The organism is Cohnella baijiui, assembly GCF_020731285.1.
Taxonomy (GTDB): domain Bacteria; phylum Bacillota; class Bacilli; order Paenibacillales; family Paenibacillaceae; genus Cohnella.
Genome location: NZ_JAJFOW010000021.1, coordinates 1 through 57671 on the forward strand (window position 1 = coordinate 1; position 57671 = coordinate 57671).

The 57671-nt window shown below is 61.9% G+C and carries 38 protein-coding genes and 5 pseudogenes (1 of these 43 running past the window's edge); 24 read left to right on the top strand and 19 right to left on the bottom strand.

What is annotated here, in order from left to right; all coding sequences use genetic code 11:
* Window positions 1–385 precede the first annotated feature (385 nt).
* The 7 genes and pseudogenes from LKX83_RS18505 to LKX83_RS18535 all read left to right on the top strand — a co-directional run.
* Window positions 386–673 (top strand): annotated as a pseudogene (locus LKX83_RS18505) (cyclic nucleotide-binding domain-containing protein); the annotation flags it as partial.
* 52 nt (window positions 674–725) lie between these two features.
* A pseudogene (locus tag LKX83_RS18510) lies at window positions 726–908 on the top strand (MFS transporter); the annotation flags it as partial.
* Between the two features lie 184 nt (window positions 909–1092).
* Window positions 1093–3357 (top strand): alpha/beta hydrolase family protein, encoded by a 2265-nt coding sequence (locus LKX83_RS34135; protein WP_304518337.1) that lies wholly within the window; start codon window positions 1093–1095, stop codon window positions 3355–3357.
* A 249-nt stretch (window positions 3358–3606) separates the two neighbouring features.
* A complete protein-coding gene (locus LKX83_RS18520) occupies window positions 3607–4257 on the top strand; it encodes a nitroreductase family protein (RefSeq protein WP_227883781.1) in 651 nt (216 codons plus the stop codon).
* Window positions 4258–4414: 157 nt separating this feature from the next.
* A complete protein-coding gene (locus tag LKX83_RS18525) occupies window positions 4415–4780 on the top strand; it encodes a response regulator (protein WP_227883861.1) in 366 nt (121 codons plus the stop codon).
* A 104-nt stretch (window positions 4781–4884) separates the two neighbouring features.
* Window positions 4885–7956 carry a hybrid sensor histidine kinase/response regulator gene (locus tag LKX83_RS18530; RefSeq protein WP_227883782.1) on the top strand — a complete coding sequence of 1024 codons (3072 nt, stop codon included), beginning with the start codon at window positions 4885–4887 and terminating at the stop codon, window positions 7954–7956.
* Between the two features lies 1 nt (window position 7957).
* A complete protein-coding gene (locus LKX83_RS18535) occupies window positions 7958–9124 on the top strand; it encodes a response regulator (protein WP_227883783.1) in 1167 nt (388 codons plus the stop codon).
* 371 nt (window positions 9125–9495) lie between these two features.
* On the opposite strand, the pseudogene LKX83_RS18540 reads toward LKX83_RS18535, so the two are convergent.
* Window positions 9496–9722: pseudogene (locus LKX83_RS18540) on the bottom strand (GNAT family N-acetyltransferase); the annotation flags it as partial.
* Between the two features lie 124 nt (window positions 9723–9846).
* On the opposite strand from LKX83_RS18540, the gene LKX83_RS18545 reads away from it, so the two are divergent.
* Window positions 9847–10524, top strand: a complete 678-nt coding sequence (locus tag LKX83_RS18545) for a VOC family protein (protein ID WP_227883784.1) — start codon at window positions 9847–9849, stop codon at window positions 10522–10524.
* A 17-nt stretch (window positions 10525–10541) separates the two neighbouring features.
* On the opposite strand, the gene LKX83_RS18550 is transcribed toward LKX83_RS18545, so the two are convergent.
* Window positions 10542–11441, bottom strand: a complete 900-nt coding sequence (locus LKX83_RS18550) for a LysR family transcriptional regulator (RefSeq protein WP_227883785.1) — start codon at window positions 11439–11441, stop codon at window positions 10542–10544.
* A 127-nt stretch (window positions 11442–11568) separates the two neighbouring features.
* On the opposite strand from LKX83_RS18550, the gene LKX83_RS18555 reads away from it, so the two are divergent.
* Both LKX83_RS18555 and LKX83_RS18560 read left to right on the top strand, forming a co-directional pair.
* Window positions 11569–12720, top strand: a complete 1152-nt coding sequence (locus tag LKX83_RS18555; protein WP_227883786.1) for an MFS transporter — start codon at window positions 11569–11571, stop codon at window positions 12718–12720.
* Window positions 12721–12894: 174 nt separating this feature from the next.
* Window positions 12895–13512, top strand: a complete 618-nt coding sequence (locus LKX83_RS18560) for an FMN-binding negative transcriptional regulator (RefSeq protein WP_227883787.1) — start codon at window positions 12895–12897, stop codon at window positions 13510–13512.
* On the opposite strand, the gene LKX83_RS18565 is transcribed toward LKX83_RS18560, so the two are convergent.
* The 4 genes from LKX83_RS18565 to LKX83_RS18580 form a co-directional block, all read right to left on the bottom strand.
* Window positions 13496–13924, bottom strand: coding sequence for a nucleotidyltransferase family protein (locus LKX83_RS18565; protein WP_227883788.1), 429 nt, complete (start codon window positions 13922–13924; stop codon window positions 13496–13498). The genes LKX83_RS18560 and LKX83_RS18565 overlap by 17 nt on opposite strands.
* A 252-nt stretch (window positions 13925–14176) precedes the next feature.
* Window positions 14177–16006 (bottom strand): cyclic nucleotide-binding domain-containing protein, encoded by a 1830-nt coding sequence (locus LKX83_RS18570; RefSeq protein WP_227883789.1) that lies wholly within the window; start codon window positions 16004–16006, stop codon window positions 14177–14179.
* Window positions 16007–16097: 91 nt separating this feature from the next.
* Entirely contained in the window at window positions 16098–16712 is a 615-nt protein-coding gene (locus LKX83_RS18575; protein ID WP_227883790.1) for a hypothetical protein, read from the bottom strand.
* 120 nt (window positions 16713–16832) lie between these two features.
* Window positions 16833–18986, bottom strand: coding sequence for a YhgE/Pip domain-containing protein (locus tag LKX83_RS18580; RefSeq protein ID WP_227883791.1), 2154 nt, complete (start codon window positions 18984–18986; stop codon window positions 16833–16835).
* 176 nt (window positions 18987–19162) lie between these two features.
* On the opposite strand from LKX83_RS18580, the gene LKX83_RS18585 reads away from it, so the two are divergent.
* From LKX83_RS18585 to LKX83_RS18600, 4 genes are all read left to right on the top strand, one after another.
* Window positions 19163–21142 carry an elongation factor G gene (locus LKX83_RS18585; protein ID WP_227883792.1) on the top strand — a complete coding sequence of 660 codons (1980 nt, stop codon included), beginning with the start codon at window positions 19163–19165 and terminating at the stop codon, window positions 21140–21142.
* Window positions 21143–21250: 108 nt separating this feature from the next.
* The gene (locus tag LKX83_RS18590; protein WP_227883793.1) at window positions 21251–22246 is read left to right on the top strand and encodes a Gfo/Idh/MocA family protein; all 996 of its coding nucleotides are present in this window, start codon (window positions 21251–21253) and stop codon (window positions 22244–22246) included.
* Between the two features lie 39 nt (window positions 22247–22285).
* Window positions 22286–23233, top strand: a complete 948-nt coding sequence (locus LKX83_RS18595; RefSeq protein WP_227883794.1) for an aldo/keto reductase — start codon at window positions 22286–22288, stop codon at window positions 23231–23233.
* A 67-nt stretch (window positions 23234–23300) separates the two neighbouring features.
* Complete coding sequence (locus tag LKX83_RS18600) at window positions 23301–24134, top strand: hypothetical protein (protein ID WP_227883795.1); 834 nt, start codon at window positions 23301–23303, stop codon at window positions 24132–24134.
* On the opposite strand, the gene LKX83_RS18605 is transcribed toward LKX83_RS18600, so the two are convergent.
* The 3 genes from LKX83_RS18605 to LKX83_RS18615 form a co-directional block, all read right to left on the bottom strand.
* Complete coding sequence (locus LKX83_RS18605; protein WP_227883796.1) at window positions 24083–25261, bottom strand: MFS transporter; 1179 nt, start codon at window positions 25259–25261, stop codon at window positions 24083–24085. The genes LKX83_RS18600 and LKX83_RS18605 overlap by 52 nt on opposite strands.
* A gap of 281 nt (window positions 25262–25542) precedes the next feature.
* Window positions 25543–26121 carry a TetR/AcrR family transcriptional regulator gene (locus LKX83_RS18610; RefSeq protein ID WP_227883797.1) on the bottom strand — a complete coding sequence of 193 codons (579 nt, stop codon included), beginning with the start codon at window positions 26119–26121 and terminating at the stop codon, window positions 25543–25545.
* An 86-nt stretch (window positions 26122–26207) separates the two neighbouring features.
* Window positions 26208–26717: a hypothetical protein gene (locus tag LKX83_RS18615; RefSeq protein WP_227883798.1), complete on the bottom strand. Its 510-nt coding sequence runs from the start codon at window positions 26715–26717 to the stop codon at window positions 26208–26210.
* A gap of 221 nt (window positions 26718–26938) precedes the next feature.
* Between LKX83_RS18615 and LKX83_RS18620 the strand changes: the two genes are divergently transcribed.
* From LKX83_RS18620 to LKX83_RS18630, 3 genes are all read left to right on the top strand, one after another.
* Window positions 26939–28024 (top strand): hypothetical protein, encoded by a 1086-nt coding sequence (locus tag LKX83_RS18620; RefSeq protein ID WP_227883799.1) that lies wholly within the window; start codon window positions 26939–26941, stop codon window positions 28022–28024.
* Window positions 28025–28117: 93 nt separating this feature from the next.
* Window positions 28118–28690, top strand: a complete 573-nt coding sequence (locus LKX83_RS18625; protein ID WP_227883800.1) for a nitroreductase family protein — start codon at window positions 28118–28120, stop codon at window positions 28688–28690.
* Between the two features lie 261 nt (window positions 28691–28951).
* The gene (locus LKX83_RS18630; RefSeq protein WP_227883801.1) at window positions 28952–29887 is read left to right on the top strand and encodes an alpha/beta hydrolase; all 936 of its coding nucleotides are present in this window, start codon (window positions 28952–28954) and stop codon (window positions 29885–29887) included.
* Here the strand turns inward: LKX83_RS18630 and LKX83_RS18635 are convergent.
* From LKX83_RS18635 to LKX83_RS18650, 4 genes are all read right to left on the bottom strand, one after another.
* A complete protein-coding gene (locus LKX83_RS18635; protein WP_227883802.1) occupies window positions 29865–31427 on the bottom strand; it encodes a glycosyltransferase family 39 protein in 1563 nt (520 codons plus the stop codon). The genes LKX83_RS18630 and LKX83_RS18635 overlap by 23 nt on opposite strands.
* A 40-nt stretch (window positions 31428–31467) precedes the next feature.
* A complete protein-coding gene (locus LKX83_RS18640) occupies window positions 31468–33786 on the bottom strand; it encodes a glycosyltransferase family 2 protein (RefSeq protein WP_370639098.1) in 2319 nt (772 codons plus the stop codon).
* Window positions 33783–34019, bottom strand: a complete 237-nt coding sequence (locus tag LKX83_RS18645) for a hypothetical protein (RefSeq protein ID WP_227883803.1) — start codon at window positions 34017–34019, stop codon at window positions 33783–33785. The genes LKX83_RS18640 and LKX83_RS18645 overlap by 4 nt, the downstream gene beginning before the upstream one ends.
* A gap of 147 nt (window positions 34020–34166) precedes the next feature.
* Window positions 34167–34319: a hypothetical protein gene (locus LKX83_RS18650; protein WP_227883804.1), complete on the bottom strand. Its 153-nt coding sequence runs from the start codon at window positions 34317–34319 to the stop codon at window positions 34167–34169.
* Window positions 34320–34488: 169 nt separating this feature from the next.
* On the opposite strand from LKX83_RS18650, the gene LKX83_RS18655 reads away from it, so the two are divergent.
* The 6 genes from LKX83_RS18655 (at window position 34489) to LKX83_RS18685 (ending at window position 49268) form a co-directional block, all read left to right on the top strand.
* The gene (locus tag LKX83_RS18655) at window positions 34489–34974 is read left to right on the top strand and encodes a MarR family winged helix-turn-helix transcriptional regulator (RefSeq protein WP_227883805.1); all 486 of its coding nucleotides are present in this window, start codon (window positions 34489–34491) and stop codon (window positions 34972–34974) included.
* Window positions 34971–38159 carry an MMPL family transporter gene (locus LKX83_RS18660; protein ID WP_227883806.1) on the top strand — a complete coding sequence of 1063 codons (3189 nt, stop codon included), beginning with the start codon at window positions 34971–34973 and terminating at the stop codon, window positions 38157–38159. The genes LKX83_RS18655 and LKX83_RS18660 overlap by 4 nt, the downstream gene beginning before the upstream one ends.
* Window positions 38160–38370: 211 nt before the next feature.
* Window positions 38371–43074: an AAA family ATPase gene (locus LKX83_RS34140; protein WP_304518338.1), complete on the top strand. Its 4704-nt coding sequence runs from the start codon at window positions 38371–38373 to the stop codon at window positions 43072–43074.
* Window positions 43075–43670: 596 nt separating this feature from the next.
* Window positions 43671–47222 (top strand): S-layer homology domain-containing protein, encoded by a 3552-nt coding sequence (locus LKX83_RS18675; protein ID WP_227883807.1) that lies wholly within the window; start codon window positions 43671–43673, stop codon window positions 47220–47222.
* A 285-nt stretch (window positions 47223–47507) separates the two neighbouring features.
* Window positions 47508–48071 (top strand): hypothetical protein, encoded by a 564-nt coding sequence (locus tag LKX83_RS18680; protein WP_227883808.1) that lies wholly within the window; start codon window positions 47508–47510, stop codon window positions 48069–48071.
* 159 nt (window positions 48072–48230) lie between these two features.
* Window positions 48231–49268 carry a CotH kinase family protein gene (locus LKX83_RS18685; RefSeq protein ID WP_227883809.1) on the top strand — a complete coding sequence of 346 codons (1038 nt, stop codon included), beginning with the start codon at window positions 48231–48233 and terminating at the stop codon, window positions 49266–49268.
* Window positions 49269–49358: 90 nt separating this feature from the next.
* Here LKX83_RS18685 and LKX83_RS18690 read toward each other — a convergent pair whose 3' ends face one another.
* From LKX83_RS18690 to LKX83_RS18700, 3 genes and pseudogenes are all read right to left on the bottom strand, one after another.
* The gene (locus tag LKX83_RS18690; protein WP_227883810.1) at window positions 49359–51146 is read right to left on the bottom strand and encodes a glycoside hydrolase family 35 protein; all 1788 of its coding nucleotides are present in this window, start codon (window positions 51144–51146) and stop codon (window positions 49359–49361) included.
* A gap of 171 nt (window positions 51147–51317) precedes the next feature.
* Window positions 51318–52706, bottom strand: a complete 1389-nt coding sequence (gene fumC, locus LKX83_RS18695) for a class II fumarate hydratase (RefSeq protein ID WP_227883811.1) — start codon at window positions 52704–52706, stop codon at window positions 51318–51320.
* 108 nt (window positions 52707–52814) lie between these two features.
* Window positions 52815–53440 (bottom strand): annotated as a pseudogene (locus LKX83_RS18700) (SDR family oxidoreductase); the annotation flags it as partial.
* On the opposite strand from LKX83_RS18700, the pseudogene LKX83_RS18705 reads away from it, so the two are divergent.
* Window positions 53431–53574, top strand: a pseudogene (locus LKX83_RS18705) (AraC family transcriptional regulator); the annotation flags it as partial. The pseudogenes LKX83_RS18700 and LKX83_RS18705 overlap by 10 nt on opposite strands.
* 193 nt (window positions 53575–53767) lie before the next feature.
* On the opposite strand, the gene LKX83_RS18710 reads toward LKX83_RS18705, so the two are convergent.
* The 3 genes in view from LKX83_RS18710 to LKX83_RS18720 are tightly spaced (at most 21 nt apart) and all read right to left on the bottom strand, a layout consistent with a single transcriptional unit that may run on beyond the window.
* A complete protein-coding gene (locus LKX83_RS18710) occupies window positions 53768–55630 on the bottom strand; it encodes an ABC transporter ATP-binding protein (RefSeq protein ID WP_227883812.1) in 1863 nt (620 codons plus the stop codon).
* Window positions 55623–57380 carry an ABC transporter ATP-binding protein gene (locus tag LKX83_RS18715; RefSeq protein ID WP_227883813.1) on the bottom strand — a complete coding sequence of 586 codons (1758 nt, stop codon included), beginning with the start codon at window positions 57378–57380 and terminating at the stop codon, window positions 55623–55625. The genes LKX83_RS18710 and LKX83_RS18715 overlap by 8 nt, the downstream gene beginning before the upstream one ends.
* 21 nt (window positions 57381–57401) lie before the next feature.
* A protein-coding gene (locus LKX83_RS18720; protein ID WP_227883814.1) for a MarR family winged helix-turn-helix transcriptional regulator crosses the window boundary here: on the bottom strand, window positions 57402–57671 show its 3' portion. It continues 177 nt past the right edge of the window; 270 of the gene's 447 nt are visible here — the last part of the coding sequence; its start codon lies beyond the right edge, outside the window; it ends in the stop codon at window positions 57402–57404.

The window sequence follows — 57671 nt, forward strand, 5'->3', positions numbered from 1 at the left end:
TTCCGCACAACTCGGCGCGATCGCAGCGCAGCAGCCCGGAGTTATGCGGATTTTCCGCACAACTCGGCGTGATCGCAGCGCAGCAGCCCGGAGTTATGCGGATTTTCCGCACAACTCGGCGCGATCGCAGCGCAGCAGCCCGGAGTTATGCGGATTTTCTGCATAACTCGGCGCGGCCTCCACGAAACGCACGCCACCGCCTGACCGCCCCCATCCAAATTCCAAAAAGCTCCCCCACCTGACGCGGTCCGCCCGGACTGCGTTTTTCTTTGCTTTTGATGACGTTAGCGCTGCAGGATTGTGCTATTCTAGGATTAATTTAGATGATAAGAGGTTTATGCCGTTGAAGGTGGCTGAAATCCCCCTGTTTCAGGGGCTTACGAATATGGAATTGGCGAAGGTGCTGGGTCGCCTGGAAAAGCGGACGCTGCTCGCGGACGAGCTGCTGTTCCGCCAAGGGGAGCCGGGGGACAGCATGTTTATCGTGCTGCACGGGCAAATCGCGCTCTACCTGGATGCGGAAGGCGGGGGCCGCCGGGAGCTGGCTCGCCTGCACGCCGGAGACACGTTCGGCGAGATGGCGCTGCTCACCGGAGAGCCTCGCTCAGCTGCGGCGGTGGCGTCCGCCAAAACCGTCCTCTACGAGATCGGAACGGAGGCGATCCAGGAACTGATCGAAGAGCATGCGTCGCTGTCCGCCTACTTTATCCGTCTGCTGTCGGGACGCGCTGCTCGGCGTGCTGTCGTTCATCGCGGGCGGGCTCGTCGCACCGCTCGTCGGCATCGGCGGCAATACGACGGCGGTACCCATGGGCATCGTCATCGCCGTCGCGGATATCGGCGCCGTGATCGTATATGCGCTCATGGTCGGCCGCCGGGGGCGCACGGCGAACGAGCGGGCAGCCTAATCTTGGGATTAGAAGAACGACCCTCCCTAGAGGTATAATCGACTAGACGGAGTTGTCGGACTTTTCTCAGTCATACAGAATGAATAAGTTTTACACCATCCATTTCCGTATGACCTCCGATAAAAACGTGTCGCCGTCCGGGAAGACGGCAAGCCGTTTTTACTTGAGACGAAAGGCGGCGAAGATGGAGACTGCATACGCAACGACGAATCCCCCGATCGGCAGCGGGCGGCCCGGACGGCCGTCCGGACTTGCGCGGTTGTTCGCCGGGACAGGCAGACATTCGATCGCGGTTCTCGCCGGCTGCCTGATCGCCTGCGGGCTGTCCGCCGCAGTCGTGGCCGCCGGGGCGCCGACCGGCCTCGGCCGCGCGTTCGACGCGTGGTCGGCCGCAGCGATCAGCGCGGTAGGTCTGGCGCTGTCCGCGGTTTTTGTAACGTGGCTGCTCTCGCTTTTCCGGCGCCCGCTGCCCGGTACGGCGATCGGCGGCACGCTCTATACGGCCGTGCTGGTCTACTTCCTGCTCTACTTGAACGGCTTGGGCGTCGTCGCGTCGCTCGTGTTTTCAGCCGGCTATACGATGCTCGCGTCCGCGCTCGGCTTCTGCGTCGGCATCGCGATCGACCGTCGGAGAGGTTGGCGGGCCAGGGGAGCGGCGCTCGCGGCGCTGGGGCTCCTCGTCTCGTTCGCCGTTTATGCGGGAACGGCGGCTCGCGGCGAGGAGCCTCTGCCGACGTTGAACGCGGCGGACCTGCCGGCCGATCTGCCCGCCGTCCCCGATCCGTCGGTCCCGGGGAACTACGCGTTCGATATTTTTGCTTACGGGAGCGGCGCCGACAAGCATCGAACCGTTTTCGGCAAAGGGGCGGCCTTGCGCTCGGACCCGGTCGACGCGTCGGCCTATATCCCGGCTTGGCCGTTGCTGCGGCGATGGTTCTGGGGGTTCGACGCCCACCGGCTGCCGCTGAACGGACGGGTTTGGATGCCTCAGGGGGACGGCCCGTTCCCGCTCGCGCTCATCGTCCATGGCAACCACGCGATGGAGGACTTCTCGGACGCGGGATACGCCTATTTGGGCGAACAGCTCGCGAGCCGGGGATACATCGTCGTCTCGGTGGACGAGAACTTCTTGAACTACTCGACCTGGTCCGGCATCCCGGAGCAGGATATGAAGGCGAGAGCCTGGCTGCTGCTCCGCCACATCGGCCAGCTGCAAGCGTTCGCGGCCGAACCCGGTGCGCCGTTTTACGGCAAGATCGACTTCGACCGCGTGGCCTTGATCGGCCATTCGCGAGGCGGGCAGGCGGTGGCGATGGCGGCGGATCGGGCGCGCTGGTTCGCGGACGATCCGGATCTTCCGGCGGCCGGCACCTACCGCGTGCGGGCGGTGGCGGCGCTGGCGCCGACGGACACGGAGGTGGACGGGGCGCAAGCCGAGATCTCCGATATTTCGTACCTGACGCTCCAAGGGGCCAGCGACGCGGACGTGAACAATTTCTACGGCGAGCGGCAGTTCTCACGTGTCTCGTTCACCGGCGCGGCGACCGGGGCGCTCAAGGCCTCGCTCTACATCGCCGACGCCAACCACGGCCAATTTAATTCGGATTGGGGCGCCACGGACAGCGCTTGGCCGGCGGGGCTGTTTCTGCGCAAGCCGAGCTTGAGCGGATCGGATCAGGAAAAGATCGCCAAAGCATACGTGACCGCGTTTCTGGAAACGGTTGTCCGGGGCGACGACGCGTACCGGGATCTGCTCCGCGACTACCGGGCGGGCCGGGGGTTCCTGCCGGATACCCGTTATTTTAACCGCTACGAGGATGCCGGATTCAGCCCCATCGTGCGGTTCGACGAAGCGGCGAGCGCGGGCCGGCCGGCGCCGGAGGTGGTTGCCGAGGGGGCAGGCTTCCAACGGTGGGAGCTGACCGAGGCGCTCGATCGGCAGCGATATGGCAAAGGGACCAAAGGCACGGCGCTGGAATGGTCCGAAGACGGCGGCACGTACGCCATCGAAGCCGACAAGGGTGCGGCTTTCGAGATGCCGGATCTTGCGTCGGCCGACCAGGCGGCCCTCGTCTTTTCGATGGCCGACCTGTCCCGGGAGTTGGAGGAGCCTGCGGAGTCGGCAGCGGCGCCGCTTGACGTGCGGATTCGGCTGGAGGATGCCGACGGCGTCGAAGTCACGCTTCCGCTCGATGCTTTCATGTCTCCCGAACCGCTGCCGGAGACGTCGTTTACCTGGTCGGCCTGGCTGGCGGAACAAATGGAGGACGGCAAATACGAGGAGTCCGTGGAGCCCGTCTTCCAGACATACGCGCTTCCGCTTCAAGCCTTCCTGGAGGAAGATGCCTCTTTTTCTCCCGACGCCATTCGCAAGATCTCGTTCCTCTTCGCGGGCGGGCCGGGCGCCGCGATGCTGGGCGACATCGGGATCGCCGCGTCGGCGGGATGACGGCAGCAATAGAGAGGAGCCTCCGGCAAAAGGGGCTCCTTTCGTTTGTTTCTTATTCGATTCTCCGATTGACAGCTTCCCGAACGGCGCTTATACTGTGCATGTAATAGCACAGTTTATCCGGCATAGACGCAATGTCATTGCTTCATTCTAAAAGGGCGGCTTCGGCGTTTAACTATGCAATATTTTAGCATAGTTAAACGTTTGCGAAGTAAAATCCCTTATCCTACATCCCTGGGAGGGAAACCCATGTCCGTCACTTCTCTGGAAACGATTCAAGACTACCGGACCGTCGTACGCGAGCGCCATTCCGTCCGGCATTACGATCCGAACTGGCAAATTTCCCAAGCCGAGCTCATGGAAATTTTGGCCGAAGCTTCCTTGGCGCCGTCGAGCAGCAATACGCAATCCTGGCGGTTCTTCGTCTTTCACGACAAGGAGCTGAAACAAAGGCTGCTCCCGATCGCCAATAACCAGCAGCAGGTCGTCGACGCATCCGCCACGGTCGCCGTCCTCGGCGATATCGAAGGCTACAAGCGGATCGGCGACATCAACGACATCGCCGTGGCAAAAGAATATATGACGCCGGAATTCGCCGAGCAATTCACGGCGAATTCGCTGAAGCTGTACGGGGGCTTGCCTCCCGAAGTGCTTACGCGCATCTCGCTGGTCGACGGCGGCCTCGTCAGCATGCAGCTCATGCTTTCCGCCAAGGCAAGAGGCTACGACACGGTGCCGATGGGCGGCTTCAACGCCGCCAAGCTCGTCGAGGAATTCAACATTCCTTCGAACCTGGTACCGGTCATGCTGATCGCGATCGGCAGAGCGGCCACACCGGGCCGCAAGACCTCCCGCCTGCCGATCGAGCAGGTCACGTTCTGGAACGGCGAAGGCCTGTAAGCCGCGTCGCTTCTCGCGCCTAGCCTCCGTTTTTACCTTATAGCCGTCCCCACATGCCGCTGTGCGGCAGGGGGCGGCTATTTGGCGTTTTAAGCGTTTGTTAAGCGGAAATTGGGAGAATGGAAGACAGCTTAAGAGATAGAACGGAGTGAAGGGCATGCGGGGCACGGTGGTGATCGCGGACGATGCGGCGTTCATGAGGGCTTTTCTGAGAGATCTGCTGCAATCGAACGGCTACGAGGTGGTGGCCGAAGCGGCGAACGGACTCGAGGCGGTGCAGTTGTACAAGGTTCATCGTCCGGACGTAGTGACGATGGATCTGACGATGCCGATCATGGACGGTCTCGCGGCACTGAGGGAGATTCGGTCGATCGATCCGGCGGCCAAAGTCGTCGTCTGTTCCGCGATGGGCAACCAGCACCTCGTTGTCGAGGCCATCCAAGCCGGCGCGCGCGACTATATGGTCAAGCCGTTTCAGCGCGAGCGGCTGCTGGAATCGATGCGATTGCTGATCCATGCGTGAACCTGGGAGGAAGCGGAAAATGATTTCGCTACCCCCTGCGCGCCGTTCGATTTACAATAGATCATAGACTTCCGAAACCGGTAAACGGGTAGGGTGAAAACAAGTTGAGGCTGCCGAAGATCATCCGATCCGCTTTGTCCGATCGCTTCCTTCTGCTGCTGGGCGCGGGCATGGCCCTCGCGCTGGCTTTGGTATATGGGGTCGGCGGCTTCCCTTCGTCGTCGCCGGTCGCGCGTCAAGGCGCACTCGACTTGTCGGGGTGGGATCTGGCCGTTCAGGGATCGGTGAAGCTAAACGGGGAGTGGACCTTCTATCCGGGGCGGCTGCTCGAGCCGATGGACTTTGCGCGGGGGGCGCCGTCCGGCCAAGTCTATCTGCAAGTTCCCGGCACCTGGGACGGCAAGCAGATGAGCGGGAGGGGCTACGGCACCTATCGGCTCGAAATCCGCCTCCGGCCGACCGACCGCCTGCTGGCGCTCCACAAGCAGGTGATCCGTTTCGCCGACCGGATTTACGTCAATGGCAAGCTGCTGTCGGAGTCGGGACGGCCGGGCACGAGCCGGGCGGCGTACGAACCCGGCAATACGCCCGCGACCGTCGCCTTCTACGTGCCGGACGACCGGATCGAGCTCGTCGTTCAGACCGCAAACTACGACTATCCGAGCGGCGGCATTGCGCTGCCGATCAGCTTCGGACTCGAGTCGGACTTGCAGTGGGCCCGCCAGTCTCAGTCCATCCTGGAGTGGGCGGGCGTCGTCGTGCTGCTGCTGTTTTCGATTTTTTTCCTATCGCTGCACGTCTTTTTTCAGCGGGACAGCGCGTTTGTGCTGTTCGGCGGCTTTTTCTTTTGCTTTTCCGTGATGCTGCTCTTCAACGGGCAGCGCATGTTCATGGAGCTCGTGCCGGAGTTCCCGTTCGAGTGGCGGTACAAGATCAAGGATCTGTCCCTCTTTTTGACGCTGCCGTTCCTCTACGGCTTCACGGCGACGATCTATTCTACGCGCGCTTGGCGCGTCGCGTTGGGTTGGCCTGCCGCGGTCATTTGCGCCTACTGCGCTTTGATCCTGGTTTCGCCCTACCGCGTCTATTCTTGGCTGTTCGTGCCGGCGACGGCGCTTTACGCGTGCTGCATGGCTGGGATGACTTTGCTGGTACTCGGCGCTTACGCGGCCGGGCGCTATGGACGGATCGACAAGCGGGAGCTCCAGTTCTACATCATGGCGCTCTGCTGCCTGATCCTGACGACCTTGAATTCGGCGTTCCGCAACCGGGGAGACGGGACGTTCCTCTCGCAGTCCCTATCCGACGCGTTCGTCCTGCTGTTCGTGCTGTTTACGACGTTGATGCTGGCGTACCGTTATTTTCAGACCTACGCTGCGATGGTGAAGCTGACGGAGCGCCTGCAGGCCGCCGATCAGCTGAAGGACGACTTTTTGCTCCGGACTTCGCATGAGCTCAACACGCCGCTGCATGGCATCATGAACCTGTCGCAGGCGATGCTGGAAGCGCCGGGCGTGCCGCCCCCGGAGCGCGCGGAAAGGGACAAGCTGCAGGCGATTCGCAATACGGCCTACCGTATGTCGAACCTCGTAAACGACATTATCGACCTTGCGCGGATCAAGGACGGACGTCTGGAGGTGGCCCACAAAACGGTGGACCTCGCGACCTGCGCCGCGATCGGCTTCGAGGTGTGCGGATTTCTGGCGCGGGAGAAAGGAATCCGTCTCGACAACCGGATCCAGGCGGAAGCCCGGTATGCGACGGCGGACGAAAACCGGCTCATGCAGGTGCTGTCCTCGCTGCTGGACCGGAGCCTGCGCCTGCCGAATCTGACGTCGGTCGCCGTCGAGAGCGAGCGGTCGAACAACGGGATCTTGCTCGCCATGACCGCTTTCGGCTCCGCGGAAGCCGCTCCTGCCGAAGAGGAGCTCTTCGGCGCCGGGATCGCCGTCGCCCGCGAGCTCGTCCGGGAAATGGGAGGCAGTCTGAAGGCGGAACCCTGGAGCCGGACCGGCGAGCTGCGCTTCGCCATGGAGCTGCCCGCCGCCCCCGATCCGGCGACGGATGCGCCCGCCGGGGCACGCGCGGCGGCAGGCTCCGCGGAGGCCGCGGCGTCCGCCGAATCGGAGAGCAGGCTGCCGAATAGCGGCGCTTATAGCTATACGGTGCTGGTCGTCGACGGAGAACTCGTGCATACGGAGCTCGTGGTCGGTCTGCTCGCCCGGGAAGGGTACCGCGTCTTGACCGCCCATACCGGCGAAGAAGCGCTGCGCATCGTGGCGCAACCGGACCGTCCGGACATCGTGCTATTGGACGTTCTGCTCCCCGGCGGGCAGAGCTACGAGATCAGCCGCCGGATCCGGCGCCGCTTCAGCCCGATCGATCTGCCGCTGCTGTTCGTCACGGGCCGCAGCACGCCGGCCGACGTGGAGGCGGGGCTGGCGGCGGGCGGCAACGACTTTCTCAAGAAGCCGATCGATCCCGGCGAAGTGCGGGTCCGCATCCGCACGTTGCTGGCCATGAAGCGGCTGGCGAAGGAGGCGGCGCAGAGCGAGATGGCGTTCCTCCAATCGCAGATCAAGCCCCATTTCCTGTACAACGCCTTGGGCACCATCATGTCGCTGTGTTATACGGACGGGCCGCGCGCGGGCGAGCTGCTCTCGGTGCTGAGCAAGTATTTGCGCATCATTTTCCACGAGGATCACAAGGAGGACCGCGTCCTGCTCAGCAAGGAAATGGAGCTCGTTCGCGCCTATGTCGATATCGAGCAGGCCCGCTTCGGCCAGCGGCTTCGCATCGTCTTCGACGTAGACGAGGCGCTGCTTGGCTGCCGGATCCTCCCCCTCACCGTTCAACCGCTTGTCGAGAACGCCATCCGGCACGGCGTCGCCAAGAAGGTGAGCGGCGGGCAGGTGAAGCTGACCGTCCGCCGGCAGGAGAAGGACGTAGTCATCGTGGTGGAAGACGACGGCATCGGCATGACCCGGCGGGAGATCGAGGAACTGACCGGCGCGGACCGTTCGCAGGGCGGCGTCGGATTCGCCAACATCATGAAGCGGCTCGCCAATCAGACCGGGGACAAGCCGCTCGTCGAGAGCGAGCCGGGACGCGGCACGCGCGTAACGATCAAGCTTCCCTATACCGAATCGGCAGAGCACCCAGACGGAGGAGATTGAAATGATACGGGCTTACTTGGCGGACGACGAAGAACATGCCTTGAACCTGCTCGAGCTGCTGCTCGGGCGGACGGGCGAAGTAGAAGTGGTGGGGCGCTGCGGCAACGGCTTGGACGCCTTCGGCGAGATCGGCAGGCTGCAGCCCGACGTCGCCTTCCTCGACATCGAAATGCCGGGCATGAACGGAGTCGAGCTGGCGGAGAAGCTCGGATCGCATTATCCGGACGTGCAGATCGTGTTCGTGACCGCTTACGACCGTTATGCAATCTCGGCGTTTGAACGGGATGCGGTGGACTACCTGCTAAAGCCGCTGGAGATGGAGCGTCTTTTGCGGACGGTGCAGCGCGTGAAAAGGGAGGTCGTGCGACTGCAGGCCGCGCTGTCCTGGATCGAAGCATCCGAGGGCGGCGACGCGCGGGAGAAGGAGCGAGCGCCCAAGCCTCAGCTGTATGTGCAGCTGCTCGGAGAGACGCAGGTCCTGATCGGGGACCGGGACAGGCTCAAGTGGCGCACGGCTAAGGAGAAGGAGTTGTTCGCCTATCTCGTCGTCCATCACGGGCAGCGGATTCACCGCGACGTGCTGCTTGATGAGCTGTGGCCGGAAGAAAACTATCAGAAAGCCAAGGTTTACCTGCATACGTGCGTCAGCTACCTGCGCAAGGATCTGAGGCAATGGGGGGTGGAATCGGCCGTGATCTACGAGGACGAGAAGTACTGCCTGGGACCGGATTTGTCCGGGTCCGACTATCAGTCGCTGCGGTATGCGCTGCACGCGGCCCGCGCGGCGGAGGAGCTGCCGTCGGCGGAGCTGGCGAAGGTTCTCGCGCTGTATACGGGGCCGCTGCTGCGGGACGAGGACTACCATTGGGCCGAGCGGGAAGTCCGCCAGCTGGAGACGACGATGGAGACGCTGCGGCTGCAGCTGGGGCATCTGTACGAGCAGGAGGGCGCTTATGCCCAAATGACGGAAACCGCGCGGGAACTGCTGGCCCAGTCGCCGTACAACGAAGAGGCCTACCGCCTGCTCATGCGCGGCTATGCGGGCAGCGGCAAGCGCGACGAAGTGTTCCGCGCCTACGAAGAGATGACCGAGCGTCTCCGGGAGTTGAGCGTGAGCCCGTCCGAGGTGTCGCGTCGGCTCTACCGGGAGCTGACGGAAACCGGGTGAGGCACCGGCGGCGCTTTTTCCCGTTCTCCGGGCAAAAGAAAAAACCTGGAGCGATCCAGGGTTAAGGCAGTTATGGCCGGTGGTCTTCGGCCTCTTGCAAAAGCGTCTCTAAATGAGACCGTAAACGAGGGTCTTCCGCTTCGGCTGTCTGCAGGTGTGCTGTGAAAATAAAGTGTTGGACTGAAAAATAAAGTATCAGACCGTGAAAATAAAGCTGTAGACTGGCAGCCGGCATTACGCTAACGGGAGGATAGTTTAAGATCATTCGAGGTGAACCGTATCATAAGTAAGGGCAAGTTTTTTGCAGGTCTTTCGCTTGTTGCTAAACAGCCAATGAAACAAGGAGCCCGTTTGGAGGCTCCTTGTTTCCGTTATTTTTGATATTCGTTTCGAAGGATACTCACCAGAATGCGATCATACTGATGACCATCTCTCAGCACAGATTCCGCATCGTACCTTCTACTTGGAAACCGACTTTTTGGTAGGCACGGATCGCACTTTTGTTGTAACTGATGACATCCAGTCCGATTCGATGTAAGTTCAATTCGTTAAATCCATACCTTAGGATCAATTGCAACGCATCCGTGCCGTAGCCCTTTGTTTGTCATGGTCATTATTCGGAAACTATGCCTGAATATTTTGCGATACGAATAATTCACATCACTTTTGGACATGTTTTGATGAATGTAACCAAATTGTTATTCATAATGGAGGCATCCATAATGAGAATCAGACAAATCATTTTGCACACTCGTCAATTTGAGGCAATGAAGTCTTTTTACGGTTCCCTACTGGGACTGGAAACGCGTGAGGACAACCCTTGGAACGTTTTGTTCCGAGTCGGACGGTCGACGCTAACCTTACAGGAAAGCTCTCCCCAAGAAAATCCGTACTATCACGTAGCTTTCACCATCCCGACGAACAAGTTTGCCGATGCGAAGCAATGGTTGAAAGAACGGGGCATCACGTTATTTTCCAAGGATGGGAAAGACGAATTTCCGTTTGAAAGCTGGAATGCGACTGCCCTTTACTTTTACGATCCCGACGAAAATTTGATCGAGTTTATCGCTCATCATTCGCTGGACAATGCGACGGATGAAGCTTTTGGACCGAAGCATTTACTGTGGATCAGCGAAATCGGACTTCCTGTCGATGATGTTCCGGAAGCGGTTGGGAAGCTCGCCGCCGCGTTTCAGATAGACTTATGGGGAGGAGACGGAAAGCAATTCGCGCCGCTCGGAGATGCGAAAGGATTGCTAATCTTGGTGGATAGGCGCCGACCTTGGTTCCCGGATGGACGAACGCCGAGTGTGTTCGAAACCAAGGTATCGATAGAAGCAATGAATTCAGCAGCTGCTGTAGTCCTTCAAAATGGCTTATATGAAGTTCAAGGCTCATAATTAATACCGCTTTATTTTTACGAATTAAGTACTGTTTTTTCGTTAAAAAAGCCAATAAGCCATTTCGTTAATTGTTGATGGGAGCTGCTAATAAATCGATCGGCACAGTACACTAACTCCAGATGACGCACAGGCGTTGGCCCTGTAATAGGGATAATAGCAATATCCGATCGTTCCGAATGTTGTCTGAGCAATCCTTTAGGCTGAATAGTAGCCCCTACGCCGGCAGAAACCAATTGCAGCAACGAAGCGGCTGAACTGGTCTCCATAACCGTAGTTAATTCTAAACCTTCATTTATGCAAACTTTATCAACCAAATCACGACCCAAAAAGCCTTTCGGATACATAACTAAGGAATGATGCTCCAATTCTTGCAGTTTGATTTCCTTCCTCTTAGCGAGCTCGCTTGCTGAATTAACGAATAGATGATACGGTTCCGATCCAAGCGGAACTTGTATTAATCTCTTATCGGGCGGACCTTGTAAACCGATCCCGATATCGACATTATGGTTAAGCACTTCTTCTTGTATGTGTATTGTGGAGAAGGCTTGCAGCTTGATGCCCGGATACTTCAACTTAAACTGAACGAACAGAGGAACGAGCTGAAAATCCAAATCAGAGGGCAGGACTGCTAGCCGTACAGTACCTCGATCCCCGGATAGAAGCTCTATGATAGCATTCTTGGCGTCCAGTTCTGCTTGCAACATCTTCTCTCCATACATTCGCAGAAGATTGCCGGCTTCCGTTGCGACAACCTTTTTACCAATGCGATCAAAGAGAGGCGTGCCGAACTCCGCTTCAAGAATACGAATTTGCTGGCTTAATGTAGGCTGCGAGATTCCAAGCTCTTCGGCAGCTTTCGTAAAATGAAGATGCTTATAAACGGCCATAAAATACTGTATATTTCGAGTGTCCATGCAGCGACTCCTTCACTTCAATAGTATTTTACTATCATAATAATAGAAACTATAGCATTGATCAATGGAACTTGGATTAATATACTGAATATGTGATTCACAGATAAGATAGAAGGGGGCAGCAAAGATGAAAAAGTTTTATTTATTATTAGCTATATTTATTGCGGCATTGAATCTAAGACCGATTATTACATCTGTTGCTCCTTTACTTGGTACCTTGCGAAGCGATCTGGGAATGAGCGGCCTAACGGCAAGTCTGCTGACTACATTTCCTGTACTGTGCATGGGGCTTTTTGCTCCTGTGGCAACCGCACTGAGTGATCGACTAGGCCTTGAGCGTACTGTTTTTACCGCATTATTGCTCATTACAGGGGCAACCGCCTTGCGGGGGATCGTTAGCTCAGTCACGATATTGGTTGTAAGTGCCCTGGTTGGCGGGATCGGGATCAGCTTGGCAGGTCCACTGCTGTCCGGATTTATTAAAAAGTATTTCCCAACAAAGCCCGGTATAGTAAGCATTTATTCCGCTTCCATGACCGTCGGGGCAGCAATCGCTTCCGTATTTTCTATTCCTATATATAATCGAAGTAATCAGAGCCTAGCGTTGACCCTGTCATGCTGGGCAATTCTAGGCGTTATTGCGTTATTCGTTTGGTCGGTTTTTCTTCGAAACAGAGCTAATAAAGAAAGCTTAGTACGTTCTAAGCTTCCAATCCGTAATAAAAGAGCTATTCTTTTAACTTTATTTTTTGGATTAATGGCAAGTATGTTTTATTCCGTTACGGCATGGATTTCACCGATTGCGCACAGCTTCGGGTACAGCGCAGCAAGTTCGGCTATGTTCCTTACCATTTTTACCATTATTCAAATTCCTGTGTCTTTAACGATCCCCGGACTTGTTGCCAAATTTGGAAAACGGAGGTTTTTCCTGATCTTTTGCAGCGTGTCTGAGTTTATAGGAATGGTCATCTTACTACTCCACCTACCCATGTTGCCGGCTGTAATATTTTTGGGGATTGGGGCAGGAGGATTATTCCCGCTTGCGCTTATGCTGCCAATTGTTGAGACGAATACATCAGAGGAAGCCGGGGCATGGTCGGCTATGTCTCAATGCGGCGGTTACATCATAGGTGCGATGGGTCCATTATTAATTGGAGCGATTTATGATCACAGTGGAACCTTTAATGCTGCGCTTCTCGCCATGCTTGTAATTATTGTTGCAATGATTGGAGTACAGTTGCTCATCACCGGTCGTAAGGCTGAAGTTCAAACGTGCTGAATTTCCAAGTCAAAGCCGGTAAAAGTCGGCAACCTTTCGCTTAATATCTTTGCAATTTATACAAAAGACATGACAGATTGGTACAATAATAATTGTTGAAATTGGTTCTTCAACCAGTCCGCTCTTTTGCTTATTTTTTATTAAAAGATAAAATTTTTGAGAGGAGAAAATCATATGTATATACCTACGCATTTTAAAATTACGGATACATCAACTGCCTACAAGATTATGAGAGAAAATAGTTTTGCTACTTTGTTTTCTCAACATGATGGGACACCATATGCTACCCATTTGCCATTAATTCTCGATAAAAATCATATGTACCTATTCGGGCATTTTGCTCGTCCAAATCCTCAATGGAAAGATATTAGGAATCAAATTGTGTTAGCAGTTTTTCATGGTCCTCATTGTTATATCTCTCCTTCTTGGTATGAGACGGATAAGGCAGCTCCAACATGGAACTATGTGACCGTTCACGTATACGGGGAAGTCGAACTTATAGAAGACGAAAATGAGTTGATGGTTTCCTTTAATGATATGGTATTGAAATACGAAACCCCTAATAGTTCCTACAGGTTGCAGGATGTAGACCCTGACTTTCTAAGTGATTTGAATAAAGGAGTTCAGGGCTTTAAAATGAAAATAAACAGAATAGAAGGGAAAGCAAAGTTAAGCCAAAATCATCCAATACAACGACAGGAATTGATTATTCAACAGCTAGAGAAAATCGAAAATACAGACGAGCAAAAAATCTCCTTTCTTATGAAACAAAATCTTAGGTCATTATGCTAACGCCCTCGATCCCAATTACGTAGATGTGCAGGTTGTTTGGTAATTGTACGCGCAGGAGCCGTTCTTCCGAGCCGGCGAGGTCGCTGTCGACAATTTCAATCGGTAACCTCAACTGAGGAAAATACCAGTGCCGCAAGTCGTGATACTGCTGAAATCCCAATTCCCGCAAAATATCTAAAGCGTCAGCCCGACCCCTAAGTACAAGGTCCACGTCTTTGGTCGTATAAAAGCCTTGAGTGTAGGTTTCAATGGCATGTCCGCCAACGATAATCGGCCGGATTCCTTCGGCTTCGAATACGGCAGTAAGATATCCAACAGCCATGAGATTGCGCTCAAAGTCGGACACTTGCAAAGCAGGCAAAGCAATCAAAGCTTCATTAACGCTTGCTCGTAAGTTGCCATTGGCGGCCATGCTGCACCAGCTCTCCCGACTCCAACTTGGCCTGAATTAAATCACGATTCGCTCGCAGCAGCAGACGAAGTTCGATGGGATCGCGTGTCGGTGAGTTCACGGCGCTTTTAGACAGCAAGCTCGGGACGATGGGCTTGGGAGCTAGCAAATCGGCGAGAGCAATCGTACGCAGCACTGGGCCCCTTTCGCAACCGATTTTCTTCATCACCATAACCGGTATGAGGAGTCCATTTCCCCGATGGCCCTCCGCGTTCACCCCGCCCGAAGCGCTTGGCCGCATCGGCCGCAGTATCGCGCGTCGGGCGGGGAGAGCGTCCCGCAAGCCTCGCAAGCCAGTTCGCCCCCCGCTTCGCCGGCAGCCGCCCGGTCGGTCGCAAGCGCCGGGTTCAACGCCGCGAGCGAACGCAGCTCCTCTCTCGCCCCGGAGCGAAGCAGCAGCAGGAGGAGTCCGATGCCCGCGGCCCCGACGACCGCCATGCCTGCGACCCGCCAGCCTCCGCCCGGAAAACGGAAATCCCAGAGCGCATGCAGCGCCACGCTCGCCGCGAGCAGCCCCGCCGCCCGGAGCAGGCGCGGGGCACCGGACGCCCCCCGCCCGAAGGCGTGCCAGACGCCGACGGCGGCGATCGCGGTCCAGGTGCCATGACCGAAAGGGGACAGCAGCGCGCGCAGCCAGAGCACGGCCAGCATGCCGCCGGTTGCCCCGGTTTGCAGATGCGTCCAGCCGTACAAGATGCTCTCGACGGCGGCGAAGCCCATCCCGACGGCCGCACCGAACACGACGGCGTCCATCCGAAAGCGCTGGCGCCGGCTTCGCAGAAACAAGAGGCAGACGAGCAGCTTGGCCGCTTCTTCGATGATGGAGACCGCGAGCGGAATGCGGAAGTCGTCCATCCCCAATCCGTCCGAACCGCCCCCGCCGCCGACGAGCCATTGCCGTTCCGCAAACCAGGCGATCGGCACCGCGACAGCCCCCGATGCCAGAAAAGCGCCGGCCAGCCGAATCGACCGGAACCCGAGCAGTTGGGCGCTTCTCGCGTAGGCAACGAACGAGACGGGGCCGGCCGATCCGCCGATCAGCAGGGCGGCGACGATCCAGATCGTCTGCTGCAGCCAGGCCGCAAGCGCGGTAAAGACCGCGAACAGCCCGCCCATCGCGAGCAGGAGGTCGATCCAGCGTTCGCGCTTCGGCAGCCGGAGACGCTTTGCTTCGGGCACCGTCTTGCCGGAGGTAGTCGCGTGCTCCTCCGGGGTCAGCCACCGGGCTTCGGCTGAGGAAACCAGATCCGGTCTGCGGATGCGAAGCGTCTCCAGAAACTGCCGTTTGACCGGCGGATACTGCAAGAGCACGAAGCGGAATTCTTCCTTCCCCATCGTCAGCAGCTCCCCGTCCTCCATTGCGGCGACCGTGCCGGCCCGGGGGGCATCCGCGAGCAAGGCGATTTCACCAAAATAGTCTCCAGGGCCGAGCACGGCCGCCCGTCTGCCGTTCGCGCGGACCTCGAAGCGGCCGCTCGCGATCATGAAGAACCGGTCCGGCGCCTCGCTTTCCCGGACGACGACCTCTCCCGCCTTCGCCCGGCGGCGCACCGTGATCTCCGCCAGCCCCCGCAGCTCCGAGTCGGGGATGGCGGACCAGATCGAGCCTTTGCTGAGCATGCCGTGAAGCTGGCGGATGTTCGCCGAATACGTCAGGCTTTCGTGAAACAAGGGGCTCACCGACGAGAGGCGTTCGAACCCCGCCCGATCCAGCCGCAGCGCGTCGACGGGGCTAGACGCCGTGATGCTCGCGGTGCGGCGTTCGGTCCGCAAGAGCGCGATTTCGCCGATCAGTTCTCCAGGCCCGAGCTTCGCCAACTCGACGATTCGGCCGATCAGGCTGCGCGAAGTTACCCGTACCCAGCCAGATACGAGAAAGTAACAGGTGTCGCCGGGCTCGCCTTCCGTCAGGATTCGCTCGCCTTCGGCGTACCTGACGCGCGTCATGGCCCCGGCCGCCGCTTCGAGCTCCGGCTCCGGGACGCCGCGAAGCAGCGGGTGCCCTCGCAGATAATCCAGGGTGGTGGAGATGGGGGTCGTCATGTCCGCATCCGCGCCTCTCTATAGAGTGGAAAAGGAACCCGCCTCGGCAGGTTCCTTTCTCGTTGGCCGTTTGTTCAAACCAGTCACCCGTTTACCGCATGTTGCCGATGATGCTGCTGCGGCTGTCCTGCATTTTCTGAATGAAGTTCGTCATGATGTCGAAAGCTTCGTTGCGTTTGTTCGTCAACGACTGCAGTCGGAGCATATCCATCTGCTGGCTGTTGCCTAGACTGTCGAGCTTGCTCTTCAGCGCTTGGATGAAGCCGTCCAGCTGACTCGCGTCGTACGAGCGGTTGGAGGCGTTCGCGGCGACGCCCGCGGCGTTCAGGCGCGTTTGCTGGTCGGCCGTGAGCACGTAGGGCGATTTGCCTCCCCGCAGCAGATTCAGCTCGCTCAGCAGCAGGTTGAGCTTGGCGATTTCATCGTTGCGCGCCTGGACATCCTTCAGTTGCTGGGTGAGCTGCTGATCCACCAGCTGCGCGCGCTGGCTTTGAACGGCAGCCAGGGCGGTCTCGATATCCATGGAGCTCAACTGGACGGCCGAGATTCCTCCCAAGCCGACGCCGCCTACGGCGTTTTGCGTCGTCTGCTGTCCCAACGCCTCTTTGACCGAATCGTATGCCTGATTATTCAGCATGATCGCGACGCCGACCGCCACTCCGACCACTAGCGCGCCTACCATGCCGAGCACGGATTTTCTACTCAATCTGTTTGTCCTCCCCCGACATATTCAACTCCCTTAACTATAATCCCCGCAAGCAATTTATGGCAATAAAAAGCTGACGAAAGGCGGGGCAGGGGGCAGCGAGGGGGAAAAGAGACGCGTTTAATGGATCAGGCCGCTCTCCTGCGCTTTGCGGACCATGCCGGCGGCGGCCCGGTTGATGGGGCGCTTCAGCGCCAGTCCGACGACGAGCGCGATCGCGACGTAGACGGCCATGTACAGAAGGTCCCGCCGGACGATGTCCCACAGGATGCCGCCCACCGCCTCCCGCATCATGGAGATGGCATAGGTGAAGGGCAGGTACGGATGGATCGCTTGGAAAAAGGGCGGCGTCACCTGCACCGGAAACGTCCCGCCCGCGCCGGCCAGCTGCAACACGAGCAGGACGATGGCCATCGCTTTCCCGACGTTGCCGAACACCGAGACGAGCGTGTACACCATCAGCATGAACACCGCCGACAGCAGCATGCCGAAGAGCGCGAACCACCCTTTTTCCAGCACGTAAGTCCCCAGCAAGTACATATCGCCCAGCGTGACGCAGACCGACTGGAGCACCGCCAGCGTGCCGAACGTCAGGTAGCGGCCGAAGTAGATCTGCCAACTGCGGTAGTCTGCTCCGGGCTCGTGCACTTCGACCGTCAGCACGGACACGAGCAGCAGCGCGCCGACCCAGAGCGACAGCGTCGTGAAAAAAGGCGACATCGCGGACCCGTAGTTCGGGATCGGATACAGCCGATTTTCCTTGAGCGCGACCGGCGCGGCAAAAAACTCGCTTTCCTTGCGCGCGTCGTGCCGCAGCAGCCGGATGATCTCCCGAAGGTTGTTGGTCTGCTCAAATGACCGGATTTTGGAGGCGATGTCTTTGATTTGACGCTCGACGACAGGTAGATCCTGCCGGATGCGGGCCAGCTCTTTGCCGCCGATCTGCGTGCCTTTGGCGGCGTCGGCCAGCAGCTTGTTCACGTCGGGCAGGGCGGAGACGGCTTCGCCGAGCGCGGCTTGCGCCTTGGCGGCGGTCTGGGCGGCCTTGTCCACCGCCGCAGAGACGCGCGGCGCGATCTCGCTATCGTAGCGGCCGAGCAGATCGCCCAGCGCACCGGCGGCTTGCCCGGACAGCGTGTTCAGCCGGTCCACGAGCGCTTTCGCGGGCTGCTGGCCGCGGCCGGCGGCATCCGCGACCGCGCGTAGCGTCAAGGCTTGCTGCTTGAAGTTCGTCTGCACCTGATTCAGCTTGGAGACGGCCGAAGAGAACCGGCCCGTCCCGCCCGCGAGACGATCGAGCTGGCCGAACAGGGCCGAAATCCGGCCGGCGACCTGACCGGCCGTATCCAGCCGATCCGCCGTTCGGGCGGCGGCCTGCCGGACGGCGTCCAGGTCGGGTTCGGCGGCGGCAAGAAGGCCCGTCACCGCCTGGGCGGCCGTGGCGGTCTGCTGCAGGTACAGCAGATCCTGCTTGATCGCCGGATTCATCTGCGCGAGCGCGGTCTTGCTCGTCTTCAACGCTTCTTCCGCCCGGCCGGCGAGGCTCTGTCCCTCCTTGGCCAGCTGGACGACGGCGGGCAGTTGCTGCTGCGCTTTGCCTACGATGCCGTTCAGCGTTGCCAGATCCGACTGGGCGGTATCGACCGCCTGCCGGATTTGGGGGAACGCCGCCTCCACCTGGAACAGGATCGCCTTGACCTTCTCGATCGTCGGGAGGTTCGCCTCGAGCTCGCTGCCGACCTCGTTAAAGATGCCGAAGATGATGCCGTTCGCCGTCTTGACGAAGTTTGCGCTGACCTCCTCCACGATGCCGCTCGCCCCTTTGGAGGTGATCTTCGGCGCCACGGCGTTGATTTTCTCGTTTACGTAATAGTCGATCTCGGCCTGCTGGGGATTCGCGGCGAGCACGGTGGCGAGCCTCGCGGAGAAGTCTTCGGGAATGAGGATGCTCGCGTAGTAGTCGCCATGCCGGACGCCGCTCATGGCGGTCTTCTCGTCCGTGAACACCCACCCGATCTTGCGGTTGTCCCGGAGGGAGGAGACGATCTCCTTGCCGATGTTGATCGGCTTGCCGCGCAGCGTCGTGCCCTTGTCGTCGTTGACGACGGCCACGGCGAGGCCGCCCGTCTGCGAATAAGGGTCCCAGGACGCCTCGATGTTGAACCAGGCGTACAGCGAGGGCAGGGCGACGAGTCCCAGGATGATGACCGCGGCGGCGGGGTTGGTCGCGATGCGGCGGATGTCTCGGGCATAGATGGCGAACAGCGATCTCATGAGGCCGGGTCTCCTTACCTGAAGCGGGGGTTGTTGGTTATTATCTCTGTACCCAAGCCGGATCATCCCGAACGGGTTCGTTCTTCGCGGCCGCAAGCGGGCGTCGAAAATTGACGTCCTTCCCCGGAGCGCTACAATGAAGAGGAAGAAAGGGCTTTCGAAGGGGACGAGGGGAAATGAAAGGATTGCGGAACGTCGGTCTATTCGCGCACGTCGACGCGGGCAAGACGACGACGACGGAACAGATGCTGTACCGGAGCGGGCGGATTCGCGCGCCCGGCAGCGTAGATGCGGGCACGGCACAGACCGACTGGCTCGAGGTGGAGCGGGCGCGCGGCATCTCGGTGCGCGCGGCGGTGACGCGGTTCGAATGGCGGGACGTCGGCGTCAATCTCGTCGACACGCCCGGCCATGTCGACTTCCTGTCCGAGGTCGAACGCTCGCTGCGGGTCATGGACGGCGCCGTCCTGATCGTTTCGGCGGTCGAAGGGGTGCAGGCTCAGACGGAGGTGATCTGGCAGGCGCTGCGAGAGCTGCGGATTCCTACTTTGATATATGTGAACAAAATGGATCGGATCGGGGCCGATCCGGCGGCGGTGGTCGCGCAGGTGCGCAGGCTGCTGTCGGCGGACGCCGTGCCGGCGCAGGCGCCGCAGGGGGCAGAAGCGACGTTCGCGGGGGCGAGGTCGCTTACGGAGAGCGACGAGGCGCTCGCGGCGGGCGGTCCGTTCGGCACGCTGCTGGCCGAAGCGGTCGCCGAGCGGGACGAGCGGCTCCTCGCGCACTATCTGGAGGAGGGGACGCTGCCGTGCGCAGAGGTATCGGCTGCGTTGACGGCACGCGCGCGCCGGGGCGAGTTGTTCCCGATCCTGTTCGGCGCTTCGGGCAAAGGGATCGGGGTCGGCGCGCTGATGGACGCGATCGTGCACCTGCTCCCGTCGCCCGGAGGCGACCCCGACGCGGACGTGGCCGGTGTCGTCTTCAAACTGGAACGGGACCCGGTCATGGGACGCGTCGCTTACGTGCGGCTTTACGGCGGTACGATACGCAACCGCGACACCGTGCGCAACGCGACGCAGGACACGACGGACAAGGTGACGCAGATCCGCAAGATCGACGGCCGGAAGGCGGAGGACGTCGGCTTGCTCCAGGCGGGCGATATCGCCGCCGTCTGCGGATGGAGCCGGGCGCGGATCGGGGACTTCGTCGGCTCGCCCGCAGGAGTGCCCGGGGAACGCCGGATGGCCGTGCCGCTGCTGACGGTGCAGGCGCATTGGCAAAACGAGGCGGAGTACCCGGCAGTGGTGGCCGCCTTTCAAGAGCTGGCCGACGAAGATCCGCATCTCGATCTCCAGTGGCTGCAGGACGAGCGGGAGCTGCATCTGAAAGTGATGGGGCCGATTCAGACGGAGGTGCTTGCGAGCGTGCTGCAGAGCCGGTTCGGCCTCGCCGTCACCTTCGGCGCGCCGTCCGTTATCTACAAGGAGACGCCGGCAGGGATGGGCGAGGGCTACGTCGCCTATCTCGCACCGAAGCCGTGCTGGGCCATTCTTCGCTTCTCGATCGAGCCGCTGCCGCGGGGAAGCGGTCTCGTATACGCGTCGACCGTGCGCGGGGAGCGTCTGCTCGAAAGCTACCGGAACGAAGTGGCCCGCCGCGTGCCCGAGGCGCTGCAGCAGGGGCTGCGCGGCTGGGAAGTGACCGATCTCAAGGTGACGCTGATCGAAGGCGAGCACCACGTCTGGCACACGCACCCGCTCGACTTCGTCATCGCGACGCCGATGGGGATCATGGACGGCCTCGCCCGCATCGGGACCCGGCTGCTGGAGCCGCTGCTGCGCTTTCGCCTGTCGGTCCCCGAAGAATTCGGCGGCAAAGTGATGAACGAGCTGATCGTCATGCGCGGCGTCTTCGAGACGCCGGTGCTGGCCGGGGAGCGGATGGAGATCGAGGGCGTGCTGCCCGTCGCGACGTCGCTCGATTTTCCGGCGCGTCTCGGTTCGATGACCAAGGGGCGCGGCGTGCTGTCGACCTCCTTCGGCGGCTATCAGGAAAGCCCGCCCGATGTGGACGCCGAGCGAAAGCGCCGGGGCGCGAATCCGCTGGATCAGGCCAGGTACATCCTCGCCGCCCGCAGCGCGCTGTCGGCACAGTAAGGCGGGGAAGCGGCCCTATTTCCGCAATATTGTCTTATTGATTCACAAGATTGTGGCCTATACGCGAGCGGCGGTCGGGCCTACAATGAGACCTGAGGAGAGATGGACATGGAAAATCGCAAGCTTCGCTGGGGAATCGTCGGGGGCGCGAACATCGCGGTGAACGCGGTGATGCCCGCCATCGCGCAAACGGAGCTCGGCGTGCTGGAGGCGGTAGGCAGCCGGGACGCGGCCAAGAGCCGCGAAATCGCGGACAAGTTCGGCATCGCCAAAGCTTACGGCAGCTACGAGGAGCTGCTCGCGGATCCGGCGGTCGACGCCGTATACATTCCGCTGCCGAATCATCTGCACCGGGAATGGGCGATCCGCGCGGCCGAAGCGGGCAAGCACGTGCTCTGCGAAAAGCCGCTGGCGCTGGACGCGCGGGAGGCGCAGGAGATGGCGGACGCTTGCCGCAATGCCGGCGTGCACCTGGCCGAGGCGTTCATGTACCGCCATCATCCGCGGATGCGCAAGATCCGCGAGCTGATCCGCAGCGGCGCCATCGGAGAGCTGCGCGCGATCCGCGGCGCGTTTACGTTCAACAACGCCGGGGATGCGGCCAATATCCGCTACCGCGCCGAATGGGGCGGCGGGGGCTTGTACGACGTCGGCGTATACCCGCTTACCGCGGCCCGCTATCTGTTGGAGCGAGAGCCGGAGGCGGTTACGGTGCAGGCGTTTTTCTCGCCGGGACACGACAACGTCGACATGATGGCGTCGGGACTGGTCGAATTCGCGGGCGGCGTGGCGCTGACGTTCGATTGCGGCATGTGGGCGGACTTCCGGAATTTCGTCGAGATCGTGGGGACGGAAGGGCGCATCGAGATTCCGGAGACGTTTCTGCCGCGGGCGGATTCGCCCGACTATATTTTGCACGCCAAGGGAGAGCGCCGGGAAGAGCCGGCTTCCCGGGTGAATCAGTACGCGCTGCAGGCGGACAGCTTCGCCCGAACGGTATTCGGCGAGGCGCCGGCCTTCGAGCCGGAAGATGCGGTGCTGAACATGAAGCTGATCGACGCCTGCTACCGGTCGGCTAGAGAAAGAACGCGCATTACGCTCTAATCCAGAGAGAGGAATGGGGGACAGATGGCGGTGACTAGCATGAAGAGGGTGGACATACCGGGACTGGAGCAGGGCTGCGCGCAGCTCGTGATGGGGTCGATGATGCTGAGCGACGAACGGATGGCGTATTCCGCGGGGCTGCTCGATGCGTATTTCGGCATCGGCGGCAACACGATCGACACGGCGCACGTATACGGCCCGAGCGGAGCGCGCGCGATCGGCCAGTGGATGAGGGAGCGAGGCAACCGGGCAGACCTCGTCCTGATCGGCAAAGGCGCGCACCACGACGAGAACGGCCCGCGCGTGACGCAGGAGGCGATGGAGCGGGACCTCGCGGACACGTTCGAGCGCATGCAGACGGACTACGTCGATATTTTCATGCTCCACCGCGACGATCCGGCGCGGCCGGTCGGCGAAATCGTGGAGGCGCTGAACGCGCAGCTCGAAGCGGGGCGCTGTCTTGCGCTGGGCGCGTCCAATTGGACGGCCCGGCGGATTCAGGAGGCCAACGACTACGCGGCCGCGCATGGCTTGACGGGCTTTGCGTGCAACAGCCCGAACCTCAGTCTTGCGAAGCCGAACGAGCCGCGCTGGCCAGGCTGCATTTCCGTTGACGACGATTACGCCGCCTGGCACGCGCGCACGCAGCTGCCGCTGCTGTCCTGGTCTTCGCAGGCGGGCGGATTTTTCACCGGCCGCTTCTCGCCGGAGCGCCGCGACAACGCCGAGGCCGTTCGCGTTTACTACAGCGACGCCAACTGGGAACGGCTCGACCGCGCGCGTTTCCTGGCGGCTCGCAAGGGCGTCGACGCCAACCAGATCGCGCTGGCGTTCGTGCTGCGCCAGCCGTTCCCGACCTGCGCGCTGATCGGCCCCAACGAGACGTCGGAGCTGCTGTCCAGCGCGGGCGCGCTGTCCGTCTCGCTAACCCCGGCCGAGATGCGGTGGTTGGACTTGACGGACGCGGAACTGCATGACGGCGAGTGAAGACGGCAAAATGGATTGAAAAACCAGGGCTGCGGCCCTGGTTTTTTGCAGTTGGGGAGGGGGGGCGATGCCGCCAATCGACGATGTAGGTAGTTTACATACGCACATTCGTCGATTGAAGCTGCCGACCGTCGATGTAGGTAGTTTACATACGCACATTCGCCGAAAGAAGCTGCCGACCGCCGATGTAGGTAGTTTACATACGCACATTCGCCGACAGAAGCTGCCGCCCGCCAATGTAGGTAGTTTACATACGCACATTCGCCGATTACAGCTGCCGACCGCCGAAGTAGGTAGTTTGCATACGCACATTCGTCGATTGAAGCTGCCGACCGCCGATGTAGGTAGTTTACATACGCACATTCACCGAAAGAAGCTGCCGATCGCCGATGTAGGTAGTTTACATACGCACATTTGCCTAAAGAAGCTGCCGACCGCCGAAGTAGGTAGTTTACATACGCACATTCACCGAAAGAAGCTGCCGACCGCCGAAGTAGGTAGTTTACATACGCACATTCGCCGAAAGAAGCTGCCGCCCACCAAAGTAGGTAGCCTACATACGTACATTCGCCGAAAGAAGCTGCCGCCCGCCGATGTAGGTAGTTTACATACGTACATTCGCCGAAATAAGCTGCCGCCCGCGGATGTAGGTAGTTTACATACGCACATTCGCCGAAAGAAGCTGCCGACCGCCAATGTAGGTAGTTTACATACATACATTTGCCTAAAGAAGCTGCCGACCGCCGATGTAGGTAGTTTACATACGCACATTTGCCGAATGAAGCAACTGGCCGCCAAGCTAGGTCGTTTACATACGTACGTTCTAACGGCTTGTAACGACTGCTATCGTCATTCGTTGTTCCTTCCATGTGCCACTTTGCTTTTTAAGGAGAAGGAGTAAAATACCGCAAGCAAACTTAACATGATGCTCAATGCGCCAACCCACCCCAGATTCAAGACGGAAGTTCGGCTCGTCACCCATCCGCCGATTCCGGCTCCGATGGCGATTCCGAGTTGCAGGATGGAATTGTTCAAGCCGAGCGTTAATCCGGACATGGACGGGTCGGGAGACAGGGAGACCAGATAGTACTGTTGCGCAGGCGTTGTCATGTAGGCGGAGCCTATCCATACGGTCAGGAGGAGCAACGCTCCGGCGAAAGTGGCCGCGGCCCAGGGAAGAAGGGCTAAGGCGGCAGCGTGAAGCAGCAAACTGACGAGCAAAATCCGAAAGGCCCCCCAACGATCGGCGCCGTATCCTCCGAAACGCGAGCCCAGTACCGCAAAAAGGCCGGATAGGAAAAGCGCAAAGCTGATTTGCGAATAATTCAAATCGGCGGTCTTTTGAAGGAAGGGGGAGATATAGGTGAACATGGTCTGATAGCCGATGATCCAAAACAACGTGATGAGCAGACTGCTCCCGATTCGCCGATCCCGCAAAGCCGCAAGTTGGGTTTTCAGCGAAACCGATTCAGGAGGCTCCAATTTGGGAAAGAGCACCGCGATTCCGATAATCGGCAAAGTCCCTACTATAAAAATCAGCAAAAAGATGGCGTGCCAGCCCCAATAGTCGCCGATTAGCGTTCCCAAGGGAACCCCGAGAACCAATGCCGCGCTTGCTCCCATCACAATGGTGCCGATCGCGCTTCCGCGCTTTTCCGGGGCCGCCAAACTCGCTCCCGCCGTCAGAGCGATGACGGTAAATACGCCCATGCTTGCCGCTTGAATGATCCGGGAAGCCATGAGAACGGGGAATGAATAGCTGTAAAAGGCGACCAAATTGCCGGCGTTGAACACCGAATAGGAAAGCAGCAGCAGCTTTTTTCGCTCCAGCTTGGAAGTTAGCGACAGCAGAATGGGCGTGCCCACGGCGATGACAATGGCATAGGCGGCCACCAATTGTCCGGCAACGCCGACGGACACATGCAAGTCCCGCGCGATCATGGGCAGGATGCCTGCCACCACGATTTCCGAAGACGCCATGATAAATACGCTAAAAGCAAGCAAATAAACGACTAGGTACTTGTTCATGTACCATTCTCCTCTACGTTTTATTTTGAACGACCGTTAAAGAATGAAGCGCGAAAATACGGCTGATGGCGATGTCCTCTGGAACCGACGAAGTCCCCCAGCTAGGTGGCGATGTCCTCTGGAACCGACGGAGTCCACCAGTTAGGATGTTGGGGGCAGCAAAGCGGGCGATCTGGAGGAGAGTGACAACGACATGCGCGTCCACCCATGATCCGGCAATGGCGAGCGTCCTTGCCCATTTTTGAATGATCACTAAAAAATAGATCAAAAAACATCCGCTTTCAATCGAAGATCGAAAGCGTGACCTTCGCGATGTCCTCTAGAACCGACGGATCCGAAACGGTTTTAGCGGTCACCGTTAATCCCCCTTGGGCGTTGTGCAAATATCGCGCCAGCGCCATCAAATCCGAATGTCGCTTGGGGATATCCCCCTGTTCCTTAGCACGAAGCAATGCCTGGTAATAAGCGAGTTCGCTGCGTGTTCTTTCCTTTTCGATAAATTCGGCAATCTCGGGATCGTGCGGGGCGAGTTCGACGGAAGTATTGAACATGAAGCATCCCTTTTTGCATTCCGAGCGGGCGAGGTCGTCAAGCAAATCGCGAAACACCTTGACGATCGCTTCTTTTCCCGAAGCCGTTTGTTCAAGTGTAGAAATCACCGTGCTTTGGCGCACATAATTCCGAAGCGACGCTAAAAATAAATCCCGCTTGCCTCCATAAGCGTTATAAAGACTTTGAGCCTTGACCCCGAGATGTTGCACCAAATCCTGAATCGATGTGCCTTCATAACCATGCTGCCAGAAGTAATCCGTCGCTTTATCAAGAACCTCCGTCATATCGAACTCTTTGCGCCTGGACAAGATCATCCCTCCCACCAGAATAAGGTAGCATTACTTTAATGACTATTCAAGAAAAATTGAGAAATCAGGTTCGTTTGCGATCGGCATTAGGAACCGGGTCCGCGGCTTCTGCGCGCCAACAGCCAAGCGGCAGCGAGCGCCAACAGGAGCAATCCCGCCGCGCCGCCGAACCACGCGCCCGTATGGGAACGTACTCGTTCGCGCAAGGCGGTCATCGGCGTGCCTTTGCCCCCGGCATACTCCCCCTCGTAAGCGCATTCGACGTAGCTGCCGGAATCCGTCCGCACCGCGATCGCCTGCCGCATATCTTTTTCTTGAATGGCGAAATACGGCGTCCCCTTCGGAAACGTATTCGAAAAGTTGCCGGCATACGTGCCCTCGCGGTCGGAGTAGCGCGTGACTTCGCCGATCCGATCGCCGATCCGGTCCGGCTCCACCAAGGTATCCGTTACCCGGTAGAGATGGCCGTCATAGACGACGAAGCGGAAAGCCCAGTCCGCCGAAGCCGTCGGCGCTTGCGCCAAAAACAACAGGCATACTCCCATCAACCCCAAACGGATGATCCCCCCAAGCAGCGAACGAAACTGTCTCCTCATTCCAGCTTCCTCCTCGTCCAATCCGATCGAAGGGGCGCGAACCGCACCCTCGCGTCCCAGCGCCGGTTGGAGCAAAATGCTCCCTTCAGCTAGGTTCTTCACCCGCAGGTGGAATCGCCCTCAAACCGTCACTTCTAAGACGCACCGGCACCTTCAAGGTTGCAAAAATTCCAATATACTGGGAGTATCTCAACCCCATTCCTTGAACAGGAGGTCTCCGCATGGTCTGGAAAAACGCAGTCTCATCCCGTTCCTTCCTCCGCTTCCTCCTCGTCGCCGCCTTCATCGTGGCCGCTGATACGCTGATCGCCCGCGCGCTGCCGAACGGCCCGGAGGACGATCGCCTGCTCGGGTACGCCATCTTGTTCGACTTCATGCTCGTCATCCCGCTCGCTTATTGGTTTCTCGTCGCCCGCCGGCCGGGCGCAAAAAAGTCCCGCGTGCTGCTGCTTCCCGCCGCCGGCGCCGCGGCGGCCTGGTTCATCCTGCCCACCGCGATGCGGGGGACCGTGTGGCGGACCGCTTGGTACGTCGAGCTCTTGATCATTGCCGTAGAGGCAGCTGTCGTCTTCTACGAAATGCGTGTCGTTTACCTGATCGTCCGCAGCTTCCTTCAGGCGAGACGGGCACAGCCGGATACAGCAGAGGCGCTGCGTGAAGCCGTCGAGCGAACGGCCGGCATCGGCAAACTCGCCTCGATTTGGCTGCACGACATTCTGATGGTTTACTACCTCGTCTTCTCGTGGAGACGCCGTAAGCCCGTCTCGGCCGATGAACCGCACGCGTTTTCGTATCACAGGCACAACAACCACGGCCTGATCCTCGCCATCGTGACGAAGATCCTCGTTTTCGAAGCGGTCGGCGTACACTGGGTTGCGGCGTTGTGGTCGCCCATCGCGGCATGGATTCTGACGGCGGCCAGCGCCTGGATGATCGCCTGGCTGTGGGCGGATTACCGCGCTTCGGTCCTGCAGCCGGTTCGCATCCAAGGCGACCGCCTCCGGCTGCGCTACGGCCTTCGCATACAGGCGGACGTCCCGCTGCGTCGGATCGCGGCCGTGGAGCCGGTTGCGCCGGATACGAAGCTCGATCTCGGCATGCGCCGCATCTCGGCCGAGCCGGTGTTCGGCCAGTCGAACGTCCGCGTGACTTTGCGCGCGCCGCTGCGCGTTTCCGGCTTTTTCTTTTTGCCCCGGGAGGTGATCTACTTGTACCTCTCCCTGGATCATCCCCGCGCCTTTGAAGCTGCGGTGCGTGAGGTGGCCGGTACCGAGATCGAGGCGGGCGAAAAGGCGGACACGGTTTGATACGATGGTCCGATCGGGTTATGATTCGGTAGAGGGCGGAGAGGATCATTCCGAATCGCAGCCTCGAGGAAATCAGGCAGGAGGCAACATTCCATGGACATTTTCGAAGCTATCAAGGGCCGCCGCAGCATCGGTAAAGTCAAATCCGATCCGGTCCCCCGCGAGCTCGTCGAGCAAATCATCGAGGCGGCCGTCTGGGCACCCAATCACTTTCATACGGAACCGTGGAAATTCGTCGTCATGACCGGCGAAGGCCGCCGCACATTGGGCCGCGCCTACGCGGACATCGCGGCGGAAGGCTGGGCGGCCGATATGCCGGCCGACGAGCGGGCCGACCGGATCGCCCGCGAGGAAGCGAAGGCGTTCCGCTCGCCGGTCGTCGTCGCGGCCATTAGCGCGCCGACCGGCGAGCCGCGCGCGATCCTCGCGGAGGAGCGAGCCGCCGCCCATGCCGCGGTGCAAAATCTGCTGCTCGCCGCCCACGCGCTCGGTCTGGGCGCGGTATGGCGGACGGGGGAGCCGGCTTACCACCCGAAGATGCAGGCGGCGTTCGGTCTGGAGGGCCAGGAGGAGGTCGTCGGCCTGGTCTACCTCGGCTATCCCGACATGACGCCGGCACCGGCGAAGCGCGTACCCGGCACGGAAAAGACCGTCTGGCTCGCGTAGCCGGACGGTCCGTCGGTCATCTTTATGCTTGACCGCGCTTGAACGCATGACCGCACGGCAGACCGGCCGCGCGATGTTTGACGGCAGAACGGCATGCCTGCAGGGCAGAACCCTGCGACCAGGAGCCAGCCCCCAAGACGTTTCCTTGCCATCCCCATGGCTGGAAGCGTCTTTTTTTGTCGCGTCCGGGCCTGCATGAACCTGCCGGAGGCGGCGCAACTTATGGGAACGCGGAAGGTTAGGTTGGAGGGGGAGCGAATCATGACGCGGGTATTGACCATTATGGTTGCGGGCGTAGCCCTTATCGCGCTGCTGTTGATCGCGATCAGTCTGTACTTGTACCGTCTAGGCGTCGGCCGCAACCCCAAGGCGTTTCTTCGCACGGACCCGAATATGCCGCAGTTGGAGGAGAGCGCCTGGGAAGCGACACAGCGCTGGTACGAAAGCCAGCCGTTCGAGGACGTCGAGATCCGCTCCGAGGACGATCTTCATCTGCGCGGGCACTTTCTCCCGGCTGACCGTCCTACGGATAAGGTAGCCATTCTGGCTCACGGCTACTCGGGCCAAGGCGAAGACATGGCGGCTTTCGCCCATCTGTACCACGAATCCGGCTACCACGTGCTGATGCCGGACAACCGCGGACACGGCCACAGCGACGGCACCTACATCGGCTTCGGCTGGCATGACCGCAAAGATTATTTGCGCTGGATCGACTACGTGGTCGAGCGGATCGGCGAGCAGGTTCAAATCGTGCTGCACGGCGTATCGATGGGTGGCGGCACCGTCCTCATGGTCTGCGGAGAAACGCTCCCCGAGCAGGTCAAATGCATCATTTCCGACTGCGCCTATAGCTCGGTTACCGGCATCCTGAGCTATCATTTGAAGCAAATGTTCAAATTGCCGTCGTTTCCCTTCATCCCATTAACCAGTCTCATCTGCAAGCTGAGGGCCGGCTTTTTTTTCGGGGAAGCTTCTGCCCTCCGGCAAATCCGCCGGGCGCGCAAGCCGATTCTTTTCATCCACGGGGACTGCGACACGTTCGTTCCGACGAAGATGGTGGAGCAGCTGTTCGAGGCGGCCTCCGGCGAAAAACAAAAGCTGATCGTCCCGAACGCGCAGCACGGCATGTCGTTCGTCACCGACCCGGACGGCTATCGCAATACGGTGTTGGGCTTTATCCGCCGGTATGTGGTTTGACGACCCGGTAAAGCTTCCAGTAGCCGCCGAACGTCATCTCCAGCGCCGCCCAATCCGCTCCTTCTTCGTAAAGGCGCGGGTAACGTTGATTAATGGCGTCAAGGGTCAGCACGGCTTGCGGATTGGGCAGCAGCACATATCCGGCTTGGCTCTTCGCCGGATCCTCCAGCGATTCGGCGAAGTCGCGGTCGCTCGTCACGATGAAGCGCCGCGGGCGGTCGCTGTCCATGACGATCCGGAAGCTGCTGAACGAATCCGTGAGGACGAGCCCTTTCGGCGCCCGATCGTTCAAATAGGCGGCGACCTGCTTGCCCGCCTGCTGCTCGGCGTACAGCTTGCTGCGGTGAAACGCCTCGTATTCGTCGGATGCAACCTTGGGGTCGGTCATGAGCAGCCCCATCACGGCCGCGCTGGCGAGGAAGCCCAGCAGCAGAACGACCGTCCCCGTCCGGCGCAGCTTCAATTGGCCGATCTCGTACGGGAGCCAGGCAGCCAACACCGGAAACGGGTACAGATAGTACCGGATCCAGGCCGCCGATCCTCCTTTCAGAAGCAGCCCGTACTGCATGGCCGGAATCGACAGCACGAGCGCAAGCAGCACGGCGGTGTCTACGCGGAACAGCCTGCGCTCGACGAGCCGCAGAAGCAGGACGAGCAGCAGCGGGATGCTGAAGTAGGACAGCCTGTGTCCGACGAAGAGGGCCGTCTCCCACGGATGGCCTGCCAGCTTGGCGAAGACGGGATTGTCTTTGATCAACTCGGCCTGTCCCAGGTTGCTGTAGGACGAGGTGAGGAAGTATAGCGGGTCGCCCATGATCGTAGCGTTGAAAAAAATCCAGAGCAGCCCCGAAAAGACGACCGGCGCGAGCACCAGCATCCACGTCCCCTCCGTCTCGTGCCAGCGCTCCCGCCGGCTCTCCTCGCTCCGGCGCCAAATCCACAGGCCGACGGCCAGCGCGACGCCCATCCCGAACGTGACCGTCTCGTACCGCGTCCAGAACGCCAGCGCCAGCGCGAAGGCGACGACGAGCAGCGGACGAACTTCCGCCTTCGCCATCCATTGCAGCAGATAAACGACGCAAAGCTGCACGAAGCTGACGAAGACGGCTTCGGTGAGACCGTTTGCCCCGTAGTAAAACATATACGGGTTCAGCGCGTAGAGGAGCGCGAACAGCAGACTGACGCTCCGGCGCAGCCCGAAGACGAGACCGGCCCGCATGAGAAGCGCCGCGGACCAAGCCGTGAACAGGCTGCTGAGCAGGACGGCCGCGAGTCCCGACGAAGCCAGCGGCTTGTAGATCGGGTAGAAGATCAGCGGAACCAACTCGAGCACGCTCGGCAGCGGATTCCACACGAAGCCGATGTTGGCGAGCGCCGGAAAACGGCTGTACAGCACGTAGAAAGCGTTCGCCACGCGGCTCGAGGCATCGCCGGACATAAAGCCGTAGATGTGCGCCAAATAATAGCCCGTCCCCAGCTCCAGCACGAAGACGAGGAGGAAGACCAGGCGGGGCCAGCGGCTTTGGATCGGAGTGGTCATAAAAGCCCCCATTTTCGCCTGAAGCAGGCCTTGATTTTCGTTAGAGCGACGTCTGTCCCGGCATTCCCGCGGGCGGTTCTTCGCCGGTCAGGCCGTGCGTCGTTTTTTCCCAGTAGAAGGGCTTGGTGATTAGCTGAATGCCGGCTTTGACCGCCGCGATGCTGATCAGCACCCAGTAGACCGGCGTCAGCAGCGTGTATTTGACAAGGGAGAATGAAAATGTTTTGTCTTCGGCAAGGCGCATTTCCTTGGTTACCCAATAGAATCCTGCGGTCTGGCTGTAGATGAACAGGAAGTTGCCCACGAACAGTTCGACGGCGGCAAAGTAATAGACCGGTCCGGGGAAGAACATCGGGATGAACGACAGCTTGGCGCCGTACCAGAGCAGGATCATGAGCCAGAACACGGGATTGAGCAGCGGCAGCATCGGCGTGGCGAACACCATGACCTGAAAGCCGAGAAAGCCCTTCGTCCCGAGGTCCCGCCACAGGCGCAGCGGATGGCGCATATGGACGAGCCAAGTCTGCATGTAGCCCTTGATCCAACGCGAGCGTTGGCGGATCCAGTTGCCGTAGCGGCTGTTGGCCTCCTCCCACGTGCGGGAGTCCACGATGGCCGTGTTGTAGCCTTCCTTGTACAGCCGGATGCCCAGATCCGCGTCTTCGGTCACGTTGTACGGGTCCCAGGCGTTGATTTCCTTCAAGGCCTTCATCTTGAAATGGTTGGACGTGCCGCCGAGCGGAATCGGGATATCGAGCTGCATGACGCCGGGAAGCAGCAGCTCGAACCACATGCTGTACTCGTGGGTAAACCAGCGGGTCAGCATATTCTGCTCGCTGTTGAAGTAGTTCAGCTTGGCCTGGATGCAGCAGCACTCGGGCGGACTGCTTTGGAAGGCCAGATGGACCTTCTTGAGCTGGTCGGGATCGGGCCGGTCCTCCGCGTCGTAGATGACCACGTATTCCCCGCGCGCGCGGATCAAGCCGTAGTTGCAAGCCTTGGGCTTCGTCTTCGGCAGGCTGTGCGGAATGACGAGCACCGTGTAGTAGGAAGGCAGCTTCATCGACCGGAGCAGCTCTTGCGCTTCGACGTCGTCCTCCTCGATGAGCAGGCGGACGTCGAGCTTCGCCTTCGGATAATCGAGGCGCTCGATGTTGCGCAGCAGATGCGGAATGACGTTGCTCTCTTTGTACATCGGCACGAGGATCGTATACACCGGCAGCTCGCGCTCGTCGACGGCGGCGATCTCTTCGGGCGCAAACCGCAGTTGGGCGCCGCGCTTCGTTCCGAACAGAATGATCGCAAACTTGATGACGGACATCGTAAAATAGACGAGCTGGACGGCGATATTCAGGACGATAAGCGTCCAGAGCCAGTTCCACGCCAAACAGCCCGCCAATACGAACAGGACGGCGAACAAGACGACTTTCTGACGACGGGTAAAGGTGACGTGCGCCGAATTTTCCGGCTTTTCGGCGATCAGTTTCGAAGTGCTTTCCTGCATCAGCTCCGCTTCATAGACGGACTTCCAGAAAAACTCCATCTCGCCGGCCGTAGCCAGTACTTGTTCGACCGGCATGCCCAAGTACGCTTCGACGGCGCTGCGCCGTTCGTCGTCCAGCGGCTCGCTCACGGCGAGGAGGATGCGGTTCGCGTACCGGTGCACGACGATCGCGCCGAACGAGCGGGCCATCGCTTCGGGCAGTTGGAGCTGGGCGTCGAGACTGATTTCCGTTCCGATCCGCCCGATGCCGTGCTGCGTCGCGATGGCGCGGTACAGCTGCCCGGGCTCCAGCATCTGGAGGGAGAGCAGGATGTCGCCCAGCAAGCCTCCGCTTTTTTGTTGAAAAGAGAGGGCTCTGTCGAGCTGCTCCTGCGTGATATGCCCGGCATCCACCAGCATGTCGCCGAGCCGGCCTTTGGGCGGCTCGGCGCTGAAGAACGGCCGAAGCCGATCCTCGGTCGCAAAGCCCATATCGAGCAAAATATCGCCGAGCCGCCCGCCGTAATCCCGCTGCCGTGTCATCGCCGCGTCCAGCTGCGCCCGCGTGACGACGCGTTCATGGACGAGACGGTCCCCCAGCCGGGCGCGGGGCGCGTCGGCAACGGACGCGTCGGCGGAGGCCGCGGGCGGATTCGTCTGCGCTGTGCGCAACTGGACGATGCGTCCTCGCGTATCCGCGATCTGCCGCTCCAGATCCTTCGCATCCAGATCCATTCGCAGGAGACGGCCGGCATGGTCGGCCTTCACCCGCTCCAGCTCCTGGCGTGCCGACGCCAGGGCGGCCGCCTCCTGCGCCAGTCGCTTGCGCGTCTTGCTCAGGCGCAGGCCCCGAAAAGCAAGTCGAAGTCGTTTCATTCGTCGATCAATCGCCTCTCTTCGGCGAGCGCCGCTATCAGCGCTTCCCGGATCCTCTCGTTCCGCTCGGCGCGCCGGCGGCGTTCGGCCTCGAAGGCTTCTTCTTCCGAAGCGATCGATCGCTTCACGTCCTCGAACTCGGTGCGGAACATCTCGAGCGCCTCTTCCACGCTCCCGGGGTCGTACCCGATGAGGGCATACCGGTGCCTGCGGACGGCCCGCTTTTGTCTCATCGAAGCTTCATCTCCTCGCAGGAAAAGATAAGGGAGCACGCCTAAACCTATCAATATGGAAAGTTTACCCCATGAAAGACGGCGGCGAATAGCAAAAAACAGAGCCGCTCCAAATCGGAGCGGCTCTGTCGCATGGCAGGGCGATTTTCAGGAGGAGGCGGTCTCTTCCCGGTCTGCTTGCTCGTAAGCAATCAAGGTCACCTCGTGACCGTTCGTCTCGCGCAGGCGCTGCTCGAGCTGGCGGATCCGTTCGACGTCTTCCTGCGGGAGGCTGGCAAAGCGGTAAGGCTCGGTTTGCATGCGTCGATCGCGCTCCTTTATCGGGTCGTCTCGTATCTTTCCCAATTAGTATGGTTGCGGGAAAGCCGGTTCATTCACAGAACGGACATTTGACGTTCGCGCTTGGCCTTTGATATAGTTCATCTGTAGAACCATTCGCCTATGAAACTATCTATGAGAAGGTGAGACCATGATCGACTGCAAGCTGCTGAGTCAGATTATCAGCCGTTACAAGTCGGCGATGTTCACGATGCAGCGACGGCTCAACGCCTTGATCCGGGACGAAATGCCGCAGGATCTGACGGTCGACCAATTCGCCACGCTCGAATACATCCGTTCGCGAGGGCAGTGCACCTCCTCGGAGCTGGCGGAAGTGTTTTGCGTCGGCAAGAGCTCCATCACGGCGATTATCTCGCGGTTGTTCGACAAGTCGCTCATCAGGCGGCTGCCCGACGACAAAGACCGGCGTGTGACCTATTTGCGATTGACCGAGGAAGGCGAACGTATGGCCGTGGACATCGACGGCAGGCTCGAAACCCTCCTCAGCCGATATATGGGGCACTTCGACGAGAAGGAAGCCACACAGTTCATAGAGACCTATGAAAAGCTGGCGCATGTGTTGGTCCAACCGATCGAGCAGGACGCGCCGGCGGGAGAGGAGAAGCGTCAAGAATGAGAGCGATGGTGAAGTTCAGGTGGATCGTGCTGGCCCTATGGCTGGCGGCGGTCGCGGGGCTCGTGCTGACGGCGCCGAACATGGCCGATCTGGTCCGGGATAAGGGGCAGATCACCGTGCCGGACGGCTATTCGTCCACGAACGCCTCCAAGTGGATCGCCGAGATGAGCGCCCAATCCCAGACCAGCCAGCGCGGGGAATCCACGGTGCTCGTGTTCGGGGGCAAGGAAAAGCTGAACGACGGAGATCTCGCGGAAATTCGGCGGGGAATCGACGAGCTGAAGGCGAAGCAGGAGGAACTCGGGATCTCTTCGGTCACCACCCACTTCGACACGCCGGAGCTGGCGAAGCAGATGGTATCCGGGGACGGCAAGACGGTTCTCGTGCTGCTGAACGTCGACGCCCACGGCAAAGAAACCGCCGACGCGCTGTACCGAGCCGTCGCGGATGTGAAGATCGAGCACTACTATACGGGCAACTGGCTGATTCAAGAAGACGTCATTCAAAGCTCCGAAGAAGGGCTGAAGAAGACGGAGTATATCACGGTAGCCTTTATCCTCGCCATCCTGTTCCTCGTGTTCCGCTCCGCCATCGCGCCGTTCATCCCGCTTCTGACGGTCGGGATCAGCTACGTGGCGGCGCAATCGGTCGTCTCCTACCTGGTCAAGTATGCGGAATTTCCGCTGTCGAACTTTACCCAGATCTTCATGGTCGCGGTCATGTTCGGGATCGGGACGGACTACTGCATCCTGTTGATCAGCCGATTCAAGGAAGAGCTCTCGCATAACGGCGGGAATAAAGTCCAAGCGATCCTGGATACGTACCGTACCGCGGGTAAGACGGTGCTCGTTTCCGGTCTCGCCGTCCTGGTCGGGTTCGCGTCGATCGGCTTCTCGACGTTCGGTCTGTACCGGTCGGCCGTCGCGGTCGCCGTCGGCGTCGCCGTGTTGATGATCGCGCTCGTCACGCTCGTGCCGTTCTTCATGGCTACGCTCGGGTCGGTCATCTTCTGGCCGGCGCGAGGCTCGCTCGAGCACAAGCCCAGCGGGCTGTGGGGCGCCGCCGGACGCTTCTCGCTGCGCAAGCCGCTGTGGGCGTTTATCCTGCTGCTTGTCGTGCTCGTTCCTTTCCTCAGCTTCTACAAAGGGACGACGTCGTTCAACTCGCTGGACGAAATCGGAGACAAGTACGACTCGGTACGCGGCTTCAACCGGATTTCGGACAGCTTCGGGCCCGGCGAGTCGCTGCCGACGAGTGTCGTCCTGAAGACGGACCATGCGCTCGATACGTCCGAAGGCCTCGCGATGATCGAGCAGGTATCCCGCGAGCTGGCCAAGGTGGACGGCGTCAAGACGGTCCGCAGCGCCACGCGTCCGACGGGCGAAGCGCCCTCGGACTTCCAGGTCGCCTCCCAGGTCGACACGCTGGGCAGCGGTCTGAACCAGGGCGCGGACGGCATCGACCAAGTCGCCAAGGGGTTGTCCGACGCGAGCAAGGAGCTGGAGAGCAACGCGTCCAAGCTGAGCGGAGCGGCCGCCGGCGCCGACAAGCTGGTGGACGGCACGCAGTCGCTGAAGCAGGGCGTCACCCAGCTTGGCGATGGTCTAAAGCGCATCGAGAAAGGGCTGCGCGACGGCTCGGTCGGCGCCAAGCAGCTGAGCGACGGGCTGGCGCAGGCCAAGGCGAGCGCCGATCAGTTGGCGGCCGCCAGCAAGCAGCTGGAGGACAGCTACAAGCAGCTGGACGGGGGGCTCGGCCAGCTCGCGACGGCGTATCGCGATCTCGCCCAGCAGCAGCAGGGGCTGACGCAAGGGCTCGCGGATCTCGGCCAAGGCCTCGGCGGCCTGGCCGAGAAATATCCCGAGCTCAAGCAGGACGCCGACTTCCAGCGGGCGCAGGGCTCGGTGACGCAGCTCCAAGCGGGCTCGGCCCAGCTCGGAGAAGGGCTGAAGCAATTGAACGACAAGCTGGCCGGCGTCAACCAAGGGCTGTCCCAAGCGAACGCGGGCTTCGCGCAAGCGGCGGACGGCCAGGCGAAGCTGGCCGCGGGACTCGCCAAGCTGTCGGCGGGCATCGCCGATTTGCAAGCCGGCATCGCGCAGGCGGCGGACGGCCAAGGCCAAGTCATCGCCAAGCTGCCGTCGATGTCGAGCGGCCTCGACCAGCTGGCGTCCGGCCAGCAGGCTATCGGATCGGGCTTTAAGCAGCTCAACGGCCAGCTCGGTCAGCTGACCGACGGGCTGAACCAGAGCGTGGACGGCCTGACCAAGGTAACCGGCGGGCTGAAATCCGCGCAGAGCTACATCGGAGAATTGACCTCGACGCCCGACAAGCAGCTGAGCGGCTGGTTCATTCCCGACGAAGCCATCCAAGATCCGGATTATCAGAAGGCGCTGGACGTCTATCTTTCGCCGGACCGCAAGATCGTCAAGTTCGACGTCATCTTCGGCGGCAATCCGTACGCGACCGAGACGATGGCGAAGACGCCGGACGTGCAGGCCGCAGTCGAACGCGCGCTCAAGGGAACGGCCTATGCGAAGGCGGACGTCGCGGTTGGCGGCGTAACGAGCATGAACCACGACCTGAAGACGATCTCGTCCGGCGACTATACGCGGACCGTCGTGCTTATGCTGGTCGGCATCGGGCTCATCCTGATCCTGATGTTCCGCTCGCTGGTCATCCCGCTTTACCTGATCGTGTCCCTGCTGGCCACGTACTTCACCTCGCTTGCGATCAACGAGCTGGTGTTCGTCCGGATCTTGGGCTATGCGGGCGCGAGCTGGGTCGTGCCGTTCTTCGGCTTCGTGCTGCTGATGGCGCTCGGCGTCGACTACAGCATCTTCCTGATGGACCGGTTCAAGGAATACCGCCATCTCCCGCCGCGGGAAGCGATCCTCAAGGCGATGATGAACATGGGCACCGTCATTTTGTCGGCGGCGGTCATCCTGGGCGGCACGTTCGCGGCCATGCTGCCGTCGGGTGTCATGTCGCTGCTCCAGATCGCGACGATCGTGCTGGGCGGACTGTTCCTGTACGCGCTGGTCGTGCTGCCGCTGTTCATCCCCGTCATGGTGCGGTTGTTCGGCGAAGCCAACTGGTGGCCGTTCATGGGACGGAACCGCGAGCCGCGCGAGGACGGCGCGGCTGCGCATGCGCCATCCTCCCGCCCGGTCCATGACAATTAATCGCGGCTGAATCGCGAGCCGAATGTTCCCTTTAAGATTTGAGAGCCTCCCGACCGCGGTTCGCGCGGCGGGGGGCTCTTTGCCGTCGGGCGCATGCGATGGAACGGACGACAAAGCGGGGGATCCAGATAGGGGATGGCGCGCGGGCGGCGAATAGGTTAAGCATAGGATTTCGATGCGAATCAGCGAGACTTGGGGGGAACGACCTGCGATGAGTCATTCAAAAGGAATGGGATGGAGCGTGCGCCCGCTGTCTGCCCCCGACGGCCGCGGGACGCCCGGGACGCCCGGGACGCAAAAAGGAATGGAAGTGCACGCGTATCTCGACGCCTGCGAGGATCGGATGGGGAGCTTTTTGCCGGCGGCTCGTCAGCTTGCCGAATGGCTGAACGGATGGTACCGCGAGGGACGGCGGGCGCCGGCCATCCGGACAAATCGATTCGTCATCCGGCCGGAGGAAGGAGAGGGGCTGAAGCTCGCGCTTCCGGACTTCGCTTCCAACGAGGCGTACGCGCGCTCGGAAGCCGATCCCGTCTATTCGCCCCCGGAGGAAAGCGGTAGCGCGGCTAGCCGCGACGAACGTGGAGATCTGTACGCGCTCGGCGTTGTTTTTTACGAATGGCTGACGGGACGGCTACCGCTGAGCGCGGCCGATGCGGCCGAGTGGGCATACGTTCGCAAGGCTGTCCGGCCCGAGCCGGTTCGGACCTACGACCGTCTCATTCCCGAATCCGTCTCGGCCATCGTGGCCAAGCTGCTCGCCAAGTCGCCCGAGGAACGCTATCAGAGCGCGGCTGGGCTGCAAGCGGATCTGGCGCGCTGCGAGGCAGATTGGGCGAGGGAGCGGCGGATCGCGCCGTTTCCGCTTGGGACGCGCGACCGCTCGTCGGCGCTCCGCCGGTCCGGGCCGCTGCGGGGACGAGAAGCCGAAGAGGCGCGCTTCGAGGAGATTTGGACCCGCTGTGCGGGCGGGAGTGCCGCCGCTTTGATGATCGCCGGCGCTGAAGGCGTAGGCAAATCTGTCCTGGCGAGCGCGCTCGTCCGCCGCGTCGAGGGGGAGGCGACGGTTGTCACCGGCAAGTTCGACCCGCTGCTCCGCGGCAGGCCGTACGAGCCGCTCGCGGAGGCGCTGCGGGTCTGGGTCCGGCGGCTGCTGACGGAGCCCGAGGAGCGGCTCGGCGCCTGGAAGCGCAAATTGCAGCGCGGGCTAGGCTCGGGGTGCGCCTTGCTGGCCGAGCTCGTGCCGGAGCTGAAGCTGCTGGTCGAACCGCCCGCGAAGACGGAGGCGATGCCGGAGGCCGCCGCCGAGCGTCGGTTTCAAGCCGCGTTTTTGAACATGATGCATCTGTGCTGCGAGGCCGCGCGTCCTCTGGTTGTGCTGCTCGACGATCTGCATTGGGCGGACAAGGCGAGCTGGAAGCTGCTGCAGGCGCTGATGGCGGACCGGCGGATAAAGGGACTGCTTCTGATCGGCACTTATCGTCCTGCCGAAGAGGAGGAACGGGAGGCGGCGACGGGGGAGGATCGGTCGCGCGCTTCAGGGCGCGCCGATGGTCTGGAGGGGCCGACTCGGCCGGACCCGGAGGAAGAGCTGCGGGAGATGTCGCGGCACGCCGGGGTGCACCGCCTGTCGCTTTTTCCGCTGCCTCTTCGGGAGCTGAACCGGGTCGTCTCCGACGCGCTGGGTTCCGCCGAAGAGGAGGTGTACGGCCTGTCGGCGCTCCTGTTCCGCAAGACGGCGGGCAATCCGTATTACAGTCGCCGGCTGCTGCAGAAGATCCACGAAGGCGGGCTGCTCCGTTACCGGCCCGCGACGGAGGACTGGATCTGGGACGCGCAGGCGATCGAAGAGACGGAGGACGACGAGTCGCTCGTTCGATTCATGGTTCGCGAGATTCGCCGGCTGCCGGACGGTACCCGGCAGCTGTTGACGATCGCCGCCGCGCTCGGCGGCGCGTTCGAGGCGGCCTTCCTGGCCGAGGTCGCCGGCCTCCCGTTGGCAGACGTCTTCCGCGGGTTGGCCCCCGCGGCGGCCGCGGGACTGCTCCTGCCGGACGGGGAGGCGGAGCGTGCGCCGGCGTTCGGCGGCGAAGGAGACCCCGGGACGCCTGCCGCGGGGCACGGCGGCTTCTCGGCGCCCGCCGCTTACCGGTTCGGACACGACCGGGTCCGGCAGACGGCGTACGCCGAGCTGACTCCCGACCGCCGCAGGGACGTTCACGCGAAGGCGGGCCGGCTGATACTGGCGCGCAGCGAGGGCGACGAGCGGGAACAGCGGCTGTTCGAGATCGTTGGCCATCTCAACCTGGGGATGGGCGGGAAGGTCGGGACGCCTGCAGGCGAGTCGGATACGTCCTTGCTTGCCCGGCTTAGCCTTCGGGCCGGCCGGAAGGCGAAAGCCGCGTTCGACTACGGCGCGGCCCGGCACTACCTGTCGTCCGCGGAGTCGCTGCTCGGCCCCGAAGCATGGGAACGCGACTTTGATGCGCGGTTCGAGCTGGCGCTCGACCGGCTGTCCTGCGAGTACGCGCTGGGCGACCTGGCGTCGGCGGACGCCATGGCGGGGCAATTGATGGCCAAAGCGCGCCGCAAGCGAGACCGTGTTCGCGTGTATAAGGTTCAAATGGACCACCATATCAACGCCAACCGGCATCGCGAGACGATCACCTGGGGGTTCAAACTGCTGGACGACTATGGCGTCCGCCTGCCGAGGCGGGCCGGGAAATGGACCGCGCTTCGGGAGCTGGCGCTCACGCGGGCGATGCTTCGGCTGCGGATTTCCCGCATCGAGCGTCTGCCGGAGATGCGCGAGGCCGATCTGCGGAGCGTGTCGGAGGTGCTGGTGGCGATGGCCAACGCCGCCGGCTTTTCCGACGACAAGCTGCTCGCCGTCCTCGTCTCGAGGGCGGTGCGGCTGTCGCTCCGCCACGGCAACGGTCCGGTCTCGCCGGAGGCGTACGCGGCGTTCGCGGGCATCGTCGGCCTCGCGTTTCGGGACGAGCGTCAGGCCGACCGGCTGGCGCGGGCCGCGCTTCGGCTGGCGGACGCGCCCGGCGTCGGCGTCTTCCGCAAAAACAATGTGTACGGAGCGCTCTACCCGCTCATGATCCGCCTGCGGCCGCTTCGGCACATGGAACCTTACCTCCGGCAGCTCGAGCAATTCACAGAGGAGAGCGGATCGACGTATTCTTCGGGCATCTTGGCGAGCATGCGGGCGGGGGTGAACTACCTTTCGGGCCGGTTGTATCGGTTGGCAGGCGACCTTCCGCGGGGGGAGGCGCTCGCGGAGGAGCTCCGGGATACGTTCCTTCGCTCGCTGTTTCGGCTGTACGGGGGGTTCCTCCGGCATTTGCAGGACCGGGCGGAAGAACGGCTGCTGTTGGCCGGGGACGAGGCGCGGGAAGCGGAATGGGTCGCGGACATCCGGGCCGACGAGACCCGCACGCTGCTGCTCAGCCAGTATTATACGCTGCGCATCCAGCTCGTCTGCCTGCTCGGCCGGCCTTCCGAGGCGGTACGCCTGGCCGAGGACGGCCGTGAGGCGCTGCGGGCGGTTCCTTTTGTGCCGTACTACCGGGAGTATCTGCTGTACGCCGGCGTTGCCGCCGCCCAAGCGCTCGCGGAGGGCGCCGGGCCGCTTGCGCGAACCGCACGCAAGCTGCTCGCGGACGCGCTGCGCCAGATGAGGGCGGCCGCCGCTGCGGTTCCCGACAACTACGCGCACAAGCTCGTGCTGCTGGAAGCGGAGACGGCCCGGCTCCACGGGAAAGGACGTCGGGCGGAGGTGGCCTACGAGCGCGCGGCGAACCTGGCGCGGGAGCAGGAGGCCTACCTGGATGCGGCACTGGCGGGCGAGCGGGCGGCTTCATGGTACCGGGATCGGGGACGGGCGACGACGGCTTCGGCATTCGCTTGGTCCGCATACCTGGACTATCTGCGGGCGGGTGCAACCGTCAAGGCGGAACGGATGCGGGAGGCGTACGACGGATTCGGCCGCTCACAGGCCCCGGTCGCCGCGACGCTGAGGGAGGAAGCGGCACCTGCGGCGGAACTTGTACGAGGTCCGGACCGGGAAGGGGAGGGCTTTGCAGGTCCAGTGAGAGAGAATAAGGTCGATGCCGAGGACGGCGACCTTGCCGCGGGGGCGGAGGGCGCCGAGCGCCACGCGGCCGCCGCTGCGTCGGACGCGTGGCGGGACATCCGCCTCCTCCGAGGCATGTCCGGCGTGCTGGCCGCCGGACGGCCGGTGGACGAGCAAGTCCGCGAGCTGCTGCGTCTCCTCGCGATGCACGCCGGCGCGCAGAAAGCGTGTCTCGTCGTCGGCGGCGATCCGAAGTCGGCGTCGGTCGCCGCCGTTTGGTCCGCCGGGCGGTATGAGCGGCCCGACCCGCCTGTGCCGGTCGAGGACAGCCCGGACTTGTGCGCGGGCGCCGTGCAGTATGCGCTTCGCACGGCCTCGGCTCTCGGGATTGAAGACGCGGCGGGGGATCCGACGTTTGCCGGGGATCCCTATGTTCGGCTGCATCGCGTCCGCTCGCTTTACGCGCTGCCTATCCCGTCCGCCGCCGGTCGTCCGGGACTGCTCTACCTGGAGAACGCGCTGATCGCGGGCGCGTTCGCGGAGCCGCAGCCGGAGCTGTGGCATGTCGTGGCCGCTCAGACGTTTTCGCTGCTGTCCATTGAAGCGGGGGACGCGGCACTTGCAGAGACGGGAGCGGAGCTGGATCCGTTGACCGGACGGGAGCGGGAGGTGCTGGCCGTGCTCGCAGCCGGTTTGTCCAACAAGGAGATGGCCGCGCAGTTGGGATTGACCGAAGGCACCGTCAAGGTGCATATCAATCGCATCTATTCCAAGCTCGGCGTCAAACGCCGCACCCAGGCCGTCGAGGCGGCGCGTCGGCGGGGGCTGGTCTAGTCGGGCCTGTGTAGACGGGGCTCCGAGAATTCGTCGGTATTTCCGCACATCTCGCTGCCGAAGAAGCTTCCCTGCCGTGAGATCATCGGTTTTTCCGCACATCTCGCTGCCGAAGAGGCAACTTGGCCGGGAATTAGTCGATATTTCCGCACATCTCGCTGCCGAAGAGGCCACTTGGTCGGGAGTTAGTCGATATTTCCGCACATCTCGCTGCTGAAGAGGTCACTTGGTCGGGAGTTAGTCGATATTTCCGCACATCTCGCCGCTGAAGAGGCCACTTGGTCGGGAGTTAGTCGATATTTCCGCACATCTCGCTGCCGAAGAGGTCACTTGGTCGGGAGTTAGTCGATATTTCCGCACATCTCGCTGCTGAAGAGGCCACTTGGTCGGGAGTTAGTCGAAATTTCCGCACATCTCGCTGCCGAAGAGGCAACTAGGCCGGGAGTTAGTCGATATTTCCGCAAATCTCGCCGAAGCCGCGGCAGATGCGGGATTCGAGCATTTTTTTTCGGGGCGTATATCTTTCGATATACGCTTTTTTTGCATGCGCCTGCTATCATCTGGGTTCGGCCGGATATGAAAGCGAGGGAGATGCGATGAAAGAAAAAGGAATCATCGAAGCGAAACAAAGGGGAAGGAGGAGACGCGGCCTCGCATGGCTGCTGGCGGCCGCCATCGCGGTTCAACTGCTGGGAGGACTCGCGGGGCCGGGAGCCGGACAGGCCTTGGCCGACGGAGGGACCGTGACGGACCCGACGTTCGCGGTCAGTTCACCGGACGGGAGCGGGCGCGTGAAGTGGACGATCGGCTTTACGACAGGCCGCGAGCTGATCGGCTTTCACGCGATCTCGATCGCCGTGCCGAACCGGATGCTCTCGGGCACGGGGTACGCGGTCGCGGCCGGCGGCGCGACTTACGCGATTCCCGGCGGAGCCGTCCAATACAGCGGCAATACGGTAACGCTGAACGGCTCCTTTGCCATCGCGGCCTCCACGTATGCGGAAGTAACGCTGACGACATCCGCCGTGCCCGTCGCCGGGACGTACCCTGCGAACGCCTTGGCGGTCTGGACGGACGTCGACCCAAGCCCGGCGCACCCGGCCGAGGCGTTGCGAATCGCCAACCATCCGTCTACCTCGGTATCGGACGTGTCGTTCTCCGCAAGCCCGCCTCTTCGCGGGGCGGAAGCGACCTGGACGATCCGCTTCTCGACCAGCGCCAAAGGGGCGATGTCCTCGGGAGTGGAGACGATCGCGGTGGCCGCTCCGGACGGCACCCGATTCTCGTCCGCCATCGAGCACTACGCGGTGAATGGCGTGGCGCCGAACGCGGTGCGGGTGAGTCCGACCGGCAACCTGGCGGAGCTGACCCTCCCTGCGAGCGTTCCGATCGGCAATAACGGCTACGTAGCCGTAACGGCTTCGCATACGCTGAATCCGCAGAGCGCGGGCACCGTGGACGATTATGCGGTGTGGACCAGCGTCGACGAGACGGCGGCGCATCCTGCCGCCGTCCCTCCGCTGCAATCGGGCGTAGGCGAGCCGACCATCGAGCCGGACCGCCTGGACGCTCGAGCCGAGGCGACCTGGACCGTATCTTTGGTCGCCACAAGCGGCCTGACGGCAGGTCAGCGGCTTTACCTCGCCGCGCCGGAAGGCACGGTATTTCCCGAAGGCGCGGACAGCTATACGCTGGATGGCAAGGCGCCGAGCGCTGTCGCCTATGTCGGGAGCGCGCGCAACCGGATCGAGATCACGCCGACGAACGCGCCCGGAGGGGCGCCTGCCGCCGCGCCGGGTCAACGCATAACGGCCGCGATACGCGGCGTTGTCAATCCGCCGGCCGGCACATACGGGACGGCCGATTACCAGGTTTGGACGGATGCGGATCCGATCCGCGTATTGCCGGAAGTTCCGCCGGCTTTCGCCAACCGTCCGGCCTCCGCGGTAAGCGGCGCGTCGTTCTCGCTCACGTCCGCCGAAGCCGGGGAGCCGTCCGTCTGGACGGTGAGCTTCGCGACCGGGCCGGCCGGCGCGCTGCGGGCGTTTGCCGATACGATCGTGCTGGAAGCGCCGGCGGGAACGGTATTCGGCGGCACCGCCCGAGACTATGCAGTGAACGGTGCTCGAGCGAGCAGGGTGGAAACGACCGGCAGCAAGGTTGTGATCGCCCTGCCCGTCCCGATCGGCGACGCCGGCCCCGTCACCGTCGAGGCGCCCGTACGGAGCAATCCGCCCGCAGGGACGTACGGGGCCGAAACGCTGACGGTCCGAACGAGCGTGGATCCGGTTCCGGTGCATCCCGAAGCTGGACTGGAGGTGTCGCCAACGCCGCCTGACGTGAGCTTCGCCGCCGGTTCCGGCGCGCCGGAAACGGCATCGTCCTGGACGATCCGGTTCAAGGCGGACGGGCGGCTTGGCCCTTGGGCCACAGTCTGGGTCGAAGGACCGGCCGGCACTGTGTTCGTCGAAGACGCATCCCGATACGCGGTCAACGGACGGACGCCTCTGCAGGCGTTCTACGACATGTCCGGCGCTGCCCATCGGATCGGTCTCGTGCTGCCGGAGAATTTTCCGGCCGTGTCGGCAGGCGGCCGGGTAACCGTCGCGGCGGACGGGACGGTGAGCCCGACTTCCGGAGATTATCCTGCCGAGCGCTTCGGGGTATCGATCGACAACGGCGCAAGCTGGCGCCATCCGCCGACGGGACTGACGTTCGGCTACGCGCCGAGCGGCGTCGACTTCCGGCCCGACTCCCTCTATGCGGGGGAAAAGGCGAGTTGGACGATCGTCTTCCGTACCGGCGAACACGGCGCAATGACCGGCGGCAGCGGAACGGTACTGCTGACGGGAGCCGAGGGGACGGTCTTTCCGGCCGCCCCGGAAAGCTATCGGGTCGGGGGCGCGCCGCCTACCGCGGTAGACGTGCTAGCCGATCGCCGCGTTCGGCTCGTCCTGCCGCAGGATGTCCCGGCCCGTGGTGAGGTATCCATACAGGTGCGCGAGGTGCGCAACCCGCCTGCCGACACCTATCCGGGCAGCCGGTTTACGGTTGCGACCGGCGCCGAGATCGTGGCGGCTCCGATGGCGGGCGCGCTCGCGTTTGCAACACGGCCGGTCGATCCTCCGGTCGATCCGCCAGTGGATCCCCCTGTAACTCCGCCGTCGACGGGCGCTCCCGGACCTTCGGCGCCTGCCGATTCGGCGCAATTCTGGGTGTCGGCCGAGCAAGGAGGGGCCTACACGTTCGGCGGATTCACGATCTCGATCCCTCCCGGCGCGGCGGAGCGCTCGTTTTGGCTCACGATCCGCAAGCTCGGGAGCGTCGAAGCGTCCGCCGACCGGTCGCTTGCGCCGAAGAGCGCGGCGTACGAGGTGCTGAAGAACGTCGCGGGGGACTTCCTGAAGCCGGTCCGCATCGTCATGCGTCCCGACGAGGCCGCGAAGGACGGATTTACGGGCGCGATTTACGCCTACGACCAAGCGGACAAAGCATGGCGCCGTCTGGACAGCACCCCGGGCGAAAACGGTGTCGCGGCGACCGTATCGCGCGTCGGGACGTTCGCCGTCTTCGCCGCCGATGACGCGGTGAAGCCGGAGCAGCCGGCCGAGACGCCGCGTTTCTCGGACACGAAAGGGCACTGGGCCGAAGGGCGTCTCGCCGAGGCGGCCGCGCTCAAGCTCGTCCAGGGCTTCCCGGACGGAACCTTCCGGCCGAACGAGGCCGTCACGCGCGAGCAGTTCGCCGTCCTGCTCGTCCGGGCGCTGAAACCGACGGACGAGGCGCCGCTCACGTTCCGCGACGCCGGCCGGATCTCTCCGTGGGCGAGCGCCGACCTCGGCAAGGCGGCGCGCGCCGGTATCGTGAGCGGGTACGAGGACCAAACGGTTCGTCCGTCGGCCCCCGTACTCCGCGCGGAGGCGGCCGTCATGGTCGCCCGCGCGCTCGGGCTCGCATCCGGGTCGGCGGGAGAGGAGCTTTACGCGGACGCGGAGCAAATCCCGTCCTGGGCTTTCGCGGCAGTCGCGACGGCGGCGGAGCAGGGGGTCATGATCGGCGACGCCGATGGACGCTTCCGTCCGCAAGCGCCGATCACGCGGGCCGAGGCGGCCGTGATCGTCCTTCGGGTGGCCGATCTCCTTCGGTAGCGTCGTAAGCTCGATCGCCGGTGCCATTCACGCCAAGCGGCTGTTCCGCCGAGTCTCGCCAGAGACCGGCAGAACAGCCGCTTTTCTTTCGTTACGGCCAATGAACCGTCTTGATGTACGTCAAATGCCGCAAAAGTACGACTGGAATATGCCGTCATACAGGCGCGGCGGCAGCGCGATGGACAAACGCTTTCGCCTGTTTTTGCAAGAGTTGGCGCTTGTCATTGACAAAGTCGTCCATTGCTTCATAGGTTGCATCATCAACCATTGGGAGGTGTAGACAGATTGGGAAAAGGAAATAAAGCCGGCAAAAGAAACGGAGCAGGAAAAGGAGAGGCTCGGGAAGCCCCCGTGAAAAATCACTTCGGCGCCATTCCGGCGGCGGGACCGGCATTTCCCGGAGGTCAAAGCTGGGGGATTTTCGATCGGCACAGAAGCGGCAGAACGGGCCGTACCGGCATGGTCGGGCATCGTACGGGCGTGGTCGGGCATCGTACCGGCATGGTCGGGCATCGTACCGGCATCGTCGGGCATCGTACGGGCGTGGTCGGGCATCGTACGAGCGTGGTCGGGCATCGTACGGGTATGGTCGGGCATCGTACCGGCGTGGTCGGGCATCGTACGGGGTTAACCGGCCGGACAGGCCATACAGTCATGCCCGGAGGCTTCCCGGGGTGGCTCGGCGGTATGGGGTACATGGGGTTGGGCGGAGATCTCATGGGGGGGACCGGCGGACAGAACGGCTGGTACAGCGGCGGACTCGGCACAGGCGTAAGCCCGAGTCGTAGCGGTGGGCGCGGCGCAGGTCATAGCGGCGGACACACCGGTCAGTCCGGCAAAGTAAAATAAAAGGATGTTGAGCCGCCGGACCATCGCGTCCGGCGGTTTTCACGTGTTCGCGTCCGTGCGCCGCCGCCGACCCGTGATGTTCGCCGTTCCGCTTTTGTACGCGGGGCATATGTTACCTGACCGATAACGACTGCCGTTGTTGGAAAGGCGGAACGAGGCATGCGCATTCCGATTCGATCGCTGGCGATCGCCGAAGCAGACCTGCATCAGATGGAAAGGGACTTGTGGAAAGACAAGTACGTCTTTGGGACACTGCTCACGAACGGTCAGACGGTGCCGGTAAAGGTACGTTATCGCGGCGGACATACCCGGGCGTATCCCAAGCGATCCTACGAAGTCGTGCGGGACGGGCAGACCTTCCACTACAACGCCGAGTTCGACGATCCTTCCCTGATCCGGAACGCGCTTTCCTTCTGGTTCATCGAGCGGCTCGGCCTTCCCTCCCCGCGGACGAAGCACGTGCGGTTGTTCCTGAACGGCATTCCTCTTGGCACTTATCTGGAAATCGAAGCGGTGGAGAAAGGATTTTTCAGCCGAAGAAGGATCGGCGCAAAATCTTTATTTTACGCGATAAACGATTACGCCGACTTCCGGCGGCCGTCCGGCTCTTCGCCGCTTTACGGCTATGAGCGTCAATCGGGCGGAGCGTCCGAGAGCGCGAGGCTGCTTTCTTTTTTGCACGGCATTCACCGCCATAAAGGCAAAGCATTCGCTCGCTACGCAAGCCGACATCTGGATGTAGACAATTATTTGAAATGGCTGGCCGGAGCGGTGCTTACCGGCAATTACGACGGCTTCGACCAAAATTACGCCCTGTATCGCCATGCCGGATCGGGGAAATGGCGAATGATCCCATGGGATTACGAAGGGACCTGGGGGCGCAATTGTTTCGGCAAGCTGGTGGAAAGCGACCTCGTCGCCGTCCGGGGCTACAACCATCTGACGGAAAAACTGCTCGCCCATCGGCCGTTTCGGCTGCGTTACAAGGCGATTTTGCGCAGGGCGCTCGGCGGCTTGTTTACGGAACGGCGCATTATGCCTCGCGCGATGGCCATGCACCGGGCCATCGATTCGTTTTATCGCGAGGACCGTCGGACCAGGTGGTCTTACGAACTGTTTCTCGGGGAGCCGGACGTGATTCGCGATTACATCTCGCAGCGCCGTCCGATTATCGCGAGGGAGTTAATGAGACTCTGACATATCGGCCGACACGGCGAAAAAGGCGCATCCATGAGCCAGCAAGCTGGTCCATCGGATGCGCCGAAGCCGTGTTTGCTTAGGCGTTCGTCATCCCAAATCGGGGAAGTCCTGCAGCGTGACCGCCGCTTCCTTCGTGCCGTGCAGTTCAAAGACGACGATTTCGTTGTTCCCTTTTCGCAGCAGCGGACCGGGCAGATACAGCGCCTTTTGCGGGCCGACCTCCCAATAGCGGCCGAGGTTGAAGCCGTTCACGAAGACGACGCCTTTCGTCCACCCCGCCATATGGACGAACGTGTCGAGAGGCTCGTCCACCTGGAACGTCGTCCGGTAGAAGACGGGACCGCAGGCCGCCGCGCCTTCCGCCTCAGGCGCCGCCGCATGCTTTGCGTAGACCAGCTTCGACAGATCGTCGAGCGGCAGCGAACGCATCGTCCAATCGGAGAGGAACTGGCGCTCGAAGCGCACGCCTTCGCTGATCCCTTTCGGATCGTCCATCTTCCAGCCGTAGTTGATGCGCCCCATATTTTCCACGAGGATGTCCAGCCGAACGCCGCCTTCCGGCACTTCGAAGACGAGATCGTGCGCCTTCGGCTCCAGCAAGAGGTCGTGGCTGTTGCGCTCGATGACGCCTTGGTAGACGCCGTCCACGAATACGAGCGCGCGGTCGCGCACCTCCTGCAGCGTGAGCTTGCTCGCGGGTCTAGGACCGGACAAATGCGTCGAGTACAGCATAAAGCCGTAGTCCTGGTCCAGCGCCTCCATCGTTTCCGTGAAGGGGCGTTCCACCGGCGCGGACAAGGCGTCCAGGGAGCCGAAGAGCTCGGCGCGCTCCGTCATCGCGAGGCGGCCGTAGCTGCCCTTCCGGGACGGCTCGGGCAGCGGGATATCCGGCAGCTTCGCATACTTGCCGATGACGTCGCGCATGGCGCGATACTTGTCCGTGATGTCGCCCCACTCGGTGAGCAGCGCGTTGTAGTCGTAGCTGGTGATCGTCGGCTCATGCTTGTCGAAGAAGTTGGCCCCGTTGTAAAAGCCGAAGTTCGTCCCGCCGTGGAACATGTAAAAGTTGACCGAAGCCCCGGCGCGCAAAATGCGGTCGAGTACGTCCGCCACGTCGTCCCAGCCGCGTACGTGGTGCTCCTCGCTCCAGTGGTCGAACCACCCGTTCCAATATTCCATGCACATGACCGGCGCGTCCGGCTGGTACGCCTTCAGCTTGGCGAACGCCTCCTCCGGCCGGGAACCGAAGTTGACCGTCGCGAGCGCGCCTTCGACCGTGCCGCCTTGCAGCATGTGGTCTTCGGGGCCGTCCGAAGTGAACAGCAGCACGTCGATGCCGCGGTCGACCATGCCTTGGCGGATATGGTTCAGGTACCGCTTGTCGTTGCCGTAGCTGCCGTATTCGTTCTCGATCTGCATGGCGATGATCGGGCCGCCGTTCGTGCAGAGGAGGGGGACAAGCTTCGGAAGCAGCGCGTCGAAATAGGCGTCGACCTTGTCCAGGAAAGGCTGGTAATAACAGCGCAGCCGCATGTTCCGGTCCTTGAGCAGCCAGGCGGGCAAGCCGCCGAATTCCCATTCCGCGCAAATGTAGGGGCTGGGCCGCACGATGACCAGCAGTTCCAGCTCGGCGGCGATCTCGATAAACCGGGCGAGGTCCGCACCGCAGTCAAAGCGGAATTGTCCTTCCTTGGGCTCGTGGACGTTCCAGGCGACGTAGGTTTCGACGGTGTTGAAGCCGCAAGCTTTGAGCTTGAGGAGCCGGTCCCGCCATTGCTCCGGGAGCATGCGGAAATAGTGGATGGCCCCAGAGATGATCTGGATCGGTTGGCCGTTCAGCAAAAAGTCGGAACCTGCGGTCGTAAAGGTCGCCATTCGAATATCGCCTCTTTGTGTGGGATGAGTGGATATGATAATGACATTTTAAATCATAATTATGATTGATTCAATCATAATCTGGCGAACGGGCGCATAAAAAACCGCCGTCCGACGGCCGCCTTAGAGAAGGGGCTTCGAACGGCGGTTGGATCAAGGAGACCAGCTTCGTCACGGCGTCCCGATCATCTTCTCCGGCCGCACGTACGTATCGAACTGCTCTTCCGTCAGCAGTCCCGTGCGGAGGGCGGCTTCGCGCAGCGTGAGCCCTTCCTTGTGGGCCAGCTTGGCGATCTTGGCGGCATTCTCGTAGCCGATATGCGGGTTCAGCGCGGTGACGAGCATGAGCGACCGCGACAGGTTGCGGTCCAGCACCTCGCGGTTCGGCTCGATGCCGACGGCGCAGTGCTCGTCGAACGACCGCATCGCGTCCGCTAGCAAACGGACGGATTGCAGGAAAGCGTTCAGGATGACCGGCTTGAACACGTTCAGCTCGAAGTTGCCCTGGCTCGCCGCGAAGCCGATCGTCGCGTCGTTGCCCATCACCTGGCATGCGACCATCGTCAGCGCCTCGCACTGCGTCGGATTGACCTTGCCGGGCATGATCGAGCTGCCCGGCTCGTTCTCCGGGATCGTGATCTCTCCGATCCCGCTGCGCGGGCCGCTGGCGAGCCAGCGCACGTCGTTCGCGATCTTCATGAGGTCGGCCGCGAGCGCCTTCAGGGCGCCGTGGACGTAGACGGTCTGGTCGTGGCTCGTCAAAGCGTGGAACTTGTTCGGCGCGCTGACGAACGCCTTGCCGCCCGTCTCCCGGCCCAGCGCCTCCGCGACGCGATCGCCGAATTCGGGGTGCGCGTTGATCCCGGTGCCGACGGCCGTGCCGCCGATCGCGAGCGACTTCATCGCGTCGATGCTGGATCGGATCATCTCTTCGGTCGTCGCGAGCATCGCATGCCAGCCGCTGATCTCCTGCCCGAGCGTGAGCGGGGTGGCGTCCTGCAAATGCGTGCGGCCGATTTTGACGATGTCCGTGAACGCCTCGGACTTGGCTTTCAGCGTCCCTTTGAGCTGCGCCAACGCGGGCAGCAGCGTATCCTCGACGGCGACGACGCCGGCCACATGCATCGCGGTCGGGAATGTGTCGTTCGAGCTTTGGGAACGGTTCACGTCGTCGTTGGGATGCACGCGCTTGTCGCTGCCCTTCGCTTCGAGCAGTTGGTTGCCGCGGCGGGCGAGCACCTCGTTCACGTTCATGTTCGACTGCGTGCCGCTCCCGGTCTGCCAGACGACGAGCGGGAAGTGGTCGTCCCACCGGCCCGCGATCACCTCGTCCGCCGCCGTCACGATCGCCTCCGCCTTGTCCGCGTCCAGCTGCCCCAGCGTTTGGTTCGCTTGGGCCGCCGTTTTTTTCAGCATGGCGAACGCCCGGATCAGCTCCAGCGGCATCCGCTCGCCCCCGATCCGGAAGTGCTGGCGGCTGCGCTCCGTCTGCGCGCCCCACATGGCCTCCGCCGGCACCTGGATTTCGCCCATCGTGTCTCGTTCCGTCCGATATGCCATGACCGATTCCTCCTCCTGTCCAAGCGGTAATCCCGGGATGGTTTCCCTTCTATGTTACCCTATTCCGGCCGGCTTACCTATATGGGGGAGTTTCGTCGGACGAATGCGTTAAGCAAGCTGGGCGGTCGGCCTCACCACGAGTTCGTTCACATCGACGTCGGCCGGCTGCTCGATGGCGTAAGCGATGGCGCGAGCGATGGCGGAAGCCGGCAACGCATCGCGACGATACGTCTTCATGAGCTGCCGCGCTTCGTCGTCCGTGATGGAGTCGGCAAGTTCGGATTCCGTCACCCCCGGCGATACGAGCGTCGCGCGGATTTCCCGTCCCGCCTCCTGTCGCAATCCTTCGGTGATACCCGCACGGCGAATTTGGTGGCGCAATACACCGCCGCCGTCGGGGAGACCGCATAGGCGCCAATGGACGCGACATTGACGAATTGGCCGGACCCTTGCTCCTTGAAGACGGGAAGCCCGGCGGCAATGCCATGGAGAACGCCGCGGATGTTGACGTCGATCATGCGGTTCCATTCCTCGACCTTTAAAGCTTCGAGCGGTGAAAGGGGCATGACGCCGGCATTGTTCACGATGACATCCAGCCGTCCGAAGCGGCTTTGCGCCAGGCGGATGATCGCCTGCATCTGATCCAGCCGCGTGACGTCGAGCTGCTGATGCTCGACCGATCCTCCTTCGGCGCGGATCTCGGATGCCAGCGCCTCCAGTCGGTCCGGCGGCCGATGCCGCGTTCCAGGTCGGCTATGAAAGCCCCTCGCACTTTAGCCGCGAATACGCGCGTTTGTTCGGTCAACCCCCGATCAGGGACGTCCGGACCTACCGGGACGCGCTGTTGGCAGGGGAAGCATCCTCTTAGGATGGATGGACGAAACGCCAAAACGACACCGCCTTCTCCCGGCCGGGAGGGGCGGTGTCGTTTTGGATGGGGATGCGGCGGGCGGATTCGTGGCGAGATACCCGTCGAACGGGTTAACGGCCGCCGCCAGGCGCGGATTCGTGGCGAGATGCCCGCTGAAACGGGTTAACGGCCGTCGCCGGCCACTGCCGCCCTACACCGCGCGCTGGAACTGGCTGTTGTACAGCCGCGCGTAGAAGCCGTCCCGCGCCAGCAGCTGCTCGTGCGTGCCGCGCTCGACGATCCCGCCGTTGTCGATGACGAGGATGAGGTCGGCGCCGCGCACCGTGTTCAGCCGGTGGGCGATAACGAAGCTGGTACGGCCTTGCATAAGCGTGTTCATCGCCTCCTGGATGTGCATCTCCGTGCGCGTGTCGACGCTGCTCGTTGCTTCGTCCAAGACGAGGATGGACGGATTCGCCAGAATGGCCCGCGCGATCGTGACGAGCTGCCGCTGGCCGTGGCTCAGATTGCCGCCCGACGAAGTCATCGGCGTGTCGTAGCCGAGCGGCAGCTTGCGGATGAAGCCGTCGGCGTTCGCGAGGCGTGCGGCCTCCGCGATTTCCTCGTCGGTCGCGTCCAGCCGGCCGTACCGGATGTTCTCGCGGATCGTGTCCGAGAACAGGTACGCATCCTGCAGCACGATGCCGAGCCGGCTGCGGAGCGCGTCCTTGGGCAGGCTGCGAATGTCCTCGCCGTCGATCGTGATGACGCCCTCGTCCACGTCGTAGAAACGCGTCAACAGGTTGATGATCGTCGTCTTTCCGGCCCCGGTAGGGCCGACCAGCGCGACGACCTGGCCCGGCTCGGCCGCGAAGTCGATCCCCCGCAGCGTCGGCCGGCCGGCCTCGTAGCCGAACGTCACATCGCCGAAGACGACCCGGCCCCCTGCAGGGACCGGCTGCACAGATTTATGGCCGTCCGACACCCAGCGGTCCGCTTTCCCGTCCGGAGCCGAGAGGGCCATCGCCCTGCCGGCCACCCGCCGCGGTTCTTCGTCCGCGTACTCCGTCTCCATGTCCATGACGTCGAAGACGCGCTCCGCACCGGCGACGGCCGCCTGGATGGCGTTGTACTGATTCGCAAGGTCGTTCAGCGGCCAGGTGAACTGGCGGGAGTAGGTCAGAAACGCGACGATGACGCCGACCTTCGTCATGCCGTGGATCGCCATCCAGCCGCCGGCGGCCGCGATCAGGATGAAGCTGAGGTGGCCCATCATGTTCATGGCGGGGCCAATCGTGCCCGAGAACACCTGCGCCTTCATGCCCGCGCGTTTCAGCTCGGCGTTGATCCGCTCAAACTCGGCGATCGCCCGCTCTTCCCGGTGCAAAATCTTGATTGCCTTCTGCCCGGAGACGGTCTCCTCGATAAAGCCGTTCAGCTCTCCGAGGTGCTGCTGCTGGCGCTTGAAGTAGCCTTTCGTGCGCTTTGCGATCGTCTTGGCGACGAATAGGACGAGCGGTGCGGTCACCAGCGTAACGAGCGTCAGCCATACGTTCAGCGTGAGCATCATGACGAACGAGCCAATCAGCGTAAGCGCGCTCGCGACGATCTGAATGAAACTCTGGTTCAACGTGACCGAAATGTTTTCCACGTCGTTCGTCGTCCGGCTCATCAGCTCGCCGTGCGGCGTTCGGTCGAAATAGCGGAGGGGCAGCTTTTGCAGATGGCGGAACAGATTCTCGCGAATGTCCCAGACCGTCCGCTGGGAGACGCCGGACATGACGTAGGCCTGGATCCACGCCGTCAAGCTGCCGACCGCGTAGACGGAGAGGAGGACGCCGCACAGACCGAGCAGGCCGTCGAACTGCCGGGGAACGATATGTGCGTCGATCGCTCGGCCGAGCAGGTAGGGCCCGGCCAATGACGCGGCCGTCGCGATCAGCGTCAGGAAGACGACTGTGACGAGACCCGCGCGCTGACGGTGCAGATACCGCCAGATGCGGCGGATCGTCGCGCCCGCGTGCTTCGCCCGCTGCTTCTCCGTCGGCCCGGGGCGCGATCTGCGGTCAAACATGGTAGAGCGCCTCCTTTTCCCGTTGGGACTGATAGATCTCCCGATAGACCGGGCTGCGCGCGAGCAGCTCGTCGTGCGTGCCCTCGGCCGCGATCTGCCCGTCGTCGAGCACGACGATCTTGTCGGCGTCGATGACCGAGGAGATCCGCTGGGCGATGACGAGACGGGTGCTCGATTGCATCCGTTCCCGCAGCGCCGTCTGGATGCGGGATTCGGTGCCGAGATCGACGGCGCTCGTGCTGTCGTCGAGGACCAGGATGCCCGGATTCAGCAGGATGGCGCGGGCGATCGAGATGCGCTGCTTTTGGCCGCCCGACAAATTCACGCCTTTCTGGCCGACTATCGTATCGTAGCCTTCCGGGAAGCCGGAGATAAAGCCGTGCGCTTCGGCCGCGCGGGCGGCGGCTTCGACCTCCTCCTGCGTGGCGTCGGGCTTGCCGTAGCGGATGTTGTCGCGGATCGTGCCGCTATAGAGCACGGCCTGCTGCAGCACCATGCCGACCTGGCGGCGCAGTTGCGCGGACGGAATGTCCTTGGCGTCGACGCCTCCGATCGTGATCCGGCCGCGGCCCGGATCGTACAGGCGGGGAATGAGGCTGACCAGCGTGGACTTGCCCGAGCCGGTGGCGCCGAGAATGCCCACGGTCTGGCCGGGCTCGATCGTCAGGTTCACGCCCCGGAGCACGAGGGCGTCTCCGTCCCCGTCCCCGCCATACCCAAAGGAAACGTCTTCGAACGCGATCCGCTCGGCCCGGATCTCGCCTTCCGCCGCGCCTGTCGTAGCACCTGCCGGCGGCTCCTGCATGTCGGGCACGGTGTCCAGCACTTCGCGGACGCGGACGGCGGATGCACGGGCCCGGGAGATCGTCACGATCAGATTGCCGAGCGCGGCCATCGCGAACGCCATCTGCGAGACATACGTGATAAAGGCGGCAAGGCTGCCGACCTCGAGTCCGCCGGTCCCGGCCAGATGGCCGCCGAACCAGAGAATAGCCACGATGCCCGCGTTCAGGATGAGCGTCAGCAGCGGCACGTTGGCGGCGACCGCGCGGGCGGCGCGGATCGCCATGTCGCGGTTGTCTCGGTTCGCCCGGCCGAAGCGGGCGCGTTCGAAGGCGGCGCGCACGAACGCCTTGACGACGCGGATGCCGGACAGATTCTCCTGAACGACCGTATTGACCCGGTCGAGCTTCTCCTGCACCTGCCGGAACAGCGGCGCGGACCGTCGCAGCGTCGCGTAGAGGATCGCGATCAGCAGCGGCATGATGGCGAGGCAGAGCAAGGCGAGGCGGGGGTTGATCAGGAAAGCCATCGTCAAGCTTCCGGCGAACAGGAAGAAATCCCGCACAAGTATGCGCAGCGACGTCATGACGAGGTTTTGCAGCTGAACGATATCGGCCGTGAGCCGCGTCACAAGCGACCCGGTCGTCAACTGATCGAGATTGCGAAACGTAAATGTCTGCACCCGGCGGAACATGCGGTTGCGCAGGTCCGTGCCGAATCCCTGGGAAGCGACGGTGGAGAAATACGTGCAGCCGACGCCCCCGATCAAGCCGACGGCCGCGGCGGCGATCATCCAGCCTCCGTACCGCCAGACGGCGTCGAGGCTTCCGGCCGTTACGCCTTCGTTGACGATGCCCGCCATGAAGGTCGGCTGAAGCAGGTCCATGCACACTTCGACAATCATGAATAGCGGCGCCAGAATGGCTGCCGCGCGATAAGGGCGCAAAAAGGACATCAACTTGGTCAAACGAAAGCGACCTCCTTTAGATCATTCGTCAGCTAACGAATCTGATGCATTGAGATTCTGCTGCATTTGCATTAGCAAACGCCGCAGCAGCAGCTTTTCTTCCGGCAGAAAACCTTCAAACGTGCGGGCCTCCACGGACTGAATGGCCGCGCCTACGGAATCGAGGGCCGAACGTCCTTTGTCCGTCAAGTACACGCGGGTGATCCGCTGGTCTTTGCCGTCCGGCCGCCGCTCGACGAGCCCCGTTTTTTCCATCCGGGTCAGCATGACGGTCAGCGTGGCAGGGGTCAG

What these genes read in the sequence shown, in the direction of transcription:
- LKX83_RS18645 (WP_227883803.1), bottom strand. Translation starts at nt 34,019, where the DNA reads ATGAGACAAAAGCGGGCCGTCCGCAGGCACCGGTATGCCCTCATCGGG.
- LKX83_RS18685 (WP_227883809.1), top strand. Translation starts at nt 48,231, where the DNA reads ATGCGCATTCCGATTCGATCGCTGGCGATCGCCGAAGCAGACCTGCAT.
- LKX83_RS18640 (WP_370639098.1), bottom strand. Translation starts at nt 33,786, where the DNA reads ATGAAACGACTTCGACTTGCTTTTCGGGGCCTGCGCCTGAGCAAGACG.
- LKX83_RS18580 (WP_227883791.1), bottom strand. Translation starts at nt 18,986, where the DNA reads ATGAGATCGCTGTTCGCCATCTATGCCCGAGACATCCGCCGCATCGCG.
- LKX83_RS18570 (WP_227883789.1), bottom strand. Translation starts at nt 16,006, where the DNA reads ATGACGACCCCCATCTCCACCACCCTGGATTATCTGCGAGGGCACCCG.
- LKX83_RS18535 (WP_227883783.1), top strand. Translation starts at nt 7,958, where the DNA reads ATGATACGGGCTTACTTGGCGGACGACGAAGAACATGCCTTGAACCTG.
- LKX83_RS18635 (WP_227883802.1), bottom strand. Translation starts at nt 31,427, where the DNA reads ATGACCACTCCGATCCAAAGCCGCTGGCCCCGCCTGGTCTTCCTCCTC.
- LKX83_RS18620 (WP_227883799.1), top strand. Translation starts at nt 26,939, where the DNA reads ATGGTCTGGAAAAACGCAGTCTCATCCCGTTCCTTCCTCCGCTTCCTC.
- LKX83_RS18690 (WP_227883810.1), bottom strand. Translation starts at nt 51,146, where the DNA reads ATGGCGACCTTTACGACCGCAGGTTCCGACTTTTTGCTGAACGGCCAA.
- LKX83_RS18520 (WP_227883781.1), top strand. Translation starts at nt 3,607, where the DNA reads ATGTCCGTCACTTCTCTGGAAACGATTCAAGACTACCGGACCGTCGTA.
- LKX83_RS18555 (WP_227883786.1), top strand. Translation starts at nt 11,569, where the DNA reads ATGAAAAAGTTTTATTTATTATTAGCTATATTTATTGCGGCATTGAAT.
- LKX83_RS18560 (WP_227883787.1), top strand. Translation starts at nt 12,895, where the DNA reads ATGTATATACCTACGCATTTTAAAATTACGGATACATCAACTGCCTAC.
- LKX83_RS18655 (WP_227883805.1), top strand. Translation starts at nt 34,489, where the DNA reads ATGATCGACTGCAAGCTGCTGAGTCAGATTATCAGCCGTTACAAGTCG.
- LKX83_RS18605 (WP_227883796.1), bottom strand. Translation starts at nt 25,261, where the DNA reads ATGAACAAGTACCTAGTCGTTTATTTGCTTGCTTTTAGCGTATTTATC.
- LKX83_RS18675 (WP_227883807.1), top strand. Translation starts at nt 43,671, where the DNA reads ATGAAAGAAAAAGGAATCATCGAAGCGAAACAAAGGGGAAGGAGGAGA.
- LKX83_RS18590 (WP_227883793.1), top strand. Translation starts at nt 21,251, where the DNA reads ATGGAAAATCGCAAGCTTCGCTGGGGAATCGTCGGGGGCGCGAACATC.
- LKX83_RS18565 (WP_227883788.1), bottom strand. Translation starts at nt 13,924, where the DNA reads ATGGCCGCCAATGGCAACTTACGAGCAAGCGTTAATGAAGCTTTGATT.
- fumC (WP_227883811.1), bottom strand. Translation starts at nt 52,706, where the DNA reads ATGGCATATCGGACGGAACGAGACACGATGGGCGAAATCCAGGTGCCG.
- LKX83_RS34140 (WP_304518338.1), top strand. Translation starts at nt 38,371, where the DNA reads ATGAGTCATTCAAAAGGAATGGGATGGAGCGTGCGCCCGCTGTCTGCC.
- LKX83_RS18650 (WP_227883804.1), bottom strand. Translation starts at nt 34,319, where the DNA reads ATGCAAACCGAGCCTTACCGCTTTGCCAGCCTCCCGCAGGAAGACGTC.
- LKX83_RS18625 (WP_227883800.1), top strand. Translation starts at nt 28,118, where the DNA reads ATGGACATTTTCGAAGCTATCAAGGGCCGCCGCAGCATCGGTAAAGTC.
- LKX83_RS18595 (WP_227883794.1), top strand. Translation starts at nt 22,286, where the DNA reads ATGAAGAGGGTGGACATACCGGGACTGGAGCAGGGCTGCGCGCAGCTC.
- LKX83_RS34135 (WP_304518337.1), top strand. Translation starts at nt 1,093, where the DNA reads ATGGAGACTGCATACGCAACGACGAATCCCCCGATCGGCAGCGGGCGG.
- LKX83_RS18525 (WP_227883861.1), top strand. Translation starts at nt 4,415, where the DNA reads ATGCGGGGCACGGTGGTGATCGCGGACGATGCGGCGTTCATGAGGGCT.
- LKX83_RS18660 (WP_227883806.1), top strand. Translation starts at nt 34,971, where the DNA reads ATGAGAGCGATGGTGAAGTTCAGGTGGATCGTGCTGGCCCTATGGCTG.
- LKX83_RS18600 (WP_227883795.1), top strand. Translation starts at nt 23,301, where the DNA reads ATGCCGCCAATCGACGATGTAGGTAGTTTACATACGCACATTCGTCGA.
- LKX83_RS18550 (WP_227883785.1), bottom strand. Translation starts at nt 11,441, where the DNA reads ATGGACACTCGAAATATACAGTATTTTATGGCCGTTTATAAGCATCTT.
- LKX83_RS18630 (WP_227883801.1), top strand. Translation starts at nt 28,952, where the DNA reads ATGACGCGGGTATTGACCATTATGGTTGCGGGCGTAGCCCTTATCGCG.
- LKX83_RS18585 (WP_227883792.1), top strand. Translation starts at nt 19,163, where the DNA reads ATGAAAGGATTGCGGAACGTCGGTCTATTCGCGCACGTCGACGCGGGC.
- LKX83_RS18615 (WP_227883798.1), bottom strand. Translation starts at nt 26,717, where the DNA reads ATGAGGAGACAGTTTCGTTCGCTGCTTGGGGGGATCATCCGTTTGGGG.
- LKX83_RS18545 (WP_227883784.1), top strand. Translation starts at nt 9,847, where the DNA reads ATGAGAATCAGACAAATCATTTTGCACACTCGTCAATTTGAGGCAATG.
- LKX83_RS18710 (WP_227883812.1), bottom strand. Translation starts at nt 55,630, where the DNA reads ATGTTTGACCGCAGATCGCGCCCCGGGCCGACGGAGAAGCAGCGGGCG.